The following is a 49,000-nucleotide window of genomic DNA, read 5'->3' as shown; positions in this document are numbered from 1 at the left end:
ATGAAATGTCTAAACACCATCTTTTAACTGCTCAATGCAATATGTCTGTTTATTTCTGTGATGCTAGCAGTCCTTGGCAAAAAGGCACAAATGAAAATACAAATGGGCTTTTAAGACAATATTTACCCAAAGGTAAAAATCTTGGTCTTTATTCACAAGAACAATTAGATAAAATTGCTTTGCAACTTAATACTAGGCCGAGAAAAATCTTGGGCTTTAAAACACCTCTTGAGGTCTTTCAAACAGGTGTTGCGCTGACCGGTTGAATCCGCATCATTTATTTAAAGGGGGGATTACCCAGTATCAAATACAGGACGCACACATTTAACTAATATCTGTCCCGTATTTAAGCATCCGCTAGAAATACAGCACAATAAACATCAACCAATGCCATTGAATCAGTCAACAATATGGTACGCCATGCACAAACATAAAATTTTCTCTTCAAATAATTCAGCCTTGAAAAAATAAATTTTTTTATTTTTAAATGTCATGACTGTTACTCTTTTTTTACTTTAAATCTTCTATTGAAATAACAATACCGCCCATGAAAGACGGTATTGAGTGTCACGATAAATCAAATCGTTCGCTTTTATCATACAAATACAATGATATGAACGAATACTTGCTAAAGTAGAAATATCTAAGTCATATTTTCTTATTTGTGAGTTACCAAATGGTTTTTTTGTGCCCACATAAACAATGCAGCGCCTGCCACAATCATCGGCAGGCTCAACCATTGCCCCATAGACAATCCCAAGCCTAATAAACCCAAATGTGCATCAGGTTGACGAGCAAATTCAGCAATAAAACGGAACGTGCCGTAACCGATTAAGAAAACGGCTGAAATTTGTCCGACAGGGCGTTTTTTCTTGGCAAAAATCCACACGATGGCGAACAAACACAAGCCTTCTAAAGCAAATTGATACAATTGTGATGGATGGCGAGGCAAAGCGCCCAATTGATTGAACCATTGTGAGTATTGAAAATTGGTGGCAGCTATGGCTTGGTCGGCATAATGCGCTTGTGGAAAACCCATCGCCCAAAATGAATCAGGCGGTGTGACTCGTCCCCATAATTCACCATTGATGAAGTTACCAATGCGGCCTGAAGCCAAACCAGCTGGCACCATAGGTGTGATGAAATCCGTCACTTGCCAAAAACCCAATTGATGACGTTTAGCATAAACCAACATGGCCACCAACACGCCTAAAAAACCGCCGTGGAACGACATGCCGCCTTCCCAAACTTTGAAAATAGACAAAGGACTGTCGATGTATTGGGCAAAATTATAAAACAACACATAACCCAAACGACCACCTAAAATCACACCAACCACACCATAAGTCAGCAAATCATCCAGCATATCATTGGTAAGCACCGTATTGCCCTGTTTGATACGACGGCGACCCAAGAAAATGAACAAGGCAAACGCCACAATATAGCTCAATGCATACCAACGAATGGCAAACGGTCCAAGTTGCAGCGCAACAGGATCGAAATTAGGGTGCATCATCATAATGAATCAACTTTCTTATTGAAGATGGCATTATTTTAGCAAAAGAACGGTGTGTTGTTGCTCTACTTAAATTAATATAATTTCTGTATTGACAGAAATTTAAGATTAAAATAATATTGGCTGGAATTTATCGTGTTCAATCAAAGGGTCAAGTATGAAAGTACAATACTTTATGGACAAAGAACGTGGAATATTTCTTTTTCAAACGACTTATTTATCAGAGCAAGCGACCTTGATTAATATGATATTTACCAATGTCGATATCATGGAAAGCAAGGTGTTATGATGACTTTTCCGATTTTAAAATTTAAAGATTACCTACATCCTCGTCCTGAGCCTAAAAAAATAGATGTGTCATCTCATTTACAGCATTTTGCTTTGATTACTTACGCACTCAACCCTGAACGCTTCAAAGACATCATCCCACCTCGATTCAAACTCGACACCATTGAATACCAAGGTCAAACTATGGCGTTAATGTCGGTAGTGCCTTTTCATCATGTTGATTTTACCTCGGCAGTCTATCCTTTTGCCAAATTCAATATGGGACAGATTTATTACCGTGTCTATGTGATTGACCAACACACCCAAGAGCGTTGTGTTTGGTTTTTAGGCGCGGTTTTAGACTCTTGGACCTTAATTGTACCTCGTTACTTGTGGCAATTACCTTGGCATCCTGGCAACGTTCATTTCGAATGCAAGCAAAACACAGCAGGTTTATATGATGTTTATAACATGAATATGTCATCATCTTGGGGGTGTGCAGAGGTCAGTTTGACGCAAAATGAAGAGGATGAGTGGCAGTTTGAGGGTTTTCCTAATCAAGAAAGTTATCAGGTTTTTTTAACCCATCCTATGGCAGGGTTTTACCATCGGCGCGATGGTCAGTTGGGAACGTACAGAGTGTGGCACGACAAGCTTTGTCCTAAGCCCGCTCATTTGATTCATGTACGTTTTGAATTGCTCGAACGATTGCAATTACTAAGTTTTACCGAGCAACAAAATCCTTATAGCGTCATGATTGAACCCATCAACGCCTTCACTGTTTATTTACCACCAAAAGTGATTTGAGAAGATTACTGTTTAGATTATGTGTTTTGAAAATACAGTGGTCTGTATAGCCATATATAGTTTCCAAATAGTTAATAATTGTTTAATTAAAAGACTATATTTAAAACTATAGGTAAAGAATATAATTCAATCATACTTTAACAAACCTAGAGAAAATAAAATGAAAAATCTTTTTGTAACTGCTACTTTATTGACTTTGGTTAGCGTATCTTCTTTGGCTATGGCTGGTGTTGGCGAAAATCGCAATGCACCACAATTGAATCCACATGCACAAAGCAACCAGCAAATTGCCAAAACTGAAGTACCTATGAAAGAGGAAATTAAAACCAATCGATTGAATTCAAAAGAAATTAATCCAACTTTCACAGTCATTGGTGCCAATACATTCGGAACAGGTAGCGGCTATTCTGTTCGTGTTGACCATTAATGCTGTAAACTAGGTTCAATACCATAGCCCACTACAATCAATCGTAGTGGGCTAATTATTTATATATAAATATAATAAAATTTCATTTTAATCATCATCATTGAATCGACCATTTTGATTTTTTGGTAATTTGGCAAAAAATGTGCCTGTATATAGCTTTCCCAACCACCACTTTTACAGGCCGCATCGCTATATTGGCTTCATGTTTGCCAATCAACGTCAGATGAAGAGATGTCAAAACACTGTACTGCTGGATTTAAGATGTCACCCACATCTCATTCACACTCATCGCATCAACATTCATCACCATGATGACTAACAAACGGCTCAGTATCACTTCCAATGATGCTTTAAAATGGCAAGCCCTAGCTGAGATTGTTGATTCAACACAAAAATACCCTCTTAATTAAAAAATCATCTAATAAATACCTAATGATTAGAATGAAAAGCCTTGATATTTCATATCAAGGCTTTTTTTATCTTAAAAAATAATTCATTTGACATTTAAAATGCTTTCATAATATGCATCGTTGCGTGTGAAGATGCACCTATGTATTATCCTGTATATACAAGAATAGAAGACCAAAACATGGAGAGTATCAATGAGCGAGCAAAGTTTTGTTTCAAAAGGCAATAAATCCGCATCCAACGATTGGCTAAGTATCGCCAAAATTTTGTTTTTTAGCAGCATCGGTATTTTTTTGTTTTTTGTTCCCGTTTCAATAGGTGGCAAAGAAACCATCTTATTAGACCACGCCACCGGTGTTTTGACTGGTCCACTCAAACCTGTGGCCATCGCTGCTTTATTGGCTTTGATGGCTTACGGCGCTTTGAGCCCATTCATCCAAGGCACTTTCCGCCATTCTGTCAGCAATATGATTTTCAGCATCTGTAAGCTGTTGGGTTTGATTTTAGCCGTATTGTATTTGACAAATACCGCTCCTGCTTGGGCCATGCAAAAAGACATGTTGCCATTTTTATTTGACAAATTAGCGCTCAACGTCGGTATTTTGATTCCCATTGGCGCGGTGGCTTTGACTTTTTTAATTGGCTTTGGCTTATTGGAATTACTCGGTGTGATGATGGAGCGTTTGATGCGTCCTGTATTTCGCACCCCGGGTGCCTCTTCTATTGATGCAGTAGCTTCATTTGTTGGCAGCTATTCTGTTGGCATGCTGATTACCAATCGCATGTATACCCAAGGTCGTTATTCTTTGCGTGAGGCGATGATTATTGCCACAGGCTTTTCAACGGTGTCGGCAACATTCATGATTATTGTCGCCAAAACATTGGGCATCATGGCATTTTGGAATTTTTATTTCTGGAGTGCGTTGGTGATTACCTTTACAGTCACAGCAATTACCGCTTACATTCCACCTTTGTCTTGGCTGAACAATGATTCATCCAATCCCATGCCAGAGGCACCACAAGGCCAAGCTTGGGCATTTGCCAAAGCCGCAGGCATCAAACAATATCAAAGCAATCCTTCTATCGCGAACATGATGTGGGCGAATTTTTTAGATGGTTTGCGCATGTCCGCCATTGTCGCTCCTTCTATTTTGGCCATTGGTTTCATTGGTTTGTTATTGTCCAAATACACGCCGGTATTTGAATGGGTGGGCTTGGTGTTAAAACCGTTCATGTGGCTCACAGGCATTGAAGGCTTGGCACAACATAGCGGCTCTTTTGCGTCAGGATTGGCAGAAATGTTTTTGCCTGCAATCTTATTAAAAGATGCAGAATTTGCTGTACGCTACATTGCCGCCATCACTTGCATCAGCAGCGTGTTGTTTTTCTCAGGCAGTATTCCATGCATGTTGGCGACCCAAATTCCAATCAAATTTTGGCATTTATTGGTGATTTGGTTGGTACGCACTATTTTGAGCATTTTATTGGCCAGCGTGGCTTTGCGTTTGGGCTTGATGATGGGCTGGTTGGTCGCTTGAAATCCGTTTATATGACCAATCGTCTTAATGATTGCTCCTAAACACCCTTCCAAGCGTCCTGTAAACCTTTCAGGACGCTTAAAATGAGTTTCATATACCAAAAAAGCGTCTTGTAAATGTTTACAGGACGCTTTTAAATTTTCAATCAATATGATTGAAATATTTTCTCAGATAATTAGGCTTCAGGAGCCATATCGCCTTCACTTTGGCACAGACTAAACAATGGCACACCTGCTTCACGAATCAATTGACCACCAGGTAAATCACTAAACTCCAATACAGAAACGGCTTCAACCACTTCTGCATCCAAACGGCGAATCAAGTTAATACCTGCTTGCATGGTACCGCCCGTGGCAACCAAATCGTCTACCAACAACACGCGTGCACCTGGTTTGACTGCATCGGTGTGGATTTCCACACAAGCTTCACCGTATTCTAAAGCATAGCTTTCTGAAACCGTATCAAATGGCAATTTGCCTTTTTTGCGAATCGGCACAAAACCTACGTTTAATTGATAAGCCAACGCTGCACCAATAATAAAACCACGGGCATCCAAACCCGCTACCACATCGATTTTTTCAGACATATAACGGTAAACCAACAAGTCTACCAGTAAACGAAAGTGCTTCGGATCTTGCAAAATCGGGGTGATATCATGAAACAAAATACCCTGTTTGGGCCAATGAGGGACCTTACGAATGTTTTGTGCCAACGTCTCCGCGTCAAAAACCTCGGGATGTATCAGCATAGAAAATTCCTTAAATACTCTTTTTTAATTTTCCTATTATATATCTGTCTCAGATAAATTATAATGTGCAACCGCAACAATTCACCAAAACAAACACCCTAAATTACATTGTCCTAAAGTATCAAGCACAGTAATTTGCCGCAGTTGCTGGCTTAAGGCATAATTTGATTTTGGTAAGGATAATATAATATGACTGCTCCCAAACTGGGTCAAATTTACATCATTTCTGCCGCATCAGGCACAGGCAAGACCACCATTGTCGGTCAAGTCTTGAAAACAGACCCTAGTTTGCGTCTGTCTATCTCACACACCACTCGCCCTTCTCGCAATGGCGAGGTGCATGCTCAAGACTATTATTTTGTTTCTGTTGACGAATTCAAATCACTCATTGCCAAAGGTGAGTTTTTAGAATACGCTCAAGTTTACGATAATTTTTATGGTACCAATGCCAATGTGGTGCGAAACTTGCAGGCACAAGGTTTTGATGTCATCTTAGAAATCGACATCCAAGGCGCGACGCAAATTCGTGACATTTTGCCTGACGCTATCAGTATTTTCATCGCACCGCCAACGATGGCGGAACTGGAACAACGCTTGGTTGGTCGAGGTACCGATAGCGAAGAAGTAATCGCTAAACGTCTGGGCAAAGCCCGTTTTGAAATCGACCAAGCACGGTATTTCGACTATATTGTTATCAATGATGATTTGAACCGTGCGTGTAGTGATGTATTGAGCATCATGCAATGCTTGCGTTTGACTCGTGACAAACAATTACCCTTTATCCACAATTTATTAAAATAGAAAGGCCTCTATCATGGCTCGCGTAACCGTTGAAGATTGCGTTCCTCGCATCCCTAACCACTTTTTGTTGACTTTGACTGCCTCAACCCGCGCCCGCCAATTGGCTCACGGCGCCACACCTTTGGTTGAAGAAACTGGTAAACACAAACCGACTGTGATTGCTTTGCGCGAAATTGCTGCAGGTCAAATCGGTGTTGAGCTTTTGGATCGTCAGAAATAATAAGGCTATTATGAAGAAATACGTTGGCAAAGTTCCTTTTGATGCTGTTTCACAAGAGGCAAAAGACAAATTGATGCAAGCGGTTGAATATTTAAAGCCCGATGAGGTAGCTTTAATTGAAAAAGCCTGCGACTTTGCCAACGATGCCCATGTTGGTCAAACCCGACAAAGCGGCGAAGCCTATATTACGCACCCTATTGCAGTAGCGACCGAATTGGCTTATTGGCATATGGATGCAGTCAGCATCGCTGCTGGCTTGATGCATGATGTGCTAGAAGACACTGGCACCACCAAACTGCAATTGGCTGCGGAATTTGATGACACCATCGCTGATATTGTCGATGGTTTATCAAAATTAGAAAAATTGGAATACTCTAGCAAAGAAGAACATCAAGCAGAAAGTTTCCGCAAAATGATTTTGGCGATGATTCAAGACATTCGCGTCATCATCATCAAATTATCAGACCGTTTACACAATATGCGCACTTTGGGTGCTGTTGGCCCTGAAAAACGCCGTCGTATTGCCAATGAAACCTTAGAAATTTATGCTCAACTGGCCAATCGTATTGGTTTGAATGAAGTCTATCGTGAATTACAAGATTTGGCATTCAAAAACTTACACCCTAATCGCTATAAAGTATTGACTCGTGCTCTAGAAGCCTCACGCCGTAATCGCCGCGATGTGGTTGGCAAAGTATTGACCACTTTCAGTAAAAGCTTGGTCTCTTTCAATATTGAAGCCCAAATCAAAGGTCGTGAAAAAAACCTGTTCAGCATCCATCAAAAAATGATTGATAAAAATCTACATTTTGCTGAGGTAATGGACATTTATGGCTTCCGTGTCATCGTTAACAATGTTCCTATGTGTTATGCCGCATTAGGCGCCTTACACAGTATTTACAAGCCTAAACCAGGCAAAATCAAAGATTACATCGCTATTCCCAAAAACAATGGCTATCAAAGCTTGCACACGACACTGGTCGGCCCATATGGCTTGCCGATTGAAGTACAAATTCGTACCCGTGAAATGGACGAGATTTCTGAAGGTGGCGTTGCCAGCCATTGGATGTATAAATCTGCAGGTGCATCTTTTGACACCGCATCTATGCGTACCCATCAATGGATGCAAAATATTTTGGCTTTACAAGCTGAAAGTGCCAATGCCATTGAGTTTTTAGAACACGTCAAAGTCGATTTATTTCCAGACGAAGTGTATTTGTTTACACCTAAAGGCAAAATTATTGTGTTGCCACGCGGTGCGACACCTGTTGATTTCGCTTATGCAGTTCACACTGATATTGGTAATCATTGCGTTGCTGCCAAAGTCAACAACAATATGGTACCGCTACGTACCGTCCTGAACACAGGCGATTCAATTGAAATTATTACCTCTAGCAAATCCAATCCAAATCCTGCTTGGTTGAATTTTGTGGTCAGTGGTCGCGCTCGCAGTGGTATCCGCAATTGGATTAAAACCATGAGTCGCCATGATGCAGTCATCCTAGGCGAAAGCTTACTTAACAAGGCTCTGGTTAGTTTATTACCAAAACAACTGCTGTTATCTGATAGCTTGCGTGAAACATATTTACAGCATTTGGCAAGTAAAAATACCACTTTTGAAGACATATTGTATGAAGTCGGTATGGGTCGCTTATTGCCAGTCGTCGTTGCCAAAGATTTGGCTCAATTAGCAGGCGAGCATATTACGCAAATCCAAACCATTAGCCCTGTCAAAATTTACGGCACTCAAAATGGCAATATTCATCTAGCCAAATGCTGCCGACCTATTCCAGGAGACAGCATCCGTGCACAATTGGTTGAAAATAAAGGCATTGTGGTACATCGAGAACAATGTCAAGTCATCTTAGAAGCCGATTCTGATCACCAATTGCCTGCCAATTGGGATTTACTCGAAACAGAACAACTCTATCCTGTTTTACTTTTGGTCAATGCCCGCGACAAACAAGGTTTACTGGCCGCTCTGGCCACTGCTATTGCAGGGCAAGGCGCCAATATTCAATCTGTTGAAACACCCTCTACTACGATTGATGGGGGTATTGAAGGCTTTATTGAATTCAAATTCCGCTTAGAAGTTAAAACAGCGCAGCATTTAGAGCAAGTCTCTAAAGCAATGGAACAAATTCCACAGGTTAGACGTGTCAGCCGTTGCTAAAATCTCAAAAATAGCATGCATATGGCAATCTTATTTGACAAACACACCCAAGCACATTAAAATATTCAATCTTATTTGAAACGTTTTAGTGGGTTTGGGGGTGATTTTTCAGTGGCAATGCCTCTAAGGCTGCCAAAACAGTGTGTTTGATAAGCTCAAGCCACAATCACTTTATGTAGTTTAAGTATTACTTATTTAGTAGTTTTATTTTTAAATTTAAGGAATATCCCGAATGCCAGCTATTCGTGTAAAAGAAAACGAGCCATTTGAAGTTGCGATGCGTCGCTTTAAACGCGGTGTAGAAAAAACAGGTTTATTGACTGAGTTGCGTGCGCGCGAAGCTTATGAAAAACCAACTACTGAACGCAAACGCAAAAAAGCTGCAGCGGTTAAACGCTTGCAAAAAAAATTGCGCAGCCAAACTTTGCCTCCAAAATTGTTCTAAGATACAGTTTTTAGAAAACACCGCAGCTTACTGCGGTGTTTTTTCCATTGCGCTTAATTAAGGATGAATCATGCAAGCCAAAGAACGTATTTCCCAAGACATGAAAGACGCGATGCGCGCCAAAGAAGCCAATAAATTATCAACCATCCGCATGTTGTTGGCTGCTATTAAGCAAGTAGAAGTGGATGAACGCATAGAGGTTAGTGATGACAGGGTAATGGAAATTGTCATCAAAATGATCAAACAACGCCAAGACTCTGTCAAAATTTATCGTGACAACCACCACAATGAAGCAGCAGACAAAGAACAAGCAGAAATCGATTTACTACAACAGTATTTGCCTGCTCAACTCAGCGATGTAGAAGTACAAGCAGAAATCCAAGCTGCAATTGCGGCCGTAAGTGCAACATCTATGGCTCAAATGGGTCAAGTCATGGCCATCGTAAAACCAAAATTAAATGGTGTTGCTGATATGGGGAAAGTGTCCAAATGGGTTAAAGATGCACTTAACTCATGATTCCTAGTGATTTTGTAGACGAATTATTGCAAAAAGTGGACATCGTTGACGTCATTGACGAAGCGGTGCCACTGAAAAAAGGTGGCCAAAATTATTTGGCCTGCTGTCCGTTCCACAAAGAAAAAACCGCTTCGTTTACTGTCAGCCCAAGCAAACAGTTTTACCATTGTTTCAGTTGTGGTGCCCATGGCAGCGCTATCGGTTTCATGATGGAATACCATGGCTTGTCATTTGTCGATGCCGTCGAACGCTTGGCTGAACGTGTGAGTTTACATGTACCACATGTCAACAATGGACCTGCCGTCGACCCTAGCATCAAAAAAGCCAAACAAGAAAAAAAACTTGCCTTACAAGATACCACACGCATTGCAGCCGACTATTATGCCCAGCAATTGCCCCAATACCCTAGAGCCAGTGCTTATATTGCCAAACGTGGTTTGAATGCCCAAACCATAGAACAATATCAAATTGGTTATGCACCCGATGCTTGGCAAGCTTTACAGGACGCTTTCAAACAAAATTATGTCCATCCTTTGCTTGAAGAGGCGGGTTTGGTCATTGCCAAAGAAGACAAACGTTACGACCGCTTTCGTGACCGTCTGATGTTTCCCATTCGCAATGCCATTGGTCAAGTAATTGGTTTTGGTGGTCGAGTCTTAGACAAAGGCGAGCCCAAATACCTTAACTCTCCAGAAACGCCATTGTTTGACAAAGGCAGTGAATTATACGGTTTGTTTGAAGGCAAAGCCGCCATCAAAGAGACCAGTCGCGTGCTGGTGGTAGAAGGCTATATGGATGTCGTCGCACTGGCTCAACATGGTGTAGGCTATGCCGTTGCCACATTGGGCACCGCCACCTCCGCCACTCACATCAAAACATTGATGCGCCACAGCGATAAATTGTATTTTTGTTTTGATGGTGACCAGGCAGGACACAAAGCCGCTTGGCGTGCCTTAGAAAATGCTCTGCCTTTGCTCAAAGATGACAAAGCATTGTCTTTTCTATTTTTACCTGATGGCGAAGATCCAGACAGTTATATCAGCCAACACGGCAAACAAAGCTTTGAAAGCTTACTGATAGAAAAAAGCCAGCCCTTATCAGAATATTTGTTTGCCAAACTGTGTGCGCCTTTGGATTTAAATCAACGTGAACACCAAGCTCGACTAGCACAACAAGCCAGCGGCCTAATTGAACAAGTCAAGAATGCCCCTGCTCTGAGCTTACTCATGAAGCAAAGCCTGATGCGTTTAACTGGATTAGATCGTCATGATTTAGCCAGCTTAATGGGTGAATCAACCAAGAATATTCCTATCAAAGCAAAAAGTTATCGCTTACCCAGTATGCCAGCGCAAGTGATTAGTCATTCATTGGTACAAAATCAAATCATGTGGCTCTTGATAAATCCCAATTGGGCCTCATATATCGATTTACCCGATTATTGGCCTTTACAAGATGATTATGCATGCTTAGCTGACTTGGCCGATACCATAAAATCAGCACCACAAAGTATGAATACTGTGCATATTCTAGAATCGATGCGCGGAAGCATCCATGCTGATACCATTAATCAACTGATGCGACATGCTTCACAAAATATGGATAATTTTGTTTATCGCAGTCCTGAAGACGAACAAGGTTTTCAGGACGGCATGCAAAAGCTGTACAAAGAATTGAAAGCGCAACAAATTCAAAATTTGTTAGCAAAAAGCAATACAGTAGGTTTGAGTGATGATGAAAACCGTTTGTTAGTGGCGCTTATTAGCGGCAAGCCATAATTTGGCAACCTAAACCAAACAATACGCTTAACACATTACTTAATATAGTCTTCCAAACCTTAGCTTTGAGAAAAACATGGCAAACAACAACCCTAAAAAACAAGAGATTGATCAAGACAATCAAGATGATGCGCCATTGAGTGTTGAAGAACAACGCGCACGTTTGCGTCAACTGATTATTCTTGGAAAAGAACGTGGCTACATCACGTATGCCGAAATCAATGACCACTTGCCTGAAGATGTGTCTGATTCAGATCAAATCGACAACATTGTCAGCATGATTTCAGGCTTGGGCATCCAAGTTACCGAAGAAGCACCAGATGCAGACTCTTTGTTAATGAGTGATGGTGCCACAGGTGTTACCGATGAAGATGCCGTTGCCGAAGCCGAAGCGGCGTTGTCTAGCGTTGATTCTGAATTTGGTCGCACGACCGACCCTGTGCGTATGTACATGCGTGAAATGGGTCAAGTTGATTTATTGACGCGTGAAGACGAAATCATCATCGCCAAAAAAATCGAACGTGCTTTGCGCAATATGATTGAAGCTATCAGTGCTTGTCCTTCAACCATCGAAGAGATTTTAGGCCTAGTAGAAAGAATTCGCACTGAAGAAATCCGTGTGGATGAAGTCGTTGAAGCCTTGATTGATCCAGAAGAGGAAGAAGCGGCCTTAAACGCCATTGCTGAGAGCGTGAACAACGATACTTTGGTTGAGGAAGACGCAGATGAAGACACAGATGAAGACGAAGACGAAGACGAAGATTCTGTTGAAGATGCCGATGCGATGGCAGGCGCCAATTTAGAAGAATTGCGTCAAAACACTTTGGCTCATTTTGAGTTGGTTAAAACCAAATTTGAAACCATGATTGCTTTGTTAGCAGCCAAAGGTAGCCAAAGCGCAGAATATTTGGCCGCACGCCAAGCCATCACCGAAGACTTGTTAAAAGTACGTTTTGCCACCCGTCAAATTGAAAGCTTGTGCGAAAGCTTGCGCAAACGCGTAGATACCATTCGCCAATTGGAACGCGGTATTCGTGATATTTGCGTCAACCACGTTCGCATGCCGTTCGATTACTTCCGCGAGAATTTTGCAGGTAATTTAACAGATATTCAATGGGTAGAAAAAGAATTAAGTCGCAATAATAAAGACTGGAACCAAGCCTTAGAACGCTTCAAATTTTCTATCATTGAGAAACAAAGTAAATTATTAGATTTACAAGAAGAATCACGCTTGTCGATTGATGAACTCAAAGACATCAACAAAGAAATGGCACGTGGCGAACGTGAATCTGCTGCAGCCAAGCAAGAAATGATTCAAGCAAATTTGCGTTTGGTCATTTCAATTGCCAAAAAATACACCAACCGTGGTTTGCAATTTTTAGACTTGATTCAAGAAGGTAATATCGGCTTGATGAAAGCGGTAGATAAGTTTGAATATCGTCGTGGCTATAAATTCTCAACTTATGCGACATGGTGGATTCGCCAAGCCATTACCCGCTCGATTGCCGACCAAGCCCGTACGATTCGTATTCCGGTTCACATGATTGAAACCATCAATAAAATGAACCGCATTTCACGCCAATACTTGCAAGAAACAGGCGAAGAACCTGATTCTGCAAAATTAGCCGAATTAATGGAAATGCCTGAAGATAAGATTCGCAAAATCATGAAAATCGCCAAAGAGCCGATTTCTATGGAAACACCTATTGGCGATGACGACGATTCACACTTAGGCGATTTCATTGAAGATGCCAACAATGTTGCACCTTCTGATGCTGCTATGTATTCAGGTTTGCGCGAAGTGACCAAAGAAGTTTTGGAAAGCTTGACGCCACGAGAAGCCAAAGTATTGCGCATGCGTTTTGGTATTGACATGAATACCGATCATACTTTGGAAGAAGTCGGTAAACAGTTTGATGTCACCCGTGAGCGTATTCGCCAAATCGAAGCCAAGGCTTTGCGTAAATTACGTCACCCTACTCGCTCAGAACGCTTGAAAAGCTTCTTAGACAGCGAAGAAAACAAGCAATAATTGTTTTAAGGGCTTTTAATCCAGCGGCATGTTTGTTATAATGCCGCTTCTTTGCAAGGGCCTGTAGCTCAGCGGTTAGAGCAGGGGACTCATAATCCCTTGGTCGTGGGTTCGATTCCCACCGGGCCCACCAAAGAACCCTATAAAGAATGCACCTTTACGGTACTTTTTTATTTATGCATATACTGCAATACAAATCACGCCCTATTTGGCTGCTTTCCTCTTTGCTCGCCATGCTTTTATCTTGCCTGAAATGCTTTCTTTCACTGAAAAAAATGGCACCCATGATAGTCCTGTTTTCCATGGGCTAGGATAACCATGGAAGCACACGACAATAGCATCTTTCGGCGGGACACCTAAATGTCGTCCATTGCTACGCAAAGCTTCATAGCCAAGCATAGAAGGTTGGGCAATATCCACTTTGTAGCTAAAAATACGATTGGGCAATAAATGTTGCCATTGTTGCGGCTGCGTGATTTTGCTTAAAAAACCTTGATCACCCCAACATTCAGGTGTATCGCACTCGTCCATATGTTTTTGTGGATTGGCCATAAAACGATTCCACACAAATTCCTTAATTTCACAAGGAATATACATAATAGATGAATTACATTGATTGGTATAAGACAGACCTGACAGCATGGTGAAGCTTTTGGCTTCATTCATCAACTCTTGTAAATCACCTGTCACCACCACATCAATGTCAAAATACAATAAGTCTTGCTGACCCAAGACAGGATGATTGGGATTGAATAGTTCCAGTTTCGACCACCATCCAGGAAAATCATGTAATAAAGGCGCCGTTTTCACACCATCGATGTGTTTGGCATCGGTCAAACAAATGGACTCAAAAGGTGCAAATTGTTTGTGTATCCACTGTGCATGTTTGGGTGTGAATTTTTTACTTTGCCTTAATACGGTAACAACCAACATATATGAAACCCTTAATCGATGAATATCTATATATTCACATCATACCATTCCAAACCCCAGTTATTATTTGCCGCCATTAAAATCTTGATAGCATCAAAAAGCGGCCTGTAATGTTTACAGGACGCTTTATACCTCAAAACCATTCAGTTTTTAATGTCTGACTCAATTAAGCCTTTTTACTGGACTTGCTGCTTTTTTTACGCTCATTGCGTTTTTTGGCCTTCGCCGTTGTCGTCGCTACCGCGCCAGCGGCACCATTGCCTTTGGCTCGGCGCTGTGCTTTTGCAGATTTGGGTGGGCGTGAATTGGGCTTTTTCGTCGCGGCTACCGCAGTAGGCGTTTCGGCAGTGTCTTTACCTGTGGATTTGCGAGAACGACGGTTTTTCTTTGCTGCGCCATCACTGCGGCCATTGCGAACAACAGCTTCATGGATTTTACCACGCGCACCAGAGCGCGAACGTGGCGTCGAGCGGCTCTGACGGTTGCCATCGCCTGGGCTGCCACCGCTGATCAAACTCAAATCCACTTTGCCTGTATCCAAATTGGCACTGGCCACACGCACAACGACCGCATCGCCCATTTTAAAGCGCACACCACTGCGTTCGCCTTCGATGGCCATGATTTCAGGACGGTAATTAAAATAATCCTCACCCAAATCGCTGATGTGAACCAAACCATCAATGTGCAATTCGCTTAAAGTCACAAAAATACCAAAATTAGTCAACCCAGCGATGCGACCTTCAAACACCTCGCCCACTTTGTCTTTCATATAATACGTCTTGAGCCAATTTTCCACATCTTTGCTGGCTTCATCCGCACGGCGCTCATTAAATGATGTATGGCTTCCCAGACCTTGCCAAGATTCCTCTTGGTAAACCTCACCTAACAACACCGCTTTAATCGCACGATGGACAGTCAAATCAGGATAGCGACGAATCGGTGAGGTAAAGTGAGTATAAGCACTATAAGCCAAACCAAAATGGCCTTCATTTTTGGCCTCATACATCGCTTGCTGCATCGAACGCAACAACATCACTTGCAACACTTCTTTGTCATCACGATTTTCAAACTGTGCCGCCAATTCAGCATAATCCTTCGGTGTTGGCGCATCACCGCCACCCAATTGCAAACCTAACAATGCCAATTGCTGACGCAAAACTTCCAATTTTTCAGGCGTAGGACCTTTGTGATTGCGGTATAAAGACGGGTGTTTGTTTTGCAATAAAAAATCTGCCGCACACACATTGGCTGCCAACATACACTCTTCAATCAAACGGTGAGCATCGTTGCGCTTGATTGGTTCGATGCGGTCAATTTTGCCGTTGTCATTGAAAATCATCTGAGTTTCAACAGTGTCAAATTCCATCGCACCACGCTGCTCGCGTTTGCTTTGCAATTTTTTAAATAATTGATGTAACACATCAATTTGCGGTTTTAAAGCGTGCTCTTCGCCCGACTCTATCCAATTAGACACTTGTGTATAAGTCAAACGCGCATGCGAACGCATCACCGCAGGATAAAATTGATAGGCTTTGACATTGCCCATATTGGTGATAATCATGTCACACACCATGCACAAACGCTCAACATCAGGATTGAGCGAGCAAATGCCATTGGACAAACTTTCAGGCAGCATCGGGATCACACGGCGTGGAAAATACACACTGGTACTGCGTTCGCGCGCATCACCATCAATGCCATCACCATTTTGAACATAATGGCTCACATCGGCAATGGCCACCACCAAACGGAAATTGCGACCAACTTTCTCCGCAAACACCGCATCATCAAAATCACGTGCGGTTTCGCCATCAATCGTCACCAATGGCAATTCACGCAAATCTACACGATCTTTACGGTTTTTTGGACGCACATTTGCAGGAATTTTTGCCGCCGCTTTGAGACATTCTTTTGAAAATTGATGTGGCAAATGGTGTTTGCGCACTGCAATTTCAATTTCCATACCACTATCGGCATAGTCACCCAATACTTCAATGACTTTACCCGCAGCAGGCAGATTTTTTTCAGGGAATCGGGTCAATTGCACATTGATAACTTGACCATCTTGCGCCTGACCAATACTGTTAATATCCAAGACAATGCTTTGACTCAAGCGTTTGTCCTCAGGCACAGCGACAGCAACGCCACCTTCTTTAGACAAACGTGCCACCACCGTACTGTTTGCACGTTCAATCACATCCAATACCTGACCTTCACGACGACCACGCCGATCAATGCCTGCAGGACGCACGGTGACAATATCACCATGCATCAAACCTTTCATTTGGCGATCGTACAAAACCAAATCGGTGTCGCCTGCTTTTTTTTCCAAAGGTACGGCAAACCCAAAACCATCACTGTGTGCTTCCACACGACATTTGACCAAAGCCAATTTTTCCGCCACGCACACCAAGCCGCGGCGATTGATATAAATCTGCCCATCTCGTACCATCGCGCCCAAACGGCGACGGAAAAATTCATACTCATCTTCACGAATAGACAAGACATTTGCCAAGTCTTCCGTGCTGACTGGAACCCCTTTTTGTTCCAATAATTCAATCACCCACTCACGGCTAGGCAATGGGTCGCTGTATTTTTCTTGTTCACGTGCCAAAAACGGGTCTTGGCTACGCAAATTATTTTTTCTTTTAGTCATTGACTTTCTCAATAGGGAAACTATAATGCGTTCTTCGCAATTCAAACACATTGTGCATCAAATTTGTGTTTTCATCTATGCCCAGGTGGCGGAATTGGTAGACGCGCATGGTTCAGGTCCATGTGCCAGCAATGGTGTGGAAGTTCGAGTCTTCTCCTGGGCACCAACGATATAGACATTGTGATATAAAAACATGACACTCAACAGAGTGTCTTTTTTTATGTCAGTTCATTTAAACCGATATCTTAAGCCACGATAAATGCTTAAGACCCACAGCTTAATCCACCATACTGGATATCAGCCAGTTTGAATACCATCTTTGCAATGGATTGCTTTGTCTTAGCCCACTCATGCCAATGTTATACTCAATCTTCACCTCATCACAAGGATTGAGCATGCGCCATTTATTTGACCTTCCATTGCATTATCCCATCATTCAAGCACCGATGGCAGGCGGTGCCAGCTCACCACAATTGGTCGCGGCAGCATGTGAAGCAGGCGCATTGGGCAGTTTGGCTTGTGGCATCTTGTCACCTGAGCAAATGGTGCAACAAGCGCAACACATACGCACATTGACCCAACACGCATTTGCCATGAATTTGTTCATCTTACCCGAACCCACGCCACCCAGTGCGCCATCCTTACAGGCCGCTAAACTATGGTTAGAACCAGCATTCAACCAATTGGGTTTAGATTTTCCGACAGTACCAACATGGTCACAATCTTTTCACGCCCAATTTGAAACCTTATTGCAATTACAGCCTGCCATTGCCAGTTTTGCATTTGGTATTTTAACGTCAGCGCAAGCCCAAGCCTTGCAACAAAAAAACATTCGCATCATCGGCACCGCCAATTCTCCCGCACATTTGCAAGCATGGCTGGATGTGGGCGCTGATGCGGTGGTTTTACAAGGCATAGAAGCTGGCGGTCACCGTGGCGGACCCACTGAGTTGGCCATCGAAGACGAATATCACAATTTGGATTTGTTACAAGCATGCCGCGCTATCACAGATAAACCACTCATCAGTGCAGGTGGTATCTCTCAAGCGCAACAAGTGCAAGATTATTTGGCACACGGCGCAGATGCTGTTCAAATCGGCACTGCTTTTTTATGTGCTACCGAAAGCGGCGCATCCAGTGTCATGAAACAAGCCTTATGGGACAAACGCCACCAAAAAACGCGTTTAACCCGTTTGTTCTCAGGCAAAAACGCACGAGGCATTGAAAATACATGGATGCAAACTTTGGCGGCATATGAACAAGACGCCTTGCCCTACCCTTATCAAAATGCCTTAACCTCACCCATGCGTGCTTGGGCAGACAGACACCAACAAGCCGAATATTTGTCGTTGTGGGCAGGCACAGGTGTGGCACACATGCGCCAACAAAGTGTGGCGGAAATTTTACAGTATTTGTATTCTGATATGGACATAGACTGTGCATGACCATAAAACCATCAAGCGTCCTGTAAAGATTTACAGGACGCTTGATTGGTAAAACACAACTCATTCATTCAAAGCATCAACGCTCAAACCAATGTGTAATCGACGCCTTTGCCAAACAATGGGCATTGATCATAAAGCCTGCCATCGCTGTACTGGCATCTGCGGGCAAATCAATGTGATCGGTATCCAAAGCATATACGGTGTGAATATAACGGTGACGTTCACCTTCAGGCGGCATGCACCCCATATAACCAATACCGCCGCCATCGTGGCGCATTTGGCGCACACCGTCAGGCAAGGCACTGCCATCACTCGTTCCTGCACCGCGAGGTACCGATGTCACATCTACGGGCAACACCAACGCCATCCAATGCCACCAACCTGAGCCGCCCGTCGGTGCATCAGGATCATGCACAGCAATGGCATAACCTTTCGTACCCTCAGGTGCACCGCTCCAACTTAGCTGTGGTGAAGCACAATCGGGATGGTCGGCTTGAAAATGTGCACCCATCAATTGCTCTGCTGTAAAATCGCTGCTGCTCACGCTAAAATCGGTCATATTATTTTTCACTCCTATGTGTTTTTTTAACAGAATAAAAAGCGCATGCGTTGTAAAAAAATCATAAAAACATTCCCACATCGCTTAAATTACCAACATGAATATAGCATAGCTCCAACAAAACAAGCCGTTATTGTTGTCAAATAAATCTCTCCTAAAAACTTCATCAAAGCCATAAATTTTTATGACTTGCCAAATGCCAAGCCTATCCCTTATATTGTGCTCCATTACTTCTACGCACACTATATAGTGTGTCTGAATCCCCATTTCCCACTATATCCAGCTTACCTACAAATCGCTTTTGTCAAGCGATTTTACCCATTTATGAGGACGTATTCATGAACGCAGCCGCTGCCGCCCAACTGAAAGTGACCAAACGCGATGGTCGCTTAGAAGCGATAGATTTGGATAAAATACACCGTGTCATCGACTGGGCAGCCGAAGGTCTGAACAATGTTTCTGTATCACAAGTGGAATTGAAATCCCACATTCAGTTTTACAACGGTATTCGTACCGAAGACATCCACGAGACCATCATTAAATCTGCCGCCGATTTGATTTCTACCGAAACCCCTGATTACCAATATTTGGCAGCACGTTTGGCCATCTTCCATTTGCGTAAAATTGCTTTCGGTCAGTTTGAACCACCACACTTGTTTGAGCATGTGGAAAAATTGACACAGTCTGGCAAATACGATGCCCACATTTTGGCCGATTACTCACGCGCAGAATTCGATGAGTTGAATGCAGCCATTGTGCACGACCGTGACATGACTTTTTCTTACGGTGCGGTGAAACAATTAGAAGGCAAATATTTGGTACAAAACCGTGTGACGCGCCAAATTTACGAGTCACCACAGTTTTTGTACATGTTGGTAGCGATGTGTTTGTTTGCCAAATACCCACAAAACACGCGTTTGGACTATGTAAAACGTTTTTACGATGCGGTGTCTGAATTCAAAATCTCTTTGCCAACACCGATTATGGCAGGCGTGCGCACGCCTTCACGCCAATTCTCATCTTGCGTGTTGATTGAATGTGACGACAGTTTAGACAGCATCAACGCCACCTCTAGCGCGATTGTCAAATACGTGTCACAACGCGCAGGCATCGGTATCAACGCAGGTCGCATTCGTGCTTTAGGCTCTGAAATTCGTGGTGGTGAAGCGCAACACACAGGTTGTATTCCATTTTACAAATTGTTCCAAACCGCAGTGAAATGTTGTTCTCAAGGCGGTGTGCGTGGCGGTGCAGCGACTTTGTTCTACCCATTGTGGCATTTGGAAGTGGAAAGCTTGCTCGTGTTGAAAAACAACCGCGGTGTTGAAGAAAACCGTGTGCGCCACATGGATTACGGCGTACAAATCAACCGCGCTTTGTACCAACGCTTGATTAAAAACCAAGACATCACCTTGTTCTCGCCATCTGATGTGCCTGGTTTGTACGATGCTTTCTTTGCCAATCAAGACGAATTTGAACGCTTGTACGAGCAATACGAACAAGACGACAGCATTCGCAAGCGCAAAGTTTCAGCCATGGATTTGTTCTCAATGTTGATGCAAGAGCGCGCTGGTACAGGCCGCATCTACGTACAAAACGTCGACCATTGCAACACCCACAGCCCGTTCAATCCTGCGGTAGCCCCTGTACGCCAATCGAATTTGTGCTTGGAAATTGCCTTACCAACCAAACCATTGAACAACATCAACGACCCTGAAGGCGAAATCGCTTTGTGTACTTTGTCGGCGTTCAACTTGGGTAAAATCGAATCTTTGGACGACATCGAAGAATGGGCAGATTTGGCTGTGCGCGCTTTGGATGCTTTGCTCGACTACCAAGACTATCCAATTGAAGCAGCTCGCCAAGCAACCATGAACCGCCGCACATTGGGCATAGGCGTGATCAACTATGCATATTACTTGGCAAAAAATGGCGTGCGTTATTCTGATGGTTCGGCCCTTGGCTTGACCCACCGCACATTTGAAGCGATTCAATTTTACTTATTAAAAGCTTCGGTGAAATTGGCGCAAGAATACGGTGCGTGTCCAAAATTTGACGAAACCACATATTCACAAGGCATCTTGCCAATTGACACCTACAAAAAAGATTTGGATGCCTTCTGCACCGAACCTTTGCATTTGGATTGGGAAGGCTTGCGTGCAGACATCGTCAAACACGGTTTGCGCAATTCAACCTTGACCGCTTTGATGCCATCTGAAACCTCTAGCCAAATTTCCAATGCCACCAACGGTATTGAGCCACCGCGCGGTTTGGTGACGGTCAAAGCATCAAAAGACGGTATTTTGAAACAAGTGGTGCCTGAATACGAACGCTTGCAAAGCGAATACGAATTGTTGTGGCAAATGCCAAACAACGACGGTTATTTGAAACTCGTTGGTGTGATGCAAAAATTTGTCGACCAAGCCATTTCATCAAATACCAATTACGACCCTTCTCGTTTTGAAGGTGGCAAAGTGCCGATGAAACAATTGATCAAAGATTTGTTGTCGGCTTACAAATATGGCTTGAAAACCTTGTACTACCATAACACCCGTGACGGTGCTGACGATTTGCAACAAGATTTACAAGACGATGGTTGTGCAGGCGGCGCTTGTAAAATCTAATCATTGACCATTTGAGCTTACAGGACGCCTTTTCAGGCGTCTTGTTCTCCCTAAAGCGACAACACAGAAATACCGATTATGAATTACTCTACTTTTAGCAAAACCGCTAACAACCAAATGCTTGAACCCATGTTTTTCGGTCAATCCGTTAACATTGCCCGTTACGACCAACAAAAATACGAAATTTTTGAAAAATTAATCGAAAAACAATTGTCGTTTTTTTGGCGTCCTGAAGAAGTAGATGTGTCGCAAGACCGTTTAGACTATCAAAACTTGCCTGAACACGAACAACACATATTCATCAGCAATTTGAAATACCAAACCTTGCTCGATTCGATTCAAGGTCGCAGCCCGAATGTGGCATTGTTGCCGATTGTGTCGATTCCTGAACTGGAAACGTGGATTGAAACATGGTCGTTCTCAGAAACGATTCACTCTCGCTCTTATACGCACATCATCCGCAACATCATTCACGACCCTGCAACCGTATTTGATGACATCGTCACCAATGAACACATCATTCGCCGTGCCGAAGAAATCGCTGTTTATTACGATGATTTGATTGCTGCAACGCAGTATTACCACATGTTTGGTGAAGGCACGCACGACATCCAAGGCAAAACCATCACCGTGTCTTTGCGTGAACTCAAACGCAAATTGTATTTGTGCTTGATGTGTGTGAATGCTTTGGAGGCGATTCGTTTTTATGTGTCATTTGCGTGTTCGTTTGCGTTTGCAGAACGTGAATTGATGGAAGGCAATGCCAAAATCATCAAATTGATTGCCCGTGACGAGGCTTTGCATTTGACTGGCACACAACACATGGTGAATTTGCTGCGCTCAGGCGTGGACGATGCCGAAATGGAACAAATCGCCATTGATTCAGAACAAGAATGTTTCGAAATTTTCAAGCGTGCGGCGATTCAAGAAAAAGAATGGGCAGAATATTTGTTCAAAGATGGCTCGATGATAGGACTTAACAAAGACATTTTGTGCCAATACATCGAATACATCACCAATTTGCGCATGAATGCAGTCGGTTTACAGCCTGCGTTTGAAGGCAAAACTCAAAATCCAATTCCTTGGATCAATGCGTGGCTTTCTAGCGACAACGTGCAAGTGGCGCCGCAAGAAGTGGAAGTAAGCTCGTATTTGGTGGGTCAAATTGATTCGGAATTGTCGGCGGACGATTTGGGAGATTTTGAACTGTAATGGTCATGGTCACGACTCGCGACAAGTCTTTTGCCTTGCGCGAAAACGAAACCTTGCTCGAAGCACTCGAGCGCACAGGACACGATGTGGAATACCAATGTCGTGAGGGTTATTGCGGGTCGTGCCGCACCAAAATCATCCAAGGCAACGTCACTTATCACGAGTTTCCGATTGCCTTTGTGGGTCGAGACGAATGTTTGCCGTGTTGCTGCGTGGTGGTGGACGACATCACCATAGAAGCCAGCGCACGCCAAGAAGAGATGTTTGGCGAAAGAGAAGGATTGGTGTCGGATTTGTTTGATTAAATTACAGGAATTTTTTCAATGACTTACATAATATACATATACGAATCAATAATTACATATCTTTCTACATTCAATTCGTCCACTTTTAGTGCTATAGCGGCGATATTTGCTGCGATAGCTGCTATTGTTATGTGTTTTTTAACATTTCATATGAAAAAATCTGACATCGTTGTTTATATCGAACCTGATGCAGATGCAAAAGATATATTATGCTTATGTGTAAGTAACACAGGACAAAGCACTGCTAGAAATATCACTTTTGAATTCAATCAACCAGTGCCTCTAAAAGCCTTCGACAAAATAATAGATGATGAAAAAACAGTTAATCTTGATGTTTCTTTTTTAAGTAAAGGATTTTTCATTGAAGGTTTAACCCATCTAGCAGCAGGTAAAACCCGTAAAATTCATTTGGGTCACTTTCAAACTTTACATCATCATTTGGCAGAGAATCCTCTCTCCTGTAACGTCACCTACAAAAATAAAATACCTTTCCCAATTAGAGTATCCAATGAAACCGACCATTTCGAGTTTTCAATCCATGATTGGGCACATGACCCTCAAGGTGACAACTCTCATTTGAAACATTTGAAACAAATCAATGAGTCGCTTCAAAGTATCAGTAAATCACTATAAATATTACAAGTGAAACTATAAATAGTTATTTTAAGCGTCCTGTAACCTTTTACAGGACGCTTAAAATTTCAAACACGCTCATCCACGTTATAATATCGCCATATATCCCCATCAGATTGAAACACCATGAACCATACCTCCAAAGACCCATTGCACGGCAAAAAGCTTGCCGACATTTTGGACGAATTATTGGATTATTACGGCGGCTTTGATGGCTTGAGCCGTGAAGTCGACATTCGCTGTTTTTGTATTGACCCAAGCGTCAAATCATCTTTAAAATTTTTGCGCACCACGCCTTGGGCGCGTGAAAAAGTCGAGAGCTTGTATTTATATGTCTTGCGCCAAAAAGCCAAAGCCGCCAAACAAGCGGCTTTAGAATCAGAAAACGAATAAAACAAGCGTCCTGTAAAGTTTACAGGACGCTTGTTTATATCTATTTAAACAATCGTTTATGTGGGTTGCGCTTGTGATTGTTTGATGACTTTTGCATCAAAAACAAACGGACCGAATGGCAAAATAGACGCCACCAAACCCATTAAAAACGTGCTGACAGGCCATTTTTGCTGATGGCTCGCCACAAACAACACCACCAAATACAGCATGAACAACACACCATGCGCCATACCTGACATGGGAATCAAACTGGCATCGTTCAGCACATATTTCATCGGCATTGCCACAAACAACAATACCAAAAACGAAATTCCTTCCAAATAACCTACCACGCGCAAAATATTCAACATATTAATGTGTTTCCATCTCATTGTTTCATCATTCATGATTATAAACGAGCATCGTCCAAAACATGTGATTTAAAGCAAGGCTTATGATGATTGCAAGCGACACAAAACCATATTGGCTATCATCGGTTACAGAACGCTGGCATTGATATTAGGGATTTTAAAGCCGCCACATGCGCCAATTGTCCCAGCCCAAACGAAATTTGGTGGCATCTTTGACCATGGCAAAAACATGGTCTTGGTTGTTAAAATTACCTGTGTAACAAGCGGAGGTGAATTGGTGGCTGCTGTGTAATAACAAGTCTTCATTGGCATGCAGTTTGTCGTGCGCCACCGCCACCGCAAACAAAGAGCCGATGGCTTGTTTGCCTTTACATGATACATAAATAGGCGTGTCTTCTAAGGTCGCTTGTTCGTGCTCGGTTTTGATGAAATCTTCCAGCCCAACCACCGCAATTTTTTTATCCACTCCCCAATGCATAATACTGTCATCGCCTAAATAAATGCCAGAATGCCCTGCTTCACTTTGCGACCATTCACAATACAATAAACTGCCGATTTGAGCTTGTACTTTTTCACGAAAACCCCGAGCTGCCACGGCAACAGGCATTTGATTCATGAATTTCCCTTCTTTGTAGAATATTTTGCGGCATTATAAACATTTATACAAAAACCGACATGCTCTAAAAATGCTATATAAATTTATTTTATAAACTTACAGGACGCTTGCAAATAGGATTTTAAACTTAAGATTTATTACGGGTTAATTGTAAATAGACGCAGCCCACAAGCAAGCCCCATAAAATGGCATTGATGCCCAAAACACTCACACCTGACAAGGTGATTAAAAATGTGAGCAAAGCCGCATCTTGATGACCTGTGTCTTTGAATGAGTTTTGCAAACACATCATCAAAGTACCAAGCAATGCCAAACCTGCCAAAATTTGTGAGATATTTTGCGGCAATGCCAAAAACAAAGCCACCACCGTACTGGCCCACACCCCCGCAATCAAATAAAACACCCCTGCCCACATCGCCGCACGATAACGTTGTTTGGGATTGGCATCGACATTCTCATTCAAACACATTGCCGCTGAAATGGCTGCCAAATTGATCGAAAAACCACCCATAGGCGCAGCCACAACATTCATCAAGCCCGTTCCAAACAATACAGGTTTAACAGGCGTTTCATAACCATAACTTTTCATCATAGCGATGCCGGGCAAATTTTGTGACAACATGGTTAACACATACAAAGGCAAGCTCAAATTGATGATGGCCATCACATCCCATTGTGGTGTTATCCACACAGGTTGCGCCATCGACAACGTGATATTTTGCCCCACAAAAGCGTCCTGAAACAGCGCAAACACCACGCCAACCATGAGCAAAATCAACATGGTATAACGTGGCAAAAAATGTTTGGCGAGCAAATAGCTGACAAACATGCCTAAAAACACCACAGGCGTATCACCCAATGGCAAGAAGGCTTTTAAGCAAAACGGCAACAAAATAGCCCCCAACATCGCCGTACCTAAAAAAGGAGGAATGCTCGATAAAGCTCGGCTTAACGGTGTGATTAAACCCGTTAAAGCAATCAAAATACCTGTGAACATGCACACGCCAAGAACCACAGACAAATCATATTGTGCCGCACTCACAACCAACATTGCCGCTCCTGGTGTAGACCACGCGGTTAAAATAGGCTTTTTGTAATACCATGAAAAACCAATACAACTAACGCCCATCAAGATACCTAAAGTCAGCAACCAACTTTCAATTTGTACGGGTGTCGCCCCTGCGGCAGTGGCTGCTTGAATGACAATGATGATAGAACTGGTATAACCCACCAGAACGGTGCTAAATCCTGCTGCAATATGACTGACATTAAACCAGTGTTTCATGACATGGGCTTCCAAGCAATGTTAAAATGATTTTGTGCGTTATAGCGCACATTGCCATCATAATACTGTGCGCTATAACGCACAAGAGAAAGCCATGTCCAACGACAGTTTCAAAGCCCACATTGCCCAACATTTGAAATCCTTGCGTCAGCAACAAGGTTTAAGCCTCGATGCAACAGCAAAACAAACAGGCATTTCCAAAGCCATGTTAGGGCAAATTGAGCGTGAAGAATCCAGTCCGACCATTGCCACTTTGTGGAAAATTGCCAGCGGCTTGCATACCTCGTTTTCAGCTTTTTTTGCTGAAGCGGCCAAGCAATACGAACAAGAATGGGCGTTTCCTGACGATGAAAACATGAAAGTCAAAACCTTGTTTCCATTTCAGGCAGATACAGGTTTGGAGATGTTTGAAATCACACTGCATGATTTTCATCAACAAATGAGCTCACCACACAGCACAGGCGTGGTGGAATATGTGTATGTGTTACAAGGTCAGTTACAAGTCTTTTTTGAACAATCTTGGCATGTCTTACAAACAGGCGACAGTGTGCGTTTTTTTGCCGATCAAATACATGGTTATGAAGCTTTGAGCGACAAAACCGTGTTTCACAATACGATTTGTTATCTGCCAACACATTGATACCAACCAGCGGCCTGTAAAAGCCATGCTTCATTTTCAGGACGCTTAAAAAAAGAGCATACCCCCCTAAGGTACGCTCTTGAATCGGAATGCTTTTTTAATGCTTAGAATACGTGGCGCAAGCCTACACCTGCACTGTATGAATCACGGTCATCGCCGCTGACTTTGCCATTGGCATCTACTTTATAACCAACAGGTGCATTTTTCCAACCGAAAGAAGCCAAAGCCGTCGTGCGTTTAGACAAAGCATAATCGGCACCCACAATCACTTGGTCGTAACCTGAATTGCTCACTTTGCCGCCATTTTTGTGTTTTTCATCAAAACCGTGTGAGTAGCTGATGCGTGGCGTGATGCTGCCCATGTTATAGCTGAACAAACCCAATACTTCATGTGTCTCTACAGGATTGTGAATGCGCGCTTGTGGGTCTTGTGCAGTAGTAGCAAATGAATTTTTTGCCCACAAACCACGGAAGCCATCGGTGTATTGGTAAGCCAAAGATGCTACCACGCCATTAGCACGGTAAGCACCAATCACGCGTGCAATTTGACCATCGTCCAAATCACCATTGCCATCGATATTTTGTTGTTTGTATTGACCATAAGCGCCATGTACTTCAAAGCCTGAGTTCACATATTTGCCTGATACAATCGTGGCTTGGCGTACTGTAGAAGCAGCGGTTAAATTGCCTTCAGTGGCTGAGTCTGCCAATTGGTGTTGCACATTGAATTTGAAGCCACCGAAATCAGGAGAATCGTAACGCACGCCTTGCCAGCGTTTGTCAATGCGCACAAAAGCACCATTACCGCGTGGATTGTCAGCATTGAAACCTGTTTCCCATGGATCTAACAATAATTTGTGCTCGCCTGCTTCGTTCATCACATCGCTGATGTAACCTGCACGCACTGCACCGAAATCACCTTTCACACCCACAAATGTATCACGGTTGTTCCAACCCATAGATTGTTCAGCACCTGAAATCGGTGTGAATTGCTCTACTTGCCAAAACGCCTGCATGCCATTGCCCAAATCTTCAGTACCTTTAAAACCAATGCGCGATTTGTAGTCTTCCATTTGTGTCAAAGAACCACTGCCTTCGCCTTTGGTATAACCCACGCCACCTTTGATTTGACCATACAACACCACATCCGCCATCGCAGGTGCAGCCATCAATACCGCACTGGCGATCAATATTTTTTTCATCTTCTGTCTTCCTTATCATCATTATTTTTTTATCAGCTTGACTGACATTCAACGCAACCACTGCGAGCAATTTAATCAAATTTGATTGTTTTTAACAGTACTATGTGAATATAAATTGCTAGGAATCCAATTAGAATGTCAAGAAAAGTCAATTTTCTGTCACCATCATTTACTCATTCATAGAATAAACGCTTTGTTTTACTTCAATAATTATTCGAATCTACTGAAATCATTAGCACATTCTACGAAAAAGCTTTTGATATGCTTTAATGTTGCGATTTTATGACAAAAATTCAACAATATCTTTGATAAAATATCAATTTATTACAATATAAACATAACAGCTATAATCAAAGAAATCTTGCTACAACATAAAAGAATTTATTATCAAAATATGATTCATGAACAGCATGCCGCAGATGGCGTATCATAAACATCTTTTCATCACAGTGAAGCATCCACCATCATGAAACGCATTTCATTATCCAATCTCAAATCCGCACCTTACCAACACATGATTCAATTGGATGCGCAAGTGAATCAAATGGTACAGGACGCTGGCATTGATGAAGGTTTCCACCACCTCTTACGCTTACACGGCTCACGCCTTAATGGTTGCGCATTTTGTGTCAAATTGCATTTAGCCGATGCGTTAAAACACGGTGAAAACACAGAACGCATCACTTTAAGCGCAGTGTGGCGCGAAAGCCAATATTTTAGCCCTGCCGAAAAAGCCGCTTTGGCTTTAATAGAAGCCTTAACCCACATCGACCAAGCTCCTTTGCTTGAAAACAGCTATGCCCAAGCACAGGCTTTGTGGTCAGAAGAAGCACTGATTGCTTTGGAATGGATAGGCATCGTCATCAATGCATGGAACCGCATTGGCATTGCAGGACAATTGCAAGCCAAACCATGAATGAAATGACAAACAACTTAGGTTAAAATGAATAAGCGGCCTGTAAAATTTACAGGACGCTTATTCAAATCAAACAAAATACCGAACTTTCTCAGCCTGATATCTTCTCACCCAACTAATATCTGCTCACAAGGAGGTTGCACATGCCTGCTGATTCAAGATTCAAACTCGCTTCTTTACAAGCGTACCAAGACAAAATCTTAGCTACCGCTCGTCCTAGCATGCAAATGATTTTGAATCCGTCCTCCAAATTGTCATTGTGGCAAAGTAAAATTGGCGGCACTCATTATTATTTGCCTGTTAACACGCCCCATCCACAAAACACACACGGACAAGCCATGTTCATGTTGGCTCAAATCAATTGTGCCGAATTGCCACCACATGACAATTTGCCCAAAGAAGGTATTTTGCAGTTTTACATCGATGCTGACGACGATTTACTTGGTTTGGATTTTCACAATCGTTTGGCGCAAGTGGGCTTCAAAATTTTGTTTCACAGCCATATCACCACCGATACCACACAACTGCAAACCATCACCACTCCGCAATGGGAATACACCCCTATTGATCAAGAGTATGCCATTTCATTTCATCCTGAAAACCAATATATCAGTGTGGAAGATGCAGACTTTGGGCAAGCGATTTTAGACATCCCTCGCCATGACAGCCACGAAGATATTTCTGAGCATATACCCGAAGGCAATACCTTATTACAAGACTATGCCGAGGCTTTTCCCGCAATCGGTCATCGCTTAGGCGGCTATCCGTTTTTCACCCAATCGGATCCACGCGATGATGATGAAGCATTGGCCGATTATATATTGTTGCTGCAAATCGATAGCGAAGGCGACATCATGTGGGGCGACTCTGGTGTGTGCAATTTTTTTATCCATCCTGATGATTTGAAAAACCAAGATTTTTCTAAGGTTTTATACAATTGGGATTGTTATTAATACATCAATCACAATAAAAAAGCGTCCTGTAAAGTTTACAGGACGCTTGAAACATTCAAATCATCAATTCAAAGTTGGCATTGAAAATTGTGCCGCTTCACGAATTTCTGAGCTCGGCCAGCGTTGGGTAATGGTTTTGCGACGAGTAAAGAAACGCACGCCATCTGGACCATACATGAACAAATCACCAAACAACGAACGCTTCCAACCACCAAAGCTTTGATATGCCACAGGCACAGGCAATGGAATATTGATACCGACCATGCCCACTTGAATGTTGTCGGCAAAATAACGCGCCGCTTCACCATCACGGGTGTAAATACACGTACCGTTGCCGTATTCGTGGTCGTTAATCAATTGCATCGCTTCAGCCATCGTATTCACACGCAATACTTGCAACACAGGACCGAAAATTTCCGCTTGGTAGCTGCTCATGTCTTTTTGCACGCCATCAATCAAAGTAGGACCTACAAAGAAACCGTTTTCAAAGCCTTCAGGCGCGGCAGCCGAGCCATCTACCAACACTTTCGCGCCTTGAGCTTTGGCAGACTCGATGTGACCCAAGATTTTGCCTTTATGCTCCGCGGTAATCACCGGACCAAAATCATTGCCTTTGTCCGAATGCACACCAAACTTCAATTTCGCCATGGCTTCGGTCAAAGACGCAATCATTTTGTCGGCAATTTCGTCGCCCACAGCCACTGCAACTGACAAAGCCATGCAACGTTCGCCAGACGAACCGAAGGCCGCGCCAAGCAATGAATTAACCACATTGTCCAAATCCGCATCAGGCATCACAATGGCGTGGTTTTTCGCACCACCCAAAGCTTGGCAACGTTTGCCGTTGGCTGTGGCGGTTGTGTAAATGTATTCGGCAATCGGTGTTGAACCGACAAAACTCACCGCTTGAATGTCTTTGTGTTCCAAAATCGCATCCACAGCGTCTTTGCCACCGTTAACCACGTTCAACACGCCATCAGGCAAGCCCGCTTCTTTCATCAATTGCGCCAAATACAAAGTTGAGCTTGGATCGCGTTCAGATGGTTTCAAGATGAAAGTGTTGCCACAAACAATGGCCATTGGGAACATCCACAACGGTACCATCACAGGGAAGTTGAATGGCGTAATGCCCGCTACCACGCCCAATGGATGAAATTCGCTCCAAGAATCAATGTCAGGACCGACATTGCGCGTATGTTCGCCTTTTAATAATTCAGGCGCGCCGCAAGCATATTCCACGTTTTCAATGCCGCGTTGCAACTCACCCGCAGCGTCATGAACGATTTTGCCATGTTCTTCACCAATCAAACGACAAATGGTATCGGCATTTTTTTCAAGCAATTCTTTGAATTTGAACATCACACGCGCACGTTTGATCGGTGGTGTGTTGCGCCACTGAGGAAATGCTGCTTTGGCAGCCGCCACCGCTTCTTCGATGGTTTTGGCACCACCCAAAGAAACTTGTTTGCTCACTTCGCCCGTAGAGGGGTTGTACACCACTTGGGTATTGCTTTCATCCACCACCACTTCACCGTTGATGAAATGTCCGACTGTTTGCAAAGTATCTGTTTGCATAATGACCTCTATCCTTGATTGCTATTTCAACGTGCTGCTTGGTTAATCTTAATGGCTTAATACAGTCGCCCAAAGTGAGCGATACAATTGCAACATTTCTTCTGGATTTGGAACACGCGGGTTGTTGTTAGGCGAGCCTGAAGCAAACGCTTGTTCACACATGGTTGAGACCAATTGTTCAAAATCTTCTTGTTTGGCACCAAATTCTGCCAAAGTCGGTACTTTCAGTTCTTGATTCAAGGATTTTAAAAACTGTACCAATTTTTCATTGGCACTGTCTACAGCATCGTCCTGTAAAGCCACACCCAAAGCTTTAGCACAATCGGCATATCGCTCGGCTGCCGCAGGAATCGAAAACTCAGTGACCGCAGGCAACAACATCGCATTAGACAAACCGTGTGGCACATGGAAAAACGCGCCAATCGGACGGCTCATGCCATGTACTAACGCCACGGATGAATTACAAAATGCAATGCCTGCCAAAGTCGAACCCAACATCATCGCTTCACGCACTTTTTCGTTTTTGCCATCATGGTAAGCGGTCTGTAAATTCGGTCCAATCAAACGCAAAGCCGCCAAAGCTTGTTGGTCGCTGTAAGGATTGCGCTTTTGGCTGACATACGCTTCAATGGCGTGTGTCATCGCGTCAATGCCCGTATCGGCTGTCGTTCTGGCTGGCACGCTCATGGTCAAACGGTAATCGATGATGGCCGCCACCGGCATAAAAGCAATGCCCACACACAACAATTTTTCATTCGCCGCTTCATCGGTGATGATGGTAAATTTGGTGACTTCTGAACCTGTGCCTGCGGTGGTCGGAATGGCGATGATGGGCAAACCTTCTTCGGTCACTTGGCGCGGAAATTTGTAATCGCGAATCACACCACCGAATTTGCCCAATATGCCAATGGCTTTGGCAGAATCAATCGGACTGCCGCCACCCAATGCAATGATACTATCATAATCACCGTTTTGAACTCGTGCAACACCTGCTTCAATCGATTCGTCTGTCGGTTCTGGCACCGTGTCATCAAACACATCGGCTTTGATGCCAACTGCCGCCAAAATGGTTTGGATTTGCTCCACATAACCCAAAGTCACCATCATTTTATCGGTAATAATCAATGGTTTTTTCACATTCAAACTGTTCAGGACGCTTGGTAATTTCTGACAAGCATCGCCACCGACTTCCATAATACGAGGTAATAAAATACTGTGAGACATGGTTATTGACTTTCTCTATTGATTGTATCTATTCAGGCCGCCGAAACGGCCTATTGATGACTTGCTTAAAACGATCCGAACATGGTGCCCAAAGCAATCACCACTGCCAAAGCCGCAATCGGCACCGCCACTGCCACCACAAAAATGTCTTTGTAAGAATCACGGTGGGTTAAGCCACAAATGGCCAACAAAGAAATCACCGCGCCATTGTGTGGCAAGGCATCCAAACCGCCCGAAGAAATCGACGCCACACGGTGCATCAATTCAGGGTTGATGCCAAATTGTTGTGCCAATTGCGTATAGGTTTCACCCATCGTATTCAAGGCAATCGACATACCACCTGATGCCGAACCTGTGATACCTGCCATCACATTGATAAAGATAGCTTCTGAAATCAATGGATTACCTGGTGACAAGCCTAACAAAAATTCTTTGATAATCACAAAACCTGCCAAAATCGCAATCACCGAACCGTAACCCACTTCTGAAGCGGTATTGAAAATCGGCAACAGCGAACCCAACGCACCTTTGCTCAAAGACTCTTTCACATCTTTAAAACGCTTCACATTCAATGCCACAATCGCCGCACAAGACACCACCAAAGCCACCACAATTGCCCAAGTACCTATCACTTTAGAAGCTGGTACGTTGCCAAATTTCTCTGTCGCCAAATAACTGGTGTCCATCGCTGGAAATACCCATTTGCTGAATGCAAAGTTCAGAGCAATCACCAAAATAATCGGCAACAGCGCATTCATGATAGACGGGTCGTTGCTATGATCCATGACTTCGATGTTTTCTTTATGATTGCCATAACCTTCACCCGCTACGACTGCTTTTTTGGCTTGGCGATTCATCCACCACATGCCGCCAACCAACATAATAAGGCCACCAATGGTACCCAAAACAGGTGCGGCAAACGAATCGGTTTTGAAAAATGGCATAGGAATGGCATTTTGAATCGCAGGCGTACCCGGTAAAGCCGTCATTGTAAAGGTCAACGCACCCAAAGCAATGGCACCAGGAATCAAGCGTTTTGGAATGTTCAATTCACGGAACAATGCCGCTGCAATCGGATACACCGCAAAACCCACCACAAACAACGACACCCCGCCGTAAGTCAAAATCGCACACGCCAATACAATCGACAAAATGGCTTGTTTGGTACCCAATTTGGAAATCAAGAAAGCGGCAATACTGCGTGCAGAGCCTGAGTCATCCATCAACTTGCCAAATACCGCTCCCAATAAGAACAATGGGAAGAAATTGACAACGTAACCGCCCAAGCCTTTCATGAAAATTTGCGTGTAAATGGCGAGCATTTGTGCCGATTCACCACTGAACACCACCGCCAACATCGCCAAAAATGGCGCCAACAAAATCACACTGTGACCTCGATAAGCCAAATACATCAATAAGCCCAGCGAAATCAAAATACCCAACAAGCTGATCATTTGATTCTCCTTGTGTGTAACTGCATTTGTAGATTGAAGTGAATTAATTATTTTTATAAAGTGATACAATACGTATCGTTTTTGAAAGCTAACAAACTTATTTACGTAAATCAAGAATTATTCGTTCTGCATTGCAACATGACAAGGACGTAACAAAACTGCACACTGAGCTAACAAGCGGCTCAAAGCCCATTGAACGAAATTATCTTTAATATCATCATGAAAGCAGATTTTCATGCAACAAGAAAAAAAGAAAGGCTCTAGCGTAGAGCGAGTCTTACAATTGGTAGAAACGGTTGCCAAATCTGAGCGCCCAATCAGCCCAAGCGATTTGGCAGATATTTTAGACATTCCCAAGCCCAGTATTCATCGTTTGGTTCAACAATTACAGCAAACGGGTTTTTTACAATTGGATTTACAAGGCAAGGTGATTTGTGGGCAACGTACCCACCAATTGGCGTTTAATTTGTGGCAAACAAGCCATTATAAAATGGAGCGCCAAGCGGTTTTACAACAATTGGCGAGCGTGATTGGTGAGACGGTAGGTGTGGCGGTGTTACACGAATTGGAAGTCGTTTACATCGACAGGGTTTTGTCCAATTGGCCATTACAAATTTATTTGCCTGAGGGTACACATGTGCCGATTTGGGCCAGCGCCAGCGGTAAATTGCTCTTAGCACAGCGTCCTGAAAACCAATTTCGCCGCATTGTGGAACAATTACCACTGCATGCTTTGACCAAAAACACTCAAACCGATCCTGCGCAATTGTTCCAAACCTTACAACAAGCCAAAGCATTGCAATTGGGATTGGACAATGAAGAATTCATTCCGGGGATGGTCGCTTGTGCCGTGCCGATTCCCAATGGAGACAAAGAGCCTTTTGCGGCGGTCTTTACACATGGTCCGACTTTGCGCAAATCCTTGGAGCAATTGCAAAGTTTTATACCACACATGCGCCAAGCAGCCACCGAATTGGCCGCCATTTTTGACCAACAAGCGTCCTGTAAGCATTAAAAACATCAAAAAAAGCGTCCTGTAATCTTACAGGACGCTGGTTTTATACATTAAAAAGGCTTAACCATGAAAGCTTGGTAACCAACCCAATTGGGTGAAAATTTGTGCCAAAATATTGATGATGCCAAAAGCCAAAACAAACCAAATCAAAACGCTGCCACCTTTCAGCAAATAGCTGTTATTTGCCGATGTTTTCGGAAAACGGCGACGACTGGCAAACACGAGCAAAGCGGGAATCACTGCCGTCCAAATCGCAGCACCCAAACCCACATAACCAATCACTGTAACAAAGCCTGTTGGAAACAAGATACAAGCGATATAAGGTGGCACAAACGTCACCGCAGCCGATTTCAAGCGGCCTGTAGCCGAATTGCCAAACTTGAATAAATCAGCCATGTAATCAAACAAACCCAACGACACGCCTAAAAATGAGCTGACAATGGCCATAAAAGCAAACGCATTCAAAGTTTCATTCAAACCATCGGTCGACACATACGCTGACAAAGCTTGCAATAACACCGCCACATCGCCCCCTGCGGCAATCACGGGTGCAAATTCATGACGAGGCAAAACGCCTTGCACTGCAGTTTGCCACAATGCATAAATGGCAAACGCAATCAAACTGCCACCAATAATGCTAATACGGACTTTTTGAGTATCGTTTTGATAATAAGCCATCAAGCTTGGCACATTCATGTGAAAACCGAATGATGCCAAACACACAGGCAAAGCCACCCACACATAAGGCATGTATTCACTGCCGACCGCTTGCGGCAATTGATTGAGTAATACTGCGATGTCTAAATGACTTAACAAGCCTGTCACGGTGCTTAAAAAAGTCAATGCCATGCCCACGATCAAGACGGTTGACAATCGGTCGACTGCTTTGGTTGACCACCACACGCACAAAGCAAATACCAACATAAAAAGAGTCGATGCCATCACGCTGCTGTCGGTGATGCCCGCCTGAGCCAACCACGTTTGTAACACGCTGCCGCCCACAAAAATATACGCATACAACAAAATATAGACGACAAACACAAAGGCAAAGCCATTGAACAGATTCCAAGCAGGTCCGAGTAAATCTTTGACCAAGGTATTGAAACTGGCACCTGCAGGATAATGTTGGTTCACTTCCATAATCATCAAGCCCGATACACACATACAATACCAAGTATAAAGCATAACGAGCATCGCACCGGTATACCAAATACCTGCCGTGGCGGTAGGATTGGCAAACATGCCAGCACCGATGGCAGTGCCTGCAACAATCATCATGCCACCCATTAAAGATGGCGATTTTACTGCTGAATTCTGAGACATTCTTATGACAACTAGCTATAAAAGCAAAATATTTTAGCATATAGCATCATATTCATTCACAGTTTCATCTGATGTTTTACAGGTCGATTGATGCAACAAATGAATACTTTCCATCAAAAACAAATAACCAATCAACACAAACGAACACATTCGTTTTTAAATATAACTGCTATATCTAAAATCATTTTCATATACGCAATAATATTGCGATTGAATTTAAAATGTAAATCTGACTCACCCATCTTTTTAATATTAAAAAATCGACATTTAAGTCACTAAAAACGACACAAATGCTCTAAGCTTCAAAACAATAAAATATCAACCATGAGACTTGAGCATACAAAAACACCGTTACAAGCGTCCTGTAACGGTGTTTTATTGGGCTGAATGCAATGCTGATTAGTCTTCTTTTTGACTCAATTGTGGCAAAGCCGAACCTTGACCCAAAGACAACAAACCTGTATCTGAGTAAATCGCCAATTTCGCGCGAGTGTCCACAATGTCCAAATTGCGCAAAGTCAATTGACCAATACGATCGGTTGGGCTGAACATAGAGTCGCCTTTTTCCATCGTCAAACGCTCTGCTTGGTAAGTCAAATTAGGCGATTCGGTATTCAAAATCGAATAATCGTTACCACGACGCAATTCCAATGTCACTTCGCCAGTAATGGCTTTGGCAACCCAACGTTGTGCGGTTTCACGCAACATCAAAGCTTGTGAATCGAACCAGCGACCTTGGTACAACAAACGACCCAAACGCAAACCATTGATGCGGTATTGTTCGATGGTGTCTTCGTTGTGAATACCAGTCACTAAGCGTTCGTAAGCGATGTGCAACAATGCCATCCCTGGTGCTTCGTAAATGCCACGAGATTTCGCTTCGATGATGCGGTTTTCGATTTGGTCAGACATACCCAAACCATGACGGCCACCGATGCGGTTCGCTTCCAAGAACAATTCCACCACGTCAGTGAAGGTTTGACCGTTCAAAGCCACTGGCACGCCTTCTTCAAAGCGCACAGTCACAGTTTCCGCTTTCACTTCCACATCGTCACGCCAGAACGCCACACCCATAATCGGTTCAACGATTTTGATGCCAGAATTCAAGTGTTCCAAATCTTTGGCTTCATGGGTTGCACCCAACATGTTGGAATCGGTTGAGTAGGCTTTTTCTTTTGACATTTTGTAGTCAAAGCCATTGTCGATCAAAAACTGAGACATCTCAGCACGACCGCCCAATTCATCAATAAACGTTTCATCCAACCAAGGTTTGTAAATTTTCAACGCAGGATTGGTCAACAAACCGTAGCGGTAAAAACGCTCAATGTCATTGCCTTTGTAAGTAGAGCCGTCGCCCCAAATGTTGACATTGTCTTCTTTCATCGCCGACACAAGCATGGTACCTGTTACCGCACGACCCAAAGGCGTGGTGTTAAAATAAGTCACGCCACCGGTTGAAATGTGGAACGCGCCACATTGAATCGCGGCAATGCCTTCGTGCGCCAATTGCAAACGGCAATCGATCAAACGGGCTTTAATCGCACCGTAAGCTTCGGCTTTCTTAGGAATTGCATTGTAGTCATCCTCATCAGGTTGACCCAAATTGGCGGTGTAAGCATAAGGCTCCGCACCTTTTTGTTTCATCCACAACAAAGCTGCTGAAGTGTCCAAACCACCAGAAAAGGCAATACCTACTTTTTCACCTACTGGCACATTTTGCAAAATGGTTGCATTGGTAGATTGTGTCATCTGTCACTGTCCATCAAATTCAAAAATTGTGCTTGCCCACATGGACAAGCACACAAAAACACTATTATTGTCCGATTTGTTAAAAGCGTCCAGCATTTACAGGACGCTTTTGGCAAATCAATGGAAACTGCGATAACGATTGAAGTATTTTTCCAAACGCTCTTGCCCCAAACCGAGTATCAAACAAATCACCCAATAAATCACTGCTGCCTCAGCATACACCAATAAAAACTCATACGTTCGCGCAGCAACCGATTGCGCCACACGGAACAATTCGGTCACCAACACCAATGAAGCCAAAGAAGTGTCTTTGACCAAACTGATGAAGGTATTGGACAAAGGTGGTACCGACACAGGCATCGCTTGTGGCAAAACAATGTGGCGCAAGACTTGAAAATACGTCATGCCACTGGAAAAACCCGCTTCCCACTGACCTTTGTGTACCGATTCAATTGCCGCACGAATGATTTCAGACGCATATGCACCGACATTCAACGCAAACGCAATGATGGCCGTTGGAAAAGGCTCAAGCGTGACGCCTACCGCAGGCAAACCATAAAAAATGATAAAAATCTGCACCAACATCGGTGTGCCACGAATGATGGACACATACACACGTGCCAAAGCATACAAGACTTTGACCAATACGTTGCCACGCGGCATCACCCGCACCACCGCCACAGCCACCGCAATCACCAAGCCAATGACAAACGAAGCCAAAGCCAATGGAATGGTGAACTGTACAGTGGCAACCAACATCGGCCAAAACGAGCTGATGACAATTTCAGCCCGCTCAGGCGTCATGAACGGCAGACTTGCCAATAAATTATTTAACGCTGACATCTTTACCGAAGTATTTCTCAGAAATTTGTTTGAACGTACCGTCTTGATGCATACTCTCTAAAGCTTTGTCAATTTCAGCAATCGCCGCTTCATTGCCTTTATTGAACACAAACGCCATCGTTTCAACATCATCGGCACGCAAAGCAATCTTCAAACCAGAATCGCCTTGTTGTTTCAAAAAGTCCAACACCGCCAATTCGTCGTTCAAAGTGATGTCCACACGTTTTTGTTTGATCAATTCAATCGCTTGCGCCAAGCCTTCTACGCCTGTGATTTCAGCACCGTATTTTTCAGCCATTTTGCCGTAGTTGCTGGTCAAAGATTGTGCGGTTTTTTTGCCTTTGATGCTGTCAAAAGACGTCACAGACGCATCATCCGCACGCGTTACCACAACGGCACGAGAATAAGTGTAAGGCGCAGAGAAATCGTATTTGCCTTTGCGCTCATCATTGATGCCCACTTGATTGGCCACCAAATCAAAACGACCGCTGTTCAAACCTGCAAACATCGCATCCCATTGGGTTTCTTTGTATTCCACTTTCACGCCCAAACGCTTGCCCACTTCGTTCATGACATCCACATCGTAACCAGTCAATTGACCTGATGCATCACGGAAAGAAAAAGGTGCGTAAGTACCTTCAGTACCCACAGTCACTGTGCCTTTAGCGGCAATGCGTGCAGCCAAGCTGTTGGCATCGTTTGCAGCAGGTGCAGAAGCCGCAGGAGCGGCACTATTGCCTTGACCACCACACGCACTTAATACCAAAGAAGTGAGCACTGCCAAAGGCAAAAATTTTGTCATTTTGTTCATTGTTTTTGTCTCTTTTATCATTTTTTACTGCAAAAAATAACGCACAAATTGCGTTCTTGTGCGTCATCGTAATCTAAGACCCCTACAATAAGAAAGTCTTTTTTGCTATATGTTACAACCATTCGGTCATAAGCTCAATCTGAGTGCTTATAGCCCTAAATGTTCAGCATGGAATGTCAAATGTGTTTCCACAAAGCTGGCAATGAAATAATAACTGTGGTCATAATCTTGGCGCAGATTGAATTGAATCGGACAGCCTGCCACTTTTGCCGCAGTAACCAATTTTTCAGGCTGCAATTGCGTTGGATAAAACTCATCTGCCGTACCTTGATCAATCAAAATAGGCAAGCGGTGGCTGGCATGGTTAATACAATGACACGCATCGTATTGCGCCCAAGCCGCTTGGTTGTCGCCCAAATATGCATTCAATGCTTTTTGTCCCCACGGAATGTCCATTGGGTTGACAATCGGAGCAAACGCACTGACACTTTTATAACGCTCGCTGTTGCGCAGCGCAATCACCAACGCACCATGTCCGCCCATCGAATGTCCCATTAACGAACGCTCTTGCGTGACATCAAAATTCGCTTCAATCAAATCGGGCAATTCTTGAACAATATAATCGTACATTTGAAAATGTTTCGCCCAAGGCGCTTCGGTGGCATTGACATAAAAGCCCGCACCTTGTCCCAAATCATAAGCAGCATCGTTGGCAACGTCTTCTCCGCGCGGGCTGGTGTCTGGCATCACCAACACAAGTCCCAATTGCGCTGCATATTGTTGCGCACCTGCTTTGATGGTGAAGTTTTCATCCGTACAGGTTAAGCCTGCCAAACAATACACCGTCGGCACTTTATAGCCTTGCGTGACCCGAAATGGAATGTAAATGGAAAACGTCATGTCACATTGATTCGTTTGTGAATAATGGCGGTAACGTTGTTGCCAACCGTTGAACATTTTTTGGCTGCTGAGCAATTGCAAAGACATGAGCTTTCCTTTGTATGGGATGATGAATGAAACAAGCATAACAAAATCAAGCGTCCTGTAAAGCTTACAGGACGCTCAATCAACATTAAAATTGATTGAATAAATGGATGATGACAACCATCTGCTTTTTTAGATGGACACAAACATACTTATATCATGCTGTCTCTATTTTTTTTCAAAGACAAGCAATCTGTGTCTGTCCATTGAAAAAGCGCCCTGTCAATGTTTACAGGACGCTTGAATGAAACGGTTTAAAAACGTTTAGTAATGAATCACCGAACGAATCGATTTGCCTTCATGCATCAAATCAAACGCTTCGTTGATGTCGTCCAATGGCATGGTATGGGTAATAAAATCGCTCAAGGCAAATTCGCCATTCATGTATTGGGAAATGATGCCCGGCAATTCCGAACGACCTTTCACGCCGCCGAACGCAGAACCGCGCCACACACGACCGGTCACCAATTGGAATGGACGCGTGGCAATTTCAGCGCCCGCAGGTGCCACGCCAATAATAATCGACTCACCCCAACCTTTGTGACAGCATTCCAACGCCGCACGCATCACTTCCACGTTGCCAATGCATTCAAACGAGAAATCCACACCGCCATCGGTCATGTCGACAATCACTTGTTGAATCGGTGCGTCAAAATCTTTTGGGTTGATGACATCTGTTGCGCCCAATTTTTGTGCCATCGCAAATTTCGATGGGTTGGTGTCGATGCCAATGATGCGTTTGGCACCGTTCATGCGCGCACCAATGATCGCCGCCAAACCAATGCCGCCCAAACCAAAAATCGCCACAGTATCACCACGTTTGACTTTGGCAGTGTTCATCACCGCGCCCATGCCTGTGGTCACGCCACAACCCAATAAACACACTTCTTTCAAGTCGGCTTCAGGTTGGATTTTCGCCAATGATACTTCTGCAACCACCGTGTATTCCGAGAATGTTGAACAGCCCATGTAATGGTAAATGGGCTGACCGTCTTTGAAAAAGCGTGTGGTGCCGTCTGGCATCAAGCCTTTGCCTTGGGTGGCGCGCACAGACGAACACAAATTGGTTTTGCCCGAAGTACAAAATTTACACTCGCCACATTCCGCCGTGTACAAAGGAATCACATGGTCGCCCACAGACACGCTCGTCACGCCCTCGCCCACCGCTTCCACAATGCCCGCGCCTTCGTGACCCAAAACGCATGGAAACACGCCTTCAGAATCTTGACCTGACAAAGTATAAGCATCGGTATGGCACACGCCTGTGGCGACAATGCGCACCAATACTTCGCCTTTTTGTGGCGGCATCAAATCCAACTCTTCAATTTTCAATGGATCGTTCGGCGCCCAAGCAACGGCTGCACGTGTCTTAATCATTTGCATTGTGTCTTCCTTTTTAAATGATGAAGTGAATATTTTTATCAAGAAACCATCTTAACAGAAGCCTTCATCCACCTCATCTGTTGTTTGCTTCAAACATTGACGAGCTTCAACAGCCATCACTGACGCAAGCTGTCCATGCGTTTCAATCCACCGCATGCCCATCTTATCCAAAAACAATGGCATCATTTTGATTGTATTCGCCATATTAAGCGTAAAATTCGCCACGCTTGATTTGAATCAATACTCGATTTTTCCAATTATTTTATTATCATTGCATACTAAAAGAGCAGAAAATAGCTTTTCTATCTCGTGATATACACACTATCTCAAATAGTGATGATTTTCTTTTTTCAAGCCATGAATCAATATTGAAAACAACTGAATGGCTTGTCAGATTGGCATCTTTGATGAAGATGACAATCGAAACCTTCTTGATGTGTGTGTTTGGGGTGTGATGAGAATTCACACCTTTTTTTTGCCTTTTCACCACAAAGCGGCCTGTAAACAAAAAAAAAGCCATTGCATTGGCAATGGCTAGGGTTAAAACAACTTTTTTAAACCGCTGCGTCGTCACGTTCACCCGTACGAATACGAATGGCTTGTTCAATCGCAGACACAAAAATTTTGCCATCACCAATTTTGCCTGAATGTGCAGCTTGAATGATGGTTTCTACTGCTTGTTCTGCCAATTGGTCTGGCAATACCAATTCCAATTTGATTTTTGGTAAAAAATCAACCGCATATTCAGCGCCACGGTAAATTTCAGTGTGGCCTTTTTGGCGACCAAAACCTTTGACTTCTGTCACGGTCATGCCTGTGATACCCACTTCAGTCAAGGCTTCGCGTACTTCGTCCAATTTGAATGGTTTGATAATCGCTTCAATCTTTTTCATACTAACAACTCCCAAGGTTTTTCGGCTTCTACTTAGCGTCACTTTAAACCAAAGCGGCTTTATTTGCCAAGCCTTGTGTATGCCGAATCAATTAGCCCAATACACCGTCACGATGCAATATATATTCAGGTAATTTTAAGCAAATTAAGGTATCATAACGTCCTGTCACATTTTCTCCTTCTTTTTAGCTTTGCGAGACATCATGCCTGAAGTGCTATCGTTACGCGGTCAAACCGCGCTTTCTTCATTCCGTATTGACCAACTGAATCAACAAGCGCGCAAGTTGCAACTGCCTGAACAAGCCCAATTGAGCAATGAGTTTTGGTACTTCATCCACAGCGATGAAGCTTTAACCGAAGCAGACATTGATCGTTTATGTAATTTATTGACGGCCCAGCGTCCTGATGCTGTGGAACGTTCAGAACAATTGTGTTTGGTAACTCCTCGTGTGGGTACCATTTCTCCTTGGTCATCAAAAGCCACCGACATTGCCCGCAATTGCGGCATCAATGTTGCCAATTTGCGCATTGAGCGTGCCACTGCTTTGTGGTTTGCAGCAGATTTGACGGCTGAGCAAGTAAAAGCTTGGCAAGGTTTGGTGCACGACCGCATGACCGAATCGGTAATGACCGATTTGAGCCAAGCAGCTTCTTTGTTTGCCCGTTTACAAGACGAAAGCTTTGCCACAGTCGACATTTTGGAAGGTGGTCGTGAAGCTTTGGTTGCCGCCAACAGCAGCATGGGCCTTGCATTGTCTGAAGATGAAATCGATTATTTGGTCGACAATTACCGTCAATTGGGTCGCAATCCCAACGACGTGGAATTGATGATGTTTGCACAAGCGAACTCAGAGCATTGCCGCCACAAAATTTTCAATGCTGAATTCATTTTAGACGGTGAAAAACAGCCAAAAACCTTGTTTGGCATGATTCGTGAAACGCATCAAAAATCGCCTGAAGGCACAGTGGTTGCCTACAAAGACAATGCTTCAGTCATCGAAGGCGCGGCCATCGACCGCTTTTACCCACGTGCAGGCGAAAACCAAGCATACCGTTTTAGCGAAGAATTGACCCACATTTTGATGAAAGTGGAAACGCACAACCATCCAACCGCCATTGCCCCATTTGCAGGTGCTGCCACAGGCAACGGCGGTGAAATCCGTGATGAGGGTGCAACAGGTCGTGGTTCACGCCCGAAAGCAGGTTTGACGGGCTTTAGCGTATCGAATTTGAATATTCCTGAATTCACCCAGCCTTGGGAAACCTATCAAGTGACCCAAGCGCAATATGGCAAACCTGAACACATTGCCAGCCCTTTAGACATCATGATTCAAGGTCCTATCGGTGGTGCGGCGTTCAACAACGAATTTGGTCGTCCTAATTTATTGGGTTACTTCCGCACGTTTGAAGAATCATTCCACGGTCAAATGCGTGGCTATCACAAGCCTATCATGTTGGCAGGTGGTTTGGGCAACATCCAAGACCAACAAACACACAAAAACATCATTCCTGAAGGCGCATTGTTGATTCAATTAGGCGGCCCAGGTTTGTTAATCGGTTTGGGTGGCGGTGCGGCTTCTTCGATGGCAACGGGCGACAATGCCGCAGAATTGGATTTTAACTCCGTACAACGTGGCAATCCTGAAATCGAACGCCGTGCGCAAGAAGTGATTGACCGCTGCTGGCAAATGGGCGAAAACAACCCAATTATCGCCATTCATGATGTGGGCGCAGGTGGCTTGTCTAACGCTTTCCCAGAATTGGTGAACGATGCAGGTCGCGGTGCGATTTTCCATTTGCGCCAAGTACCTTTAGAAGAAGAAGGTTTGACGCCTTTGCAAATTTGGTGCAACGAAGCGCAAGAGCGTTATGTATTGTCAATTTTGCCTGAGCATTTGGAATTGTTCCGCGCGATGGCTGAACGTGAGCGTTGTCCGTTTGCGGTGGTGGGTACAGCTACTGACGATGGTCATTTGCAAGTGCGTGACGATTTGTTTGACAACAATCCTGTGGACTTGCCATTGAATGTGTTGCTTGGTAAACCACCTCGCACTGTGCGCACAGACAACACCGTGACTTTAGAAACCCCTGAATTTGACACCAGCAAAATCGATGTCAAAGAAAGCTTCTACCGCGTGTTGCATTTGCCGACGGTTGCCAACAAAAACTTCTTGATTTCCATTGGTGACCGCTCTGTCGGTGGTATGACGTACCAAGACCAATTGGTGGGTCGCTTCCAAACACCAGTGGCCAACTGCGCAGTGACCATGATGGGTTTTAACACCTACAAAGGTGAAGCCATGTCTATGGGCGAAAAAGCACCATTGGCATTGTTCGATGCACCCGCTTCAGGCCGCATGGCTGTGGCCGAAGCGTTAACCAATATTGCCGCAACCAACATTGGCAAAATTGGCGCCATCAAGTTGTCTGCCAACTGGATGGCGCCTTGTGGCGTGGCCGGTGAGGACGAAAAATTGTATCGCACCGTGGAAGCGGTATCTGAAATTTGCCAAAACTTGGGTGTCAGCATTCCTGTGGGCAAAGACTCTTTGTCAATGAAAACCTCATGGCAAGACAATGGCGAAACCAAAACCGTAACCTCGCCTTTGTCTTTGACCATCACCGCGTTTGCACCTGTACAAGATGTGCGCAAAACCATCACGCCTGAATTGAAACCAGTGGACAGCCGCTTGTTGTTGATTGACTTGGGCAATGGTCAAAACCGTTTGGGCGGCTCTGCCTTGACGCAAGTACACAAACACTTGCAAGGTGTGTCTCCTGATGTGGATCAAGATACACAATTGGGTGCTTTCTTTACGGCCATCCAAACTTTGATTGCCAACGACAGCTTGCTCGCTTACCACGACCGTGGCGATGGTGGTTTGTTGACCACTTTGGCGGAAATGATGTTTGCCGCTCACGTGGGTGTGACTGTCAATATGGCCAAAGTATTAGAACAATGTGCTTGCCAAGGTCACAACTTGAACGACACCATTGTACGCAGCTTGTTCAGTGAAGAATTGGGCGCGGTAGTACAAGTGGCTGCTGACAAAATCGAGGCAGTCAAAGCCGTTTTGGCACAACATGGTTTGGAAAACTGCGTATACGATTTGGGTCAAACCAACTCTAGCGACCGTTTGCAAATTCAAAACGGCAACATGATTTTGCTCAACGAAGCGCGCGTGGATTTGCAAAAAGCTTGGAGCGAAACCTCGTTCCACATCCAACGCTTGCGTGACAATCCCGTTTGTGCCGACAGCGAATTTGCCTTGATTGGCGAGGACAAACGCACCGCTTTGTTTGCCCATACCACGTTTGATGTCAACGCTGACATCACCGCACCTTTCATCAATGTGGGCGCGAAACCGAAAATTGCCATCTTGCGTGAGCAAGGTGTGAATGGTCAAATCGAAATGGCCGCAGCGTTCACCCGTGCAGGCTTTGATGCATACGACGTACACATGAGCGATTTGTTTGCAGGACGCCATCATTTGCAAGACTTCCAAGCTTTAGCCGCTTGTGGTGGTTTCTCGTATGGCGACGTTTTGGGTGCAGGTCAAGGTTGGGCGAAATCAATTTTGTTCAACGCACAATTGCGTGACATGTTCGAAGCCTTCTTCAAGCGTCCTGAAACCTTGTCTTTGGGCGTATGTAACGGTTGTCAAATGATGAGCCAATTGGCAGACATCATTCCCGGTGCTCAAAACTGGCCTCGTTTTGCTCGCAACGAATCGGAACAATTTGAAGCGCGTTTGAGCATGGTCACCATTCCTGAATCGCCTTCTGTGTTCTTGTCGGCTTTGGCGGGCAGCTCAATGCCTGTGGTGGTGAGCCATGGTGAAGGTCGTGCTGATTTTAGCGCACATGGCAACATCGCCAACGCCAATATTGCTTTGCAATACGTGGATGGTCAGAACCATGTGACACAAACCTATCCGTTAAATCCAAACGGCTCACCGCAAGCGATTGCGGGTGTCACCAGTGACGACGGTCGCGCTACCATCATGATGCCACATCCTGAGCGTGTGTTCCGCACCGCACAAATGAGCTGGAAACCTGAAGATTGGCAAGAAAACAGTGCTTGGTTGCACATGTTTGTGAATGCGCGCAAAGCATTTGATTAATACATTCATCTAATGCTATCAAGCGTCCTGTAAACACTTACAGGACGCTTTTTTCATCTTTCAACACATCATATCGGCTTTTTAATCCAATATTTTTTATCAAGACAACGAGGCTATTTATTCTTGTAATGAACCGCTCTTGATTCAAAGCACAATGAGTGTCTTTATCGTTGCTTTGACAGATATTTTATTTTCAATGCAATTTTGTGGTCGATTGCTTTAACATGAAACGCCTTGGGTGGTGATTGTGGCTTAGGCTCTCAAATCAATCCCCCAAAAAAAAGCGCTCTGTCATCGACAGAACGCTGTTTCATCGCCATTTCATCACAGTTTACAGGTCGCTTTAAACTGTGCCAAAAACCGATGCAAAACTTGATTGAACACATCTGCTTGTTCCACATTGGCAATGTGCGATGCGCCACTGATTTCCGCCATCTGGCTGCCAAAAATCGCCGCTTGCATTGCAATGGCATCGTCTACTGTCGTCACAGGGTCTTCCAAACCTGCAATGATCAACATCGGCACCTCAATCTCACTCAATTGGCTACGCACATCGGCCAGCGCCAACGCCTCACAACATTTGGCATAACCCTCAGCACTGCCTGTCGCCAAATCTTGCGATAAGCGCATCACCACTTCAGGATGGGTACAAACATAGTCTGGTGTAAACCAACGACTGTGAGCAGAAGCTGCAATAGCATATAAGCCTTCCGCGCGTACTTGAGCAGCACGCTCATTCCAAGCCTTTTCTTGACCAATTTTGGCAGCAGTATTGCTAATGACAATCGATTGAAATGACTCAGCATGGTGTATGGCCAGCCATTGCCCAATCAAACCACCCATAGAAATACCGCAAAAATGTGTGGATTCAATGTGCAAATGATCCAGCAATGCCAACACATCATACGCCAAATCTTGTAACACAAAACCCGTCGCTGGCGTAGAAGAGTGGCCATGCCCTCGAGTGTCGTAACAAATGATGTGATAATCGTCCTGTAACGCAGCGACTTGGGCTTGCCACAAGCTCAAATTGGTTCCCAATGAGTTGGAAAACAATAATTTGGGATTTTTGGCATCACCAAATTCTTGGTAATGCATATCATGACTGAGTAATTTGAGCATTGGCATGAAATTCTCCTATTGGACTCTCTTGATAATCAAGGCAATGCCTTGCCCCACACCAATACACATCGAGCACAGCGCATATTCGCCACCTATCTGCTCCAA

At 43.9% G+C, this 49,000-nt stretch carries 43 protein-coding genes and 2 tRNA genes (1 of these 45 cut by a window edge); 24 read left to right on the top strand and 21 right to left on the bottom strand.

Annotated elements, in window-relative coordinates; genetic code table 11:
• The coding region (locus tag H150_RS0103665) for an IS30 family transposase (protein WP_019957698.1) at window positions 1-266 on the top strand (266 nt) is incomplete at its 5' end.
• Window positions 267-658: 392 nt separating this feature from the next.
• Here the strand turns inward: H150_RS0103665 and lgt are convergent.
• Complete coding sequence (gene lgt, locus H150_RS0103655) at window positions 659-1,519, bottom strand: prolipoprotein diacylglyceryl transferase (RefSeq protein ID WP_019957696.1); 861 nt, start codon at window positions 1,517-1,519, stop codon at window positions 659-661.
• Between the two features lie 285 nt (window positions 1,520-1,804).
• On the opposite strand from lgt, the gene H150_RS0103645 reads away from it, so the two are divergent.
• The 3 genes from H150_RS0103645 to H150_RS0103635 all read left to right on the top strand — a co-directional run bounded on the left by H150_RS0103645 (window position 1,805) and on the right by H150_RS0103635 (window position 4,963).
• Window positions 1,805-2,590 (top strand): DUF2071 domain-containing protein, encoded by a 786-nt coding sequence (locus tag H150_RS0103645; protein ID WP_026353440.1) that lies wholly within the window; start codon window positions 1,805-1,807, stop codon window positions 2,588-2,590.
• A 160-nt stretch (window positions 2,591-2,750) separates the two neighbouring features.
• A complete protein-coding gene (locus tag H150_RS0103640) occupies window positions 2,751-3,017 on the top strand; it encodes a hypothetical protein (RefSeq protein WP_019957693.1) in 267 nt (88 codons plus the stop codon).
• 602 nt (window positions 3,018-3,619) lie between these two features.
• Entirely contained in the window at window positions 3,620-4,963 is a 1,344-nt protein-coding gene (locus tag H150_RS0103635) for a YjiH family protein (RefSeq protein WP_019957692.1), read from the top strand.
• 175 nt (window positions 4,964-5,138) lie between these two features.
• Here the strand turns inward: H150_RS0103635 and H150_RS0103630 are convergent, their stop codons facing one another.
• Window positions 5,139-5,711, bottom strand: a complete 573-nt coding sequence (locus tag H150_RS0103630; protein WP_019957691.1) for an adenine phosphoribosyltransferase — start codon at window positions 5,709-5,711, stop codon at window positions 5,139-5,141.
• Between the two features lie 189 nt (window positions 5,712-5,900).
• Between H150_RS0103630 and gmk the strand changes: the two genes are divergently transcribed.
• The 8 genes from gmk (at window position 5,901) to H150_RS0103590 (ending at window position 13,807) form a co-directional block, all read left to right on the top strand.
• Window positions 5,901-6,512, top strand: coding sequence for a guanylate kinase (gene gmk / locus H150_RS0103625; RefSeq protein WP_019957690.1), 612 nt, complete (start codon window positions 5,901-5,903; stop codon window positions 6,510-6,512).
• Between the two features lie 13 nt (window positions 6,513-6,525).
• A complete protein-coding gene (gene rpoZ, locus H150_RS0103620; RefSeq protein ID WP_019957689.1) occupies window positions 6,526-6,732 on the top strand; it encodes a DNA-directed RNA polymerase subunit omega in 207 nt (68 codons plus the stop codon).
• 10 nt (window positions 6,733-6,742) lie between these two features.
• Complete coding sequence (locus H150_RS0103615; RefSeq protein WP_019957688.1) at window positions 6,743-8,905, top strand: RelA/SpoT family protein; 2,163 nt, start codon at window positions 6,743-6,745, stop codon at window positions 8,903-8,905.
• A gap of 232 nt (window positions 8,906-9,137) precedes the next feature.
• Window positions 9,138-9,350, top strand: coding sequence for a 30S ribosomal protein S21 (rpsU, locus tag H150_RS0103610; protein ID WP_019957687.1), 213 nt, complete (start codon window positions 9,138-9,140; stop codon window positions 9,348-9,350).
• 70 nt (window positions 9,351-9,420) lie between these two features.
• Window positions 9,421-9,867: a GatB/YqeY domain-containing protein gene (locus H150_RS0103605; RefSeq protein ID WP_019957686.1), complete on the top strand. Its 447-nt coding sequence runs from the start codon at window positions 9,421-9,423 to the stop codon at window positions 9,865-9,867.
• Entirely contained in the window at window positions 9,864-11,642 is a 1,779-nt protein-coding gene (dnaG, locus tag H150_RS0103600; RefSeq protein WP_019957685.1) for a DNA primase, read from the top strand. The genes H150_RS0103605 and dnaG overlap by 4 nt, the downstream gene beginning before the upstream one ends.
• 76 nt (window positions 11,643-11,718) lie before the next feature.
• A complete protein-coding gene (rpoD, locus tag H150_RS0103595; RefSeq protein ID WP_019957684.1) occupies window positions 11,719-13,674 on the top strand; it encodes an RNA polymerase sigma factor RpoD in 1,956 nt (651 codons plus the stop codon).
• 57 nt (window positions 13,675-13,731) lie between these two features.
• A tRNA-Ile gene (locus H150_RS0103590) sits at window positions 13,732-13,807 on the top strand.
• Between the two features lie 71 nt (window positions 13,808-13,878).
• On the opposite strand, the gene H150_RS0103585 is transcribed toward H150_RS0103590, so the two are convergent.
• Window positions 13,879-14,607, bottom strand: coding sequence for a hypothetical protein (locus H150_RS0103585; protein WP_019957683.1), 729 nt, complete (start codon window positions 14,605-14,607; stop codon window positions 13,879-13,881).
• A gap of 166 nt (window positions 14,608-14,773) precedes the next feature.
• The gene (rnr, locus tag H150_RS13645) at window positions 14,774-17,263 is read right to left on the bottom strand and encodes a ribonuclease R (RefSeq protein ID WP_019957682.1); all 2,490 of its coding nucleotides are present in this window, start codon (window positions 17,261-17,263) and stop codon (window positions 14,774-14,776) included.
• 79 nt (window positions 17,264-17,342) lie between these two features.
• On the opposite strand from rnr, the gene H150_RS0103575 reads away from it, so the two are divergent.
• Together H150_RS0103575 and H150_RS0103570 are read left to right on the top strand one after the other, a co-directional pair.
• Window positions 17,343-17,429: transfer RNA gene (locus H150_RS0103575), tRNA-Leu, on the top strand.
• Window positions 17,430-17,658: 229 nt separating this feature from the next.
• Window positions 17,659-18,708, top strand: a complete 1,050-nt coding sequence (locus tag H150_RS0103570) for an NAD(P)H-dependent flavin oxidoreductase (protein ID WP_019957681.1) — start codon at window positions 17,659-17,661, stop codon at window positions 18,706-18,708.
• Between the two features lie 76 nt (window positions 18,709-18,784).
• Here the strand turns inward: H150_RS0103570 and H150_RS0103565 are convergent, their stop codons facing one another.
• Entirely contained in the window at window positions 18,785-19,267 is a 483-nt protein-coding gene (locus H150_RS0103565; protein ID WP_019957680.1) for a YbhB/YbcL family Raf kinase inhibitor-like protein, read from the bottom strand.
• Window positions 19,268-19,605: 338 nt separating this feature from the next.
• Here H150_RS0103565 and nrdA point away from each other — a divergent pair, with 338 nt between their 5' ends.
• The 5 genes from nrdA to H150_RS0103535 all read left to right on the top strand — a co-directional run bounded on the left by nrdA (window position 19,606) and on the right by H150_RS0103535 (window position 24,434).
• A complete protein-coding gene (gene nrdA / locus H150_RS0103555; RefSeq protein ID WP_019957678.1) occupies window positions 19,606-21,891 on the top strand; it encodes a class 1a ribonucleoside-diphosphate reductase subunit alpha in 2,286 nt (761 codons plus the stop codon).
• 78 nt (window positions 21,892-21,969) lie between these two features.
• Window positions 21,970-23,103, top strand: coding sequence for a class Ia ribonucleoside-diphosphate reductase subunit beta (nrdB, locus tag H150_RS0103550; RefSeq protein WP_019957677.1), 1,134 nt, complete (start codon window positions 21,970-21,972; stop codon window positions 23,101-23,103).
• Entirely contained in the window at window positions 23,103-23,408 is a 306-nt protein-coding gene (yfaE, locus tag H150_RS0103545; RefSeq protein ID WP_019957676.1) for a class I ribonucleotide reductase maintenance protein YfaE, read from the top strand. Before nrdB ends, yfaE begins: the two co-directional genes overlap by 1 nt.
• Before the next feature lie 150 nt (window positions 23,409-23,558).
• Complete coding sequence (locus H150_RS0103540) at window positions 23,559-24,041, top strand: hypothetical protein (protein ID WP_155970391.1); 483 nt, start codon at window positions 23,559-23,561, stop codon at window positions 24,039-24,041.
• A gap of 126 nt (window positions 24,042-24,167) precedes the next feature.
• Entirely contained in the window at window positions 24,168-24,434 is a 267-nt protein-coding gene (locus tag H150_RS0103535) for a VF530 family protein (protein WP_019957674.1), read from the top strand.
• 56 nt (window positions 24,435-24,490) lie between these two features.
• Here H150_RS0103535 and H150_RS0103530 read toward each other — a convergent pair whose 3' ends face one another.
• The 3 genes from H150_RS0103530 to H150_RS0103520 form a co-directional block, all read right to left on the bottom strand.
• On the bottom strand, window positions 24,491-24,784 hold the full coding sequence (locus H150_RS0103530; protein ID WP_019957673.1) for a DUF3817 domain-containing protein: 294 nt from the start codon (window positions 24,782-24,784) through the stop codon (window positions 24,491-24,493).
• Window positions 24,785-24,941: 157 nt separating this feature from the next.
• Window positions 24,942-25,400, bottom strand: a complete 459-nt coding sequence (locus H150_RS0103525; protein WP_019957672.1) for a hypothetical protein — start codon at window positions 25,398-25,400, stop codon at window positions 24,942-24,944.
• A 127-nt stretch (window positions 25,401-25,527) separates the two neighbouring features.
• Window positions 25,528-26,685, bottom strand: coding sequence for a benzoate/H(+) symporter BenE family transporter (locus H150_RS0103520; protein ID WP_019957671.1), 1,158 nt, complete (start codon window positions 26,683-26,685; stop codon window positions 25,528-25,530).
• A 94-nt stretch (window positions 26,686-26,779) separates the two neighbouring features.
• Between H150_RS0103520 and H150_RS0103515 the strand changes: the two genes are divergently transcribed.
• Window positions 26,780-27,325 (top strand): helix-turn-helix domain-containing protein, encoded by a 546-nt coding sequence (locus H150_RS0103515; RefSeq protein WP_019957670.1) that lies wholly within the window; start codon window positions 26,780-26,782, stop codon window positions 27,323-27,325.
• 104 nt (window positions 27,326-27,429) lie between these two features.
• On the opposite strand, the gene H150_RS13640 is transcribed toward H150_RS0103515, so the two are convergent.
• Entirely contained in the window at window positions 27,430-28,527 is a 1,098-nt protein-coding gene (locus H150_RS13640) for a porin (RefSeq protein WP_019957669.1), read from the bottom strand.
• Between the two features lie 466 nt (window positions 28,528-28,993).
• On the opposite strand from H150_RS13640, the gene H150_RS0103505 reads away from it, so the two are divergent.
• Together H150_RS0103505 and H150_RS0103500 are read left to right on the top strand one after the other, a co-directional pair.
• A complete protein-coding gene (locus H150_RS0103505; RefSeq protein WP_019957668.1) occupies window positions 28,994-29,443 on the top strand; it encodes a carboxymuconolactone decarboxylase family protein in 450 nt (149 codons plus the stop codon).
• 143 nt (window positions 29,444-29,586) lie between these two features.
• Entirely contained in the window at window positions 29,587-30,396 is an 810-nt protein-coding gene (locus H150_RS0103500; protein ID WP_019957667.1) for a YwqG family protein, read from the top strand.
• A gap of 63 nt (window positions 30,397-30,459) precedes the next feature.
• Here the strand turns inward: H150_RS0103500 and H150_RS0103495 are convergent, their stop codons facing one another.
• From H150_RS0103495 to H150_RS0103485, 3 genes are all read right to left on the bottom strand, one after another.
• The gene (locus H150_RS0103495) at window positions 30,460-31,956 is read right to left on the bottom strand and encodes a CoA-acylating methylmalonate-semialdehyde dehydrogenase (RefSeq protein WP_026353437.1); all 1,497 of its coding nucleotides are present in this window, start codon (window positions 31,954-31,956) and stop codon (window positions 30,460-30,462) included.
• Between the two features lie 63 nt (window positions 31,957-32,019).
• Complete coding sequence (locus H150_RS0103490) at window positions 32,020-33,195, bottom strand: iron-containing alcohol dehydrogenase (protein WP_019957665.1); 1,176 nt, start codon at window positions 33,193-33,195, stop codon at window positions 32,020-32,022.
• A 65-nt stretch (window positions 33,196-33,260) separates the two neighbouring features.
• A complete protein-coding gene (locus tag H150_RS0103485) occupies window positions 33,261-34,649 on the bottom strand; it encodes a GntP family permease (RefSeq protein WP_019957664.1) in 1,389 nt (462 codons plus the stop codon).
• Between the two features lie 235 nt (window positions 34,650-34,884).
• On the opposite strand from H150_RS0103485, the gene H150_RS0103480 reads away from it, so the two are divergent.
• Window positions 34,885-35,664 carry an IclR family transcriptional regulator gene (locus tag H150_RS0103480; RefSeq protein WP_019957663.1) on the top strand — a complete coding sequence of 260 codons (780 nt, stop codon included), beginning with the start codon at window positions 34,885-34,887 and terminating at the stop codon, window positions 35,662-35,664.
• A gap of 60 nt (window positions 35,665-35,724) precedes the next feature.
• Here the strand turns inward: H150_RS0103480 and H150_RS0103475 are convergent, their stop codons facing one another.
• The 7 genes from H150_RS0103475 to H150_RS0103430 all read right to left on the bottom strand — a co-directional run bounded on the left by H150_RS0103475 (window position 35,725) and on the right by H150_RS0103430 (window position 43,650).
• The gene (locus H150_RS0103475; protein WP_026353436.1) at window positions 35,725-36,987 is read right to left on the bottom strand and encodes an aromatic amino acid transport family protein; all 1,263 of its coding nucleotides are present in this window, start codon (window positions 36,985-36,987) and stop codon (window positions 35,725-35,727) included.
• A gap of 399 nt (window positions 36,988-37,386) precedes the next feature.
• The gene (gene argG / locus H150_RS0103465) at window positions 37,387-38,736 is read right to left on the bottom strand and encodes an argininosuccinate synthase (protein WP_019957660.1); all 1,350 of its coding nucleotides are present in this window, start codon (window positions 38,734-38,736) and stop codon (window positions 37,387-37,389) included.
• Between the two features lie 117 nt (window positions 38,737-38,853).
• A complete protein-coding gene (locus H150_RS0103460; protein ID WP_019957659.1) occupies window positions 38,854-39,540 on the bottom strand; it encodes an amino acid ABC transporter permease in 687 nt (228 codons plus the stop codon).
• A 22-nt stretch (window positions 39,541-39,562) separates the two neighbouring features.
• A complete protein-coding gene (locus tag H150_RS0103455) occupies window positions 39,563-40,381 on the bottom strand; it encodes an amino acid ABC transporter substrate-binding protein (RefSeq protein WP_026353434.1) in 819 nt (272 codons plus the stop codon).
• Between the two features lie 156 nt (window positions 40,382-40,537).
• The gene (fghA, locus tag H150_RS0103450; protein ID WP_169708863.1) at window positions 40,538-41,371 is read right to left on the bottom strand and encodes an S-formylglutathione hydrolase; all 834 of its coding nucleotides are present in this window, start codon (window positions 41,369-41,371) and stop codon (window positions 40,538-40,540) included.
• 267 nt (window positions 41,372-41,638) lie between these two features.
• A complete protein-coding gene (locus tag H150_RS0103445) occupies window positions 41,639-42,757 on the bottom strand; it encodes an S-(hydroxymethyl)glutathione dehydrogenase/class III alcohol dehydrogenase (protein WP_019957656.1) in 1,119 nt (372 codons plus the stop codon).
• A 554-nt stretch (window positions 42,758-43,311) separates the two neighbouring features.
• Complete coding sequence (locus H150_RS0103430) at window positions 43,312-43,650, bottom strand: P-II family nitrogen regulator (protein ID WP_019957653.1); 339 nt, start codon at window positions 43,648-43,650, stop codon at window positions 43,312-43,314.
• A 202-nt stretch (window positions 43,651-43,852) separates the two neighbouring features.
• Between H150_RS0103430 and purL the strand changes: the two genes are divergently transcribed.
• Window positions 43,853-47,773, top strand: a complete 3,921-nt coding sequence (gene purL, locus H150_RS0103425; protein ID WP_019957652.1) for a phosphoribosylformylglycinamidine synthase — start codon at window positions 43,853-43,855, stop codon at window positions 47,771-47,773.
• A 324-nt stretch (window positions 47,774-48,097) separates the two neighbouring features.
• On the opposite strand, the gene pcaD is transcribed toward purL, so the two are convergent.
• Window positions 48,098-48,901 carry a 3-oxoadipate enol-lactonase gene (pcaD, locus tag H150_RS0103420; protein WP_019957651.1) on the bottom strand — a complete coding sequence of 268 codons (804 nt, stop codon included), beginning with the start codon at window positions 48,899-48,901 and terminating at the stop codon, window positions 48,098-48,100.
• A gap of 9 nt (window positions 48,902-48,910) precedes the next feature.
• On the bottom strand, window positions 48,911-49,000 hold the final stretch of the coding sequence (gene pcaF, locus H150_RS0103415) for a 3-oxoadipyl-CoA thiolase (protein ID WP_019957650.1). 1,119 nt of this gene lie beyond the right edge of the window; only the last 90 of its 1,209 coding nucleotides appear in the window; its start codon lies beyond the right edge, outside the window — the gene reads right to left on this strand; its stop codon occupies window positions 48,911-48,913.

The sequence above is a fragment of the Vitreoscilla stercoraria DSM 513 genome (genome assembly GCF_000382305.1).
Classification (GTDB): Bacteria; Pseudomonadota; Gammaproteobacteria; order Burkholderiales; family Neisseriaceae; genus Vitreoscilla; species Vitreoscilla stercoraria.
This window is presented reverse-complemented; position numbering and strand designations above follow the sequence as displayed.

Excerpts from the sequence above, each read along its gene's own strand:
- lgt (WP_019957696.1), bottom strand. The coding sequence starts at position 1,519 with ATGATGATGCACCCTAATTTCGATCCTGTTGCGCTGCAACTTGGACCG.
- H150_RS0103645 (WP_026353440.1), top strand. The coding sequence starts at position 1,805 with ATGACTTTTCCGATTTTAAAATTTAAAGATTACCTACATCCTCGTCCT.
- H150_RS0103640 (WP_019957693.1), top strand. The coding sequence starts at position 2,751 with ATGAAAAATCTTTTTGTAACTGCTACTTTATTGACTTTGGTTAGCGTA.
- H150_RS0103635 (WP_019957692.1), top strand. The coding sequence starts at position 3,620 with ATGAGCGAGCAAAGTTTTGTTTCAAAAGGCAATAAATCCGCATCCAAC.
- H150_RS0103630 (WP_019957691.1), bottom strand. The coding sequence starts at position 5,711 with ATGCTGATACATCCCGAGGTTTTTGACGCGGAGACGTTGGCACAAAAC.
- gmk (WP_019957690.1), top strand. The coding sequence starts at position 5,901 with ATGACTGCTCCCAAACTGGGTCAAATTTACATCATTTCTGCCGCATCA.
- rpoZ (WP_019957689.1), top strand. The coding sequence starts at position 6,526 with ATGGCTCGCGTAACCGTTGAAGATTGCGTTCCTCGCATCCCTAACCAC.
- H150_RS0103615 (WP_019957688.1), top strand. The coding sequence starts at position 6,743 with ATGAAGAAATACGTTGGCAAAGTTCCTTTTGATGCTGTTTCACAAGAG.
- rpsU (WP_019957687.1), top strand. The coding sequence starts at position 9,138 with ATGCCAGCTATTCGTGTAAAAGAAAACGAGCCATTTGAAGTTGCGATG.
- H150_RS0103605 (WP_019957686.1), top strand. The coding sequence starts at position 9,421 with ATGCAAGCCAAAGAACGTATTTCCCAAGACATGAAAGACGCGATGCGC.
- dnaG (WP_019957685.1), top strand. The coding sequence starts at position 9,864 with ATGATTCCTAGTGATTTTGTAGACGAATTATTGCAAAAAGTGGACATC.
- rpoD (WP_019957684.1), top strand. The coding sequence starts at position 11,719 with ATGGCAAACAACAACCCTAAAAAACAAGAGATTGATCAAGACAATCAA.
- H150_RS0103585 (WP_019957683.1), bottom strand. The coding sequence starts at position 14,607 with ATGTTGGTTGTTACCGTATTAAGGCAAAGTAAAAAATTCACACCCAAA.
- rnr (WP_019957682.1), bottom strand. The coding sequence starts at position 17,263 with ATGACTAAAAGAAAAAATAATTTGCGTAGCCAAGACCCGTTTTTGGCA.
- H150_RS0103570 (WP_019957681.1), top strand. The coding sequence starts at position 17,659 with ATGCGCCATTTATTTGACCTTCCATTGCATTATCCCATCATTCAAGCA.
- H150_RS0103565 (WP_019957680.1), bottom strand. The coding sequence starts at position 19,267 with ATGACCGATTTTAGCGTGAGCAGCAGCGATTTTACAGCAGAGCAATTG.
- nrdA (WP_019957678.1), top strand. The coding sequence starts at position 19,606 with ATGAACGCAGCCGCTGCCGCCCAACTGAAAGTGACCAAACGCGATGGT.
- nrdB (WP_019957677.1), top strand. The coding sequence starts at position 21,970 with ATGAATTACTCTACTTTTAGCAAAACCGCTAACAACCAAATGCTTGAA.
- yfaE (WP_019957676.1), top strand. The coding sequence starts at position 23,103 with ATGGTCATGGTCACGACTCGCGACAAGTCTTTTGCCTTGCGCGAAAAC.
- H150_RS0103540 (WP_155970391.1), top strand. The coding sequence starts at position 23,559 with ATGAAAAAATCTGACATCGTTGTTTATATCGAACCTGATGCAGATGCA.
- H150_RS0103535 (WP_019957674.1), top strand. The coding sequence starts at position 24,168 with ATGAACCATACCTCCAAAGACCCATTGCACGGCAAAAAGCTTGCCGAC.
- H150_RS0103530 (WP_019957673.1), bottom strand. The coding sequence starts at position 24,784 with ATGTTGAATATTTTGCGCGTGGTAGGTTATTTGGAAGGAATTTCGTTT.
- H150_RS0103525 (WP_019957672.1), bottom strand. The coding sequence starts at position 25,400 with ATGAATCAAATGCCTGTTGCCGTGGCAGCTCGGGGTTTTCGTGAAAAA.
- H150_RS0103520 (WP_019957671.1), bottom strand. The coding sequence starts at position 26,685 with ATGAAACACTGGTTTAATGTCAGTCATATTGCAGCAGGATTTAGCACC.
- H150_RS0103515 (WP_019957670.1), top strand. The coding sequence starts at position 26,780 with ATGTCCAACGACAGTTTCAAAGCCCACATTGCCCAACATTTGAAATCC.
- H150_RS13640 (WP_019957669.1), bottom strand. The coding sequence starts at position 28,527 with ATGAAAAAAATATTGATCGCCAGTGCGGTATTGATGGCTGCACCTGCG.
- H150_RS0103505 (WP_019957668.1), top strand. The coding sequence starts at position 28,994 with ATGAAACGCATTTCATTATCCAATCTCAAATCCGCACCTTACCAACAC.
- H150_RS0103500 (WP_019957667.1), top strand. The coding sequence starts at position 29,587 with ATGCCTGCTGATTCAAGATTCAAACTCGCTTCTTTACAAGCGTACCAA.
- H150_RS0103490 (WP_019957665.1), bottom strand. The coding sequence starts at position 33,195 with ATGTCTCACAGTATTTTATTACCTCGTATTATGGAAGTCGGTGGCGAT.
- H150_RS0103485 (WP_019957664.1), bottom strand. The coding sequence starts at position 34,649 with ATGATCAGCTTGTTGGGTATTTTGATTTCGCTGGGCTTATTGATGTAT.
- H150_RS0103480 (WP_019957663.1), top strand. The coding sequence starts at position 34,885 with ATGCAACAAGAAAAAAAGAAAGGCTCTAGCGTAGAGCGAGTCTTACAA.
- H150_RS0103475 (WP_026353436.1), bottom strand. The coding sequence starts at position 36,987 with ATGTCTCAGAATTCAGCAGTAAAATCGCCATCTTTAATGGGTGGCATG.
- argG (WP_019957660.1), bottom strand. The coding sequence starts at position 38,736 with ATGACACAATCTACCAATGCAACCATTTTGCAAAATGTGCCAGTAGGT.
- H150_RS0103460 (WP_019957659.1), bottom strand. The coding sequence starts at position 39,540 with ATGACGCCTGAGCGGGCTGAAATTGTCATCAGCTCGTTTTGGCCGATG.
- H150_RS0103455 (WP_026353434.1), bottom strand. The coding sequence starts at position 40,381 with ATGACAAAATTTTTGCCTTTGGCAGTGCTCACTTCTTTGGTATTAAGT.
- H150_RS0103445 (WP_019957656.1), bottom strand. The coding sequence starts at position 42,757 with ATGCAAATGATTAAGACACGTGCAGCCGTTGCTTGGGCGCCGAACGAT.
- H150_RS0103430 (WP_019957653.1), bottom strand. The coding sequence starts at position 43,650 with ATGAAAAAGATTGAAGCGATTATCAAACCATTCAAATTGGACGAAGTA.
- purL (WP_019957652.1), top strand. The coding sequence starts at position 43,853 with ATGCCTGAAGTGCTATCGTTACGCGGTCAAACCGCGCTTTCTTCATTC.
- pcaD (WP_019957651.1), bottom strand. The coding sequence starts at position 48,901 with ATGCCAATGCTCAAATTACTCAGTCATGATATGCATTACCAAGAATTT.